Consider the following 56,395-nt stretch of genomic DNA (forward strand, 5'->3'; position numbering starts at 1 on the left):
GCGAACCGTGGACCCCACGCACCCGGAGCCGGCGTCCCCCGCCGCCCCCGGTTCCCTGCGCGACCGGGCCCGCGGGGCGCTGCTCGGGCTGGCCGTCGGCGATGCGCTCGGCGCCCCCGCGGAGAACATGAAGCCCTCTCAGATCCGGTGCCGCTGGGGCCGGATCGAGGGCTACGTCGAGGACGACCCGGTCGGCACCGACGACACCGAGTACGCCCTCTTCTCGGGGCTGCTGCTGGCGGCGCACGGTTCGGCGCTGACCGTCGCCCATGTGGAGGCCGCCTGGCACCAGTGGATCGCCGACCGCGACGAGGGGCCGTTCCGCGGCGCGGGCTTCAGCGAACGCGGCACGCTGGAGAACCTGCGCCGCGGGCTGGCCGCGCCGATCTCGGCGCAGCACCGGCACGCCTGGAGCGACGGGCTGGCGATGCGCGCCGCGCCGTTCGGGGTGTTCGCCGCCGGCCGGCCCGCCGAGGCGGCCCGGCTGGTCGCCATCGACGGCACGGTCAGTCACGACGGCGAGGGGATCTACGGCGGACGGGCGGTGGCCGCCGGGGTCGCCGCCGCCATGGTCGCCCTCCCCCAAGGGCCTTCGACGCCCGGGGGCGCCCCCCTGGGCCCAGGGGGGACGCCCAGCACCGACGTGGTGATCGCCGCCGCGCTCTCGGTGGTGCCGGAGGACTCCTGGACCGCCCGCTCACTGCGCCGCGCGGTCGGCGCCGCGCAGCGCTCCCGGCACGATCCGGGCATCACCCAGCTCGGGACCGAGCGCGCGGTGCGCTCCGCCGTCGTGATCGGCGGCTACCCCTGGACGGATCTCGCGCCCGAGGCCGTCGGGCTGGCCTTCGGCGCCTTCGCGGCGGCCCACGGCGACTTCTCCGCCTCGGTGCTGACCGCGGTGAACATGGGCCGGGACGCCGACACCACGGCGGCGGTGGCCGGCGCGCTGGCCGGTGCGCTGTGCGGGGCCGCGGCGATCCCCGCGGCGTGGGCGGCCGCCATCGGCCCGGCGCGCGGCAGCTGTCTGCCCTCGATGGCCGGCTATCACGTCCTGGACGTCGCCGACCTGCTGGCGCCGGCCGCTGCGGGCCCGGGGGCCGCCGCGGAACCCGCGACGGGCTCCCCCGCCGGGGCGGTCGCCGGATGAGCCGGGACAGCGCCGCCACCGCCTCGACCGCGGCCGGCCCCGAGGGCGCCGCCGACGCCGGGAGCCGTATCGAGGGCCTGCTGCTGGGGCTCGCCGCGGGCGATGCCGCCGGGTGGCCGGCGGCCCGGCACCGGGCGGCGCGGATGCCGGAGTGGACCCGGCGGCTGACCCGCGAGCTGGACACCTTCGCCGAGCAGAACGCCACCACCACGCTGCCCGTGCCGATCGCCCTCAACCAGCCGCCGGAGCCGCTGCGGCTCGGCCCCTCCGACGACGCCGAGTGGGCGGCCTTCACCGCCGAGTCGGTGCTCACCGCGGCCGGTGCGCTGCTCAGCGGCCTGGGCCGGGACCGCCGGATGCGCGCGGCCCTCGACCTCGCCTGGAACGCGCTGGCCAACGAGGTCGCCGCGGCCGCCGACCGGGCGCCCGAGGTGGAGTCCGCCGTACTTCCGCTGCGCGCCCGGATCTCCGTACGGGCCGGGCTCGGCAACCTCGCCGCCGGACTGCGGCCGCCCGCCACCGGGCACGACAATCCGCACTTCTTCGACGACGCGGCGTGCGTCCGGGCCGCCGTGCTGGCCGTGGTGCACCCCGGTGAGCCCGCCGCGGCGGCCGACCTCGCCGAGTACGACGCGCGCTACACCCAGGACGGCGACGGGGTGCACGGCGCCCGCGCGATGGCCGCCGCGATCGCCGCCGCGGTCGGCGGGGCCCCGGCCGGCGACTGTGTGGACACCGCGCTCGGCCAGCTCCCCGAGGGCACCGAGATCCGCCGCAACGCGCTGCACGCGGTCCACCTCGCGCGGTCCTTCGCCGCCGACCGGCCCGGCCGGCCGGGCACCGCCTTCGCGCTGGTCCCCGTGCTGGAGCACGAGATCGTCGACCACGTCTACAGCTACGGCATCGCCGCGGCCGAGACCGTCCCGGTCGCGCTGGCGCTCGCCCTGGCGACGGACGGGCTGGTCGCCGAGGCGGTACCGGCCGCCGCCTGCCTCTCCCGGGTCGCCGACTCCGCGCCCGCCCTCGCCGGCGCGCTCACCGGCGCCCTGGGCGGCGCCCGGGCCCTGCCGCGCACCTGGCGCGACGCCTGCCGGGTGTTGTCCGGCTGTGTGCTGCCGCGGCTGGCCGGCACGGATCTGGTCGAGCTGGCCGGGCGGCTCGCCGGTACGCAGCCGCCCGCCCCGGACACCGCCGCCCGGGCCGGGCCGGAGGCCGTCTCCTCCGCCGCCCCCCGAGCCGGGGTGGAGGCCGCCCCGGCCCTGCCCCTCACCCCCACCGTGGAAGGACTCATCCGCAGATGACGTACACCAGCGAGACGACGTCGAGCGCGCCGGCCGTCCCCGCTACCCAGGTCACCCAGGTCACCCAGGTCCTGCCGGTCGCGCCCGGCGCACCGGCGGTTTCGGCCCCGCCGTCGTTGGAGGACCGGGCCGCCGGGTGCCTGATCGGCGCCGCGGTCGGCGACGCGCTCGGCGGGGCGGTGGAGGGCCGGACGCCGGAGGAGATCGTCAAGCGGCACGGCGGGCCGGTCGAGGGCATCGTCGGCCCGTTCCACGACGACTGGCGCACCGCCCGCCCGATCGCCCCGTACCACAAGGGAAACGGGCATGTCACCGACGACACCCTGATGACCCATGCGCTGGTGCGGGTCTACGAGTCGGTGCGCGACCACCTCGACGCCTACGACATCGCCGACCACCTCGTCCCGGACCTGATCGGCACCCCGCGCTGGATCCCGGAGCTGGAGACCGAGGCGCTGCCGCTGCAGCGGATCTTCCTCGCCGAGAAGTGGATCGTGGCGCGGCTGCACTACGGGCACGCCGACCCGCGCGAGGCGGGCGTCGGCAACATCGTCAACTGCGGTGCGGCGATGTACATGGCGCCGGTCGGCGTCGTCAACGCCGGTAACCCGGACCGGGCCTACACCGAGGCGCTGGACATCTCCGGTACCCACCAGTCCTCCTACGGGCGGGAGGCGGCCGGGGTGTTCGCCGCGGCCGTCGCCGCCGCGTTCGCCCCCGAGGCCACCGCCTCCTCCGTCGTCGTCCAGGCGCTGCGGCTCGCCAAGGACGGCACCCGCGCCGCCATCGAGGCGGTCTGCGAGGCCGCGGCGTCGGTCACCGACCGCGCCTCGGCGGCGGGCGCGCTGCGCGCCGCGGTCGCCCCCTTCGACACCGTCGGCCCGGACTACCGCAACCCCTCGCTCGGCGCCCGCCGCCCCTCCCGGCTGCACTCCATCGAGGAACTCCCCGTCGCCCTGGGCATGTTGCTGATCGGCGGCGGCGACTTCCGGACCACCGTCCTGGGTTCGGTCAACTACGGGCGCGACTGCGACTCGATCGCCACGATGAGCGGCGCGCTGGCCGGCGCCCTGCGCGGCGCCTCGGCGGTACCGGCCGAGTGGGCCGCCGAGGTCGCCCGCGCCAGCCGGCTGGACCTGCAGGCGCCGGGGGCCGCGCTGGCCACCGTCGCCCGCGAGGTCTTCACCCGCGACCGGGCCCGCGCCCGCACCCACGAGCAGGCCTTCACCGCGATCTCGGCCATCCCGGCGATGACGGAGGCGGGCGGACGGTGACGACCACGCCGGTGGCCGCCGCCCACCCGGCGCGCCCCGCGCCCGGGGAGCCGCTGCGGGTGACCTGGGTGCAGCCCGAGGACCTGATCGGGCACGAGCTGCGGCAGGCGGAGGAGGACGGCCGGGACGCCGGCGCCGTCGCGCGCCGCTGGCGGGCGGCGGGCGGGGCGCCGGCACCCGGCCGGGCGGGCGCCTCACCGGGACCGGGCGCGCCGGCGCTGCGCGCCCTGGCCCGGGAGCTGCTCGACGAACTGGCCGCGCTGCCCTGCCCGTCGGCGGCCGACGAGCCCACGGAGCTGCCCGAGATCCGGGCGGCGTGCCCACCTCGGCCGGCGGGGGCGGCGACACGGCGGGGCGGCACCGTGCCCACGGCCCGACTGGAGGCCGCCTGGCTCGGGCGGGCGGCCGGCTGCCTGCTCGGCAAGCCGGTGGAGAAGGTGCCGCTGAGCGGCCTGCGCCAACTCGCCCGCTCGACCGGGAACTGGCCGCTGGCCTCGTACTTCACCGAGATCGGGCTCGACCCGGTGGTGGCCGCGCGCTACCCCTGGAACCGCCGCAGCCGCGCCACCTCGCTCGCCGAGCACATCGACCGGATGCCCGAGGACGACGACCTCGACTTCCCGCTGCTGGGCCTGCTGCTCCTCGAACGCCACGGCCCCGGCTTCCGTACCGGCGACGTCGCGCGGCTGTGGCTGGACGAGCTGCCGGCCGGGCGGACGTTCACCGCCGAGCGGGTCGCCTACCGCAACCTGCTGGACGGCGTCGAGCCGCCGCACACCGCCCGGCACCACAACCCGTTCCGGGAGTGGATCGGTGCGCTGATCCGCGCGGACGTGCACGGCTGGACGCACCCCGGCGACCCGGCGGCCGCCGCGGCACAGGCCTGGCGGGACGCCGTGCTCAGCCACACCGCGAACGGGGTGTACGGCGCGATGTTCGCGGCCGGCGCGCTCGCCGAGGCGGCCGGCGGCACCGCCGATGTGCACGGCGCGCTGCGGGCCGGGCTCGCCGTGGTCCCCCCGCGCTCCCGGCTCGCGCGGGCCGTCCGCTTCGGCATCGAGGCGGCACGCGAGGAGCCGACCGGCACCCCGGACGGCTTCACCGCCGTCGTCGACCGGCTGCACGCCGCGTACGGCCACCACCACTGGGTGCACGTCGTGCCGAACGCCGCGCTGCTGGCCGCCGCGCTCACCCATGCCGACGGCGACTTCACCGGCTCCATCTGCCGTGCGGTGTCCGGCGGCTGGGACACCGATTCCAACGGCGCGACGGCCGGTTCGCTGGCCGGGCTGCTCGCCGGGTCGCCCGCCGCCCTGCCCGAGCGCTGGACGCGGCCGCTGCGCAACCGGCTCGCCACCAGCGTCGCGGGGCTGGACGGCATCGGCTTCGACGCCCTCGCCGCGCGCACCGCCGCGCTCGTCGTACCACCCCCGACCGACCGGAGGCCTGACGCATCATGCCCGACCCGTCCCTGACCGGCAGGACCGAGCCCGGCGCCGGCCCCGCCGCGCCGGAGCCCGGGCGCCGCCCCGGCCCGCTCGCCGGGCTGCGGGTGCTCGATCTCGCCACGCTGTTCGCCGGGCCGCTCGCCGCCACCCTGCTCGGGGACTTCGGCGCCGAGGTGATCAAGGTGGAGCATCCCCGGCGGCCCGACCCCGCGCGGGGCCACGGGCCCGCCAAGGACGGCGTCGGGCTGTGGTGGAAGCTGCTGGGCCGCAACAAGCGCACCATGACGCTCGATCTGTCCCACCCCGGCGGCCGGGACGTCCTGCTGCGGCTCGCCGCCGACGCGGACGTCGTCGTCGAGAACTTCCGGCCCGGGACCCTGGAGAAGTGGGGCCTGGGCTGGGAGGAGCTGTCCGCCGCCAACCCCGGCCTGGTGCTGGCCCGGGTCACCGGCTTCGGGCAGTTCGGCCCGTACTCCCGGCGTCCCGGGTTCGGCACCCTCGCCGAGGCCATGAGCGGATTCGCCGCGATCACCGGGGAGCCGGACGGCCCGCCGACCCTGCCGCCGTTCGGCCTCGCCGACGCGATCGCCGCGCTGACCACGGCGTACGCCGTGATGACCGCGCTGCACGGACGACACTCCACGGGCCGCGGCCAGGTCGTCGATCTGGCGCTGATCGAGCCGATGCTGACCGTCCTCGGCCCGCAGCCCCTCTGGTACGACCAGCTGGGCCACGTCCAGCCGCGGACCGGCAACCGCTCCGCCAACGTCGCGCCGCGCAACACCTACCGCACCGCCGACGGCTCGTGGGTGGCCGTCTCCACCTCCGCGGAGTCCGTCGCCGAGCGGGTGATGCGGCTGGTCGGCCGGCCGGAGGTGATCGACGAGCCCTGGTTCGGCACCGGCGCGGGACGCGCGCGGCACGCCGACGAGCTCGATGCGGCGGTCGGCGGCTGGATCGCCCGGCACGACCGGGCCGAGGTCCTGGCCGCCTTCGAGAAGGCCGAGGCGGCCGTCGCGCCGGTCTACGACATCCGCGATGTGCTGGCGGATCCGCAGTACCAGGCGCTGGGGACGATCACCGAGGTCCCGGACGACGAGCTGGGCACGCTGCGGATGCAGAACGTGCTCTTCCGGCTCTCCGAGACCCCGGGGGCGATCCAGTGGGCCGGCCGCCCGCACGGCGCCGACACCGACCGGGTGCTGGCCGGGCTCGGCATGGCCCCTGAGGAGATCGCCGGGCTGCGGGCGGCGGGCGCGCTATGACGTGGGCGCCCGGCGAAACCTCCCTTGGCACCCCGCTGACCTGGCTGTACGTGCCCGGCGACCGCCCCGGCGTGGTCGCCAAGGCGCTCGGCTGCGGGGCGGATGTGGTGGTGGTCGACCTGGAGGACGCGGTCGCCCCGGACCGCAAGGGCTACGCGCTGCGCGCCACCGCCGAACTGCTCAGCGACCCGGTCCCGGGCCCGTCCCCCGTCCACGTCCGGGTCAACGCGCTGGACGGCCCGCTCGCCGAGACCGAGATCCGCACCCTGGCCGCGCTGCCGGGCCTGGCCGGCCTGCGGCTGCCCAAGGTGCAGGGACCGGCCGACATCCACCGGGCGGCCGGGTGGGCGACGACTCGGCCGCCCGCCGCGCCCGCCCTCGCCGGGCGTCCGGCCGCCGGGCGCAGGTGCTCTCCGGTGCCCGGCGCCGCCGCGTCCGGTACGGCCGCCCCGCAGCGCGCCACCAGCGTGCTCACCCCCGCGGCCGCCCCCGCCGCCGGCGCGCTGCCCGCCACCCCGGCGCTCTACGCCCTGCTCGAATCCGCGCTCGGCATCGAGCACGCCTTCGCCATCGCCACCGCGCACCCGGCGCTGCGCGGCATCGCGGTCGGCGAGGCCGATCTGAGCGCGGAGCTGGGTGTACGGGACGATGCGGGGCTGGCCTGGCCGCGCAGCCGGACCGTGGTCGCGGCCCGCGCGGCCGGGCTGCCCCCGCCGCCGCAGTCGGTCTACCCGGACGTACGCGACCTGGAGGGGCTCGCCCGCTCCAGCGCGCGGGGCCGGGCGCTGGGTTTCCTGGGCCGGGCCGCGATCCATCCGCGCCAGCTCCCCGTCATCGAGGCGGCGCATCTGCCGTCGTCGCAGGAGGTCGAGGCGGCGCAGCGGATCGTGCGGGCGGCCGCGGCACAGGGCGGGGCGCAGGCGCTGCCGGAGGGGCGCTTCGTGGACGCGGCGGTGGTCGCCGGGGCCCGGCGGGTGCTGGCGCTGGCCGAGCGGCGGGGCCGCTGAGGCACGGGGACGAAAAGAGCGCCGGCCGGATCCGATCACTCGAATCCGGCCGGCGCCGACGGCAGCCGTGGGCTGCCTCAGGGCTTCTTGTTGCTGCCGCTCCCGGCGGGCTTGGCGTCGGTGTCGGTGTCGGCGTCGGTGTCGGCGGTGTCCGACGGGTCCTTCCCCGCACCCGGCTCGTCCTCGGCGGAGTCCTCGACCTTCGCGGTCTTCGCGGACTTCGCGGACTTCGCGGCTTCCTTGGACGCAGGGTCCTCGGAGTCCTCGGGGTCCTCGGAGTCCGTCTTCGCGGCGGGCTTCTCCCCCGCCTTCTCGACCGAGACCTTGCCGCGGTCGCCGTCGGTGCCCTCCGCGTCCTCGCCGCCGTCGGCGGCCTCGCGCTGTGCGCGCTCCTCCAGTGCCCCGGGCTCGACGACCTCTTCCCGGCCGGGTGCCCGCTTGGCGGAGACGACGAAGTAGACGACGGCCAGGACGAAGACGATCAGCGCGGTCCAGACGTTCAGCCGCAGGCCCAGGATGTGGTGGGCCTCGTCGACCCGCATGTACTCGATCCAGGCGCGGCCCGCGCAGTAGGCGGCGACGTACAGCGCGAAGGCCCGTCCGTGGCCGAGCCGGAAGCGCCTGTCGGCCCAGATCACCAGCGCCGCGACGCCGATGCACCACAGGCTCTCGTAGAGGAAGGTCGGGTGGTAGGTGCCGCCGATGCGTCCGATGGCCGGGTCGGAGCTGATCTCCAACGCCCACGGCAGGTCGGTCGGCTTGCCGTACAGCTCCTGGTTGAACCAGTTGCCCCAGCGGCCGATCGCCTGGCCGAGGGCCAGACCGGGCGCCAGCGCGTCCGCGTAGGCCGGCAGCGGGATGCCGCGGCGGCGGCAGCCGATCCAGGCGCCCACCGCGCCGAGCGCGACCGCACCCCAGATGCCGAGGCCGCCCTCCCACACCTTGAGGGCGTCGATCGGATGGCCGTTCTTGCCGAAGTACGGCTCGTACGTCGTGATGACGTGGTAGAGGCGGCCGCCGACCAGTCCGAAGGGCACGGCCCACACGGCGATGTCCGCGACGGTTCCGGAGCGGCCGCCGCGCTGGATCCAGCGCTTGTTGCCGAGCCAGACGCCGACGAAGACGCCGATGATGATGCAGAACGCGTAGCCGCGCAACGGGATCGGGCCGAGATGTACGACGCCGACCGACGGGCTGGGAATGAATGCGAGGTCCATGGCAGGGACGACGCTACCGCGCCGGGCGGGGTCGGCGACAACCCGCCCGGCAACGGCTGCGTAACGACGCCCTCGGCGCAGCGTGACGCCGCGGGTCCTAGGGCGAGGGCACCGCGCCGGTCCGCGGCGAGGCGCTCGCCGCCCCGGCGTGCTTCCGGTGGGGCGAGGCGCTCGCCCCCGCCCCCGCGCCCCGGCCCGGCGCGGCGGGTGTGCTCGCGCTCGGGGCGACGCTCCCCGGCTTCTTGCCCTTGTTGGCGGCCCGGACCAGCTTCTTGAGGACCGCGGGGGTGACCCGGCCGCTCTGCTCCTTGGCGAGGTCCTTGCCGTTGAGCAGGACGGTCGGGGTGCCCCGGTAGCCGGACTTGGTGAAGGCGTCGTTGGACTTGCGCACGAAGCCGTTGTACCTGCCGTCGTTGACGCACTTGGTGAAGGCGGGCGAGGTCAGGCCGTCGACCTTGCCGGCCAGCCGGAGGAGGTACTGCTTGTCGGCGAACTTGTCCTGCGACTCGGGCGGCTGGTGGGAGTAGAGCACGTCGTGGTAGTCGCGGAACCGCCCGGCGTCCTGGGCGCACAGGGCGGCGTTGGCGGCGTTGAGGGAGCCCTGGCCGCCCATGTTGCCGTCGATGATCGTCACGAGGTGGTACTCGCTCTTGAGCTGGCCGGAGTCCTCCAGCTCATGGGTCACCTTGCGGAATCCGGTCTCGAACTGCTGGCAGGCGGGGCAGCGGAAGTCCTCCCACACCGTCAGGGTGGAGGGGGCGTCGGGCGCACCGACGGGGACGGCGGGCCGATCACCCCCGCCGGCCTGCTTCGGGCGGGCCGTCTCGTTGTCGGTGCCGCCCTGGCCGTTGCCGGCCGCGGTGACCCACACGGCGACACCGCCGGCCATCCCCAGCACCGCCAGCAGCGACCCGGCCACGATCACCTGGCGGCCGCGCCGGGCGCGTGCCTGCTCCTTCGCCCGCTGTGCCTGAATGCGCTCGCGGGCGCTTTTGCGACCCTCATGATTCGTCTGGTTCACGCTCGTGCACAACGAGGCGGAGGGGTGCCGCCGCACCCCTCCGCACCGATGTTCGCCCTATCGAGGGACCGCGCATCGGACCGCCGTGGACGGCCCGGCCGCTCTCTAGCGGCGGTTGCGGACGCCCTCGGCCAGCTCGCCCGCCAGGGCGCGGACCCCGGCGAGGCCGGCCGCCAGGTCACCGTCCGCCGACAGCAGTCGCTTGACGAACGCCGAGCCGACGATCACCCCGTCCGCGAACTGCGCCACCTCGGCGGCCTGCTCGGGGTTGGAGACGCCGAGGCCGACGCAGACGGGGAGCCCACGGCGGGCACCGGCGGTGGCACGGGTGCGGGCCACCAGCTCCTGGGCCTCTCGGCCGACGGACTCGCGGGTTCCGGTGACCCCCATCAGCGAGGCGGCGTAGACGAAGCCGCTGCCGGCCTCGGTGATCTTGGCGAGCCGCTCGTCCCGGCTGCTGGGCGCGACCACGAAGACCGTGGCGAGGCCGTGCTGCTCGGCGGCCTTGCGCCAGACCTCGGACTCCTCGACCGGGAGGTCCGGCAGGATGCAGCCGGCGCCGCCGGCCTCGGCCAGGTCGGCGGCGAAGCGCTCCACGCCGTAGCGGTCGACGGGGTTCCAGTACGTCATGCACAGCACCGGCGCGCCGGTGGCGGCGTGCACCTCGCGGACCGTGCGGATCACGTCGACGATCTTGACGCCGCCGCGCAGCGCGATGTCGTCGGCGGTCTGGATGACCGGGCCGTCCAGGACCGGGTCGCTGTGCGGCAGGCCGACCTCGACGATGTCGCAGCCGCCGTCCAGCATCTCGGTCATCGCCCGTACGCCGCCGTCCACGGTCGGGAAGCCGGCCGGGAGGTAGCCGACGAGCGCGGCGCGGTTCTCGGTGCGGGCCTGCGCCAGCACCGCGTTCAGCAGCTCGATGTTGCCCGCCATCACTTCTCCCCCTGCTCTGCCGCGTGGGCGGCGTCCGCCGCGCCCTCGCCGTCGTACAGCCCGAAGTAGCGGGCGGCGGTGTCCATGTCCTTGTCGCCGCGGCCGGAGAGGTTGACCAGCAGCAGGCCCTCGGGGCCCAGCTCGCGGCCGATCTCCAGGGCGCCGGCCAGCGCGTGGGCGCTCTCGATCGCCGGGATGATGCCCTCGGTCCGCGACAGCAGCCGCAGCGCCTGCATCGCCGCGTCGTCGGTGACGGCGCGGTACTCGGCGCGGCCGGCGTCCTTGAGGTAGGCGTGCTCGGGGCCGATGCCGGGGTAGTCCAGGCCGGCGGAGATCGAGTACGGCTCGGTGATCTGGCCGTCCTCGTCCTGCAGGACGTAGCTGCGCGAGCCGTGCAGGATGCCGGGGGTGCCCTCGGTGAGGGTGGCGGCGTGCTCGCCGGTCTCCACGCCGTGGCCGCCCGGCTCGCAGCCGATCAGGCGGACGCCGGTGTCGGGGAGGAAGGCGTGGAAGAGGCCGATGGCGTTGGAGCCGCCGCCGACGCAGGCCAGGGCGGCGTCCGGCAGGCGGCCCGCGCGCTGGAGGATCTGGCGGCGGGCCTCGACGCCGATGACCCGGTGGAAGTCGCGGACCAGGGCCGGGAAGGGGTGCGGCCCGGCGACCGTGCCGAAGAGGTAGTGGGTGCGGTCGACGTTGGCGACCCAGTCGCGGAAGGCCTCGTTGATGGCGTCCTTGAGGGTGCGGCTGCCGGACTTCACGGCGATGACCTCGGCGCCGAGCATCCGCATCCGGGCGACGTTGAGGGCCTGGCGCTCGGTGTCGATCTCGCCCATGTAGATGGTGCAGTCGAGGCCGAAGAGGGCGCAGGCGGTGGCGGTGGCGACGCCGTGCTGGCCGGCGCCGGTCTCGGCGATGACCCGGGTCTTGCCCATCCGCTTGGTGAGCAGCGCCTGGCCCAGCACGTTGTTGATCTTGTGTGAGCCGGTGTGGTTGAGGTCCTCGCGCTTGAGGAACACCCGGGCCCCGCCGGCGTGTTCGGCGAACCGCGGCACCTCGGTGAGCGCGCTGGGGCGCCCGGTGTAGTTGACCATCAGGTCGTCGAGCTCGGCCGCGAACGCGGGGTCCGCCTTGGCCTTCTCGTACTCGGCGGCGACCTCGTCGACCGCGGCGACCAGCGCTTCGGGGATGAACTTGCCGCCGAAGGCGCCGAAGTAGCCCTCGGGGCTGGGCACGCGCCCCTCGGGGTCGGGAAGGAAGAAATCGGAGGACATCTGACGCACTCCTAGGCCGGGGCGTTGGCCCCGGAAAGTCCGGTTATATCGGGAGAGGGCAGCTCACGGTATGCGGCGCGCGGCACGGTGGCCCGCTGCCACCGCACGGTGGTTCAGCGCCACCGCGGCGCCGGCAGGGGGCCGACGCGTCAGCGCGCGGCGGCCGTGCGCCATCGGCGCCCGTTGATCTGTCCCGGCTCCGAACCGATGTGGTAGCGCACCCGTCGTCCGCGGACCCGGCGTGCCGGTGCCCGGCATCCGCGCGGCCGGCACCCGCGTCCCAGCGCCGCGTGCCGCCCGTCCCCGGCGGCCGCGGCGAGCAGCACGGCGGGGCCGGAGCGGTGGCTCGGGCGGCGGATGCGGGAGGCGGCGGTCATGTCGGCGATCCGGGCGGTCAGGCCCGCCCGTGGCGGATCGCCGGGTGGGAGCCCGCGGCGACCAGGTCGGCGACCGCGGTCTTGGGGTCCTTGCCGGTGACCAGCGACTCGCCGACCAGCACCGCGTCCGCGCCGTCGTTGGCGTAGGCGATCAGGTCGTGCGGTCCGCGGACACCGGACTCGGCGATCTTGACGATGTGGTCGGGGATCTCGGGGGCGACCCGGGCGAAGTTGCCGCGGTCGACCTCCAGGGTCTTGAGGTTGCGGGCGTTGACGCCGATGATCCGGGCGCCGGCGTCCACCGCGCGGGCGACCTCTTCCTCGTCGTGCACCTCGACCAGCGGCGTCAGCCCGATCGACTCGGCCCGCTCGATCAGCGAGACCAGGGCCTCCTGCTCCAGCGCGGAGACGATCAGCAGGGCGAGGTCGGCGCCGTAGGCCCGGGCCTCCCACAGCTGGTAGGCGGTGACGATGAAGTCCTTGCGCAGCACGGGGATGTCGACCCGGGCGCGGACGGCCTCCAGGTCGGCCAGCGAGCCGCCGAAGCGGCGCTGCTCGGTGAGGACGGAGATGACCGCGGCGCCGCCCGCCTCGTAGTCGGCGGCCAGAGCGGCCGGGTCGGCGATCGCGGCGAGCGCGCCCTTCGACGGGCTGGAGCGCTTCACCTCGCAGATCACCGTGACGCTCTCGCCCTTGAGTGCCGCGACACCGTCCATCACGGGGCGTGCCTTGCGGGCCCGCTCCTTGAGCTCGTCGAGGGAGACGCGCGCCTGCCGCTCAGCGAGGTCGGCGCGGACCCCGTCGATGATCTCGTCGAGCACACTCACGCGAGCGGCCTCCTTCTTGAGCGGCGGCGGTGGACAGCGGCCTGTGGGACGAGCTGTCCCATCCGGCTCTCCGATGGTATCCGCCATGGGATGCAGGTCTCGCATCCGGTTGACGGCGGTCCCACCAGCTGGACATCTCCGGGGCCCCGGGTCACGGTGCCAGACCGCTGCCGAAGGGGAGGTTGCGGACGACCGTGAAGGCCAGCAGCAGCCCGCCCAGGGCCCACCAGTGGACGGCGCGCGGGCGGGGGCCCGGCGTACGGCGGCCCCGCGCGGCACGGCCGAGCCAGACCGCCCAGAAGACCGCGCAGACCGCGAAGCCGGCCACCGCGAGCGCATTGGCGCCCAGGGCGGCGGCCAGGTCGCCGTGCGCGAGGGCGTGGGCGCTGCGCAGGCCGCCGCAGGCCGGGCAGTACACGCCGGTGAGGTGCAGCAGCGGGCAGACGGGGTAGTGGCCGGGCTCGTTCGGGTCGACGGCTCCGACGGCGGCGAAGGCGGCGGCGACGGCCGCGAGGGCGCCCAGGGGCGCCGCGAGACGGCGGGGCACGCCGCCCGCCGGCCGGGCTTCCGGCCGGGCCTGCGCCAGGGGATCGCTCACGTGCCGATTGTGCTGCCATGCGCGCGAAGGCGCAGCTTCTCGGCCGCCGTACGGGGTGTGCACGGACGGCGGGCACGGCACCCGCGGGTGCGTACGGGCCGGGAAGCGGCGCCTTCGGGGGGAGGTGCGAGGTGGCGCCGGGACCCGGCGCCACGGGAGCGTGGTCAGCTCTCCTGCGGCTGTGCCTGGACGGCCGGCTTCGCCGAGCGCTTGGGCTCCTGGCCCAGGCCGGCCGCGCGCATCAGCCCACCCACCACGGCACCGGCGGCGATCAGCACCATGCCGGCCCAGAAGCCCGGCACGCTGTTCAGCACGATGAAGGCTCCGGCGACACAGAAGCCGATGAACGAGATGATGACGCCGGTCCAGGCGGCGGGGGTGTGTCCGTGGCCACTGCTCGACATTGACTGCTCCTCGTTGCTCTCTCGCGCCTGGGTCGGGGCGCGGTGATCCTCGCGGTCCATTGTCACCGATGCCGGGGCGGCCCCCCTTACCGGGTGGGGTCCTCGCCGCGGTCCAGGGACTTCCAGATCTCCTCCGGACGGTCCGGATCCGGGGCGGCCGCGGCGCGCCGCGGACCCCGGGCGCCGCCGGGGGTGCGCTCGTAACGGCCCGACATCGCAGGCCAGTGGCGCCCGTACACCAGCGCCAGCAGCCCGGCGATCAGCAGCAGCAGGCCGCCGGCCGCGGCCACCCACGGCCAGCCGGTGTGCGTGACGTGATGCACATCGGCGCCGGTCAGGCCGACCGCGGTGGCGGCCTTCTCGCGCAGCGCCGAGGTGTCGGCGTTGCCCAGCACCGCGGCGGCGACGACGCCGGCGCCGCTGAGCGCGAGCAGCGCGGCCACCGCGATCCGGCCGGCCCGGCGGACCGCGAAGACCGCGACCAGCGCGGCCAGGCCGACGACGGCCAGCGCGCCGGGTACGCCGGTGACGTCCGCGCCGGTCACGGTGCGCGGCAGCTCGCCCTGGGCCAGCACCGCGGAGCCCCGGGCCCAGATGCGGCCGGAGGCCAGCAGCGCCAGGCCCGCGCCGGCCGCGCCGGCCAGCAGGGCCAGGGCCAGGCTGCGCTTGGCGTTGCGGGGCCCGGGGGCGGGCGCGGCGTCTGTGGGGGTCTGGGGTGCGGCACTCACGCGTACCACTATCGCGCACCGGCCGGCACGGCCCGGCGCGCGGGGTGGCACCGGACGGCGCGGCCGGCTACTTGCCCAGGTGATTGGCCGTGTGCACCGCGCGCAGCACGGCGGCCGCCTTGTTACGGCACTCGGTGTCCTCGGCCACCGGGTCGGAGTCGGCAACCACGCCGGCGCCCGCCTGGACGTAGGCGGTGCCGCCGCGCAGCAGCGCCGTGCGGATCGCGATGGCGGTGTCGGAGTCCCCCGCGAAGTCGAGGTAGCCCACACAGCCGCCGTACAGACCGCGCCGGGTCGGCTCCAGCTCCTCGATGATCTGCATGGCGCGCGGCTTGGGGGCGCCGGAGAGGGTGCCGGCCGGGAAGCAGGCGGTGAGCACGTCGAAGGCGGTACGGCCCTCGGCCACCGTTCCGGTGACCGTGGAGACGATGTGCATCACATGGCTGTAGCGCTCGACGGACATGAAGTCGACGACCTCGACGCTGCCCGGCTCGCAGACCCGGCCCAGGTCGTTGCGGCCCAGGTCGACCAGCATCAGATGCTCGGCGCGCTCCTTGGGGTCGGCCATCAGCTCGTCCGCCAGGGCCTGGTCCTCGGGGACGGATGAGCCGCGCGGGCGGGTGCCGGCGATGGGGTGGACCATGGCGCGGCCGGCCTCGACCTTCACCAGCGCCTCGGGGCTGGAGCCGACCACGTCGAAGGCGCTGTCCGGGCCGTCGCCGCCCTCGAAGCGGAAGAGGTACATGTACGGGCTGGGGTTGGTGGCCCGCAGCACCCTGTAGACGTCCAACGCGCTTGCCGTGCAGGGGGTTTCGAAGCGCTGGGAGGGCACGACCTGGAAGGCCTCGCCGGCCCGGATGCGCTCTTTGACGTCCTCGACGGCGTCCTGGTAGGCGGCGCCGCCCCATGCGACGGTGAACGGCGGGACCTGCGACGGCGGCAGCGCCGCGGCACTGGCGTGCGCGGGCCGGGCGAGGTCGTCGGCCATGGTGTCCAGGCGGGCCACGGCGTCCGCGTAGGCCTCGTCGATGCCGGTGTCGAGGTCGTTGTGGTTGATCGCGTTGGCGATCAGCAGGACCGTGCCGCTCCAGTGGTCGAGGACGGCGAGGTCGGAGGTGAGCAGCATGCTCAGCTCGGGCAGCCGGAGGTCGTCGGTGGTGCTGTCGCCGATCTTCTCCAGGCGGCGCACGACGTCGTAGCCGAGGTAGCCGACCATGCCGCCGGTGAACGGCGGCAGCCCCGCGTCCTCGATGAGGTCGCGGGGGGTGTGCAGCGCCTCGACGGTGGCGCGCAGCGCGTCGAGCGGGTCGCCGTCGGTGGGGACGCCGACCGGCGGGGTGCCGAGCCAGTGCGCCTGTCCGTCGCGGGTGGTCAGGGTGGCGGCGCTGCGGACGCCGATGAAGGAGTAGCGCGACCACGTGCGGCCGTTCTCGGCGGACTCCAGCAGGAAGGTGCCGGGGCGCTCGGCGGCGAGTTTGCGGTAGAGCCCGACCGGCGTGTCGCCGTCCGCGAGCAGGCGCCGGGTGACGGGGATGACCCGCCGGTCCTTGGCGAGGGTGCGGAAGGTGTCGAGGTCCGGATTGGCGGTGCCGGTGGTTCCCGTGGTCATGGCAGCGGAGCCTACTGGTCCCGGTCGGCCTCGGTGGCCAGTACGTCCGCGTCGAAGCAGGTGCGCGCGCCGGTGTGGCAGGCGGCGCCGACCTGGTCGACCTTGACCAGAACGGTGTCCGCGTCGCAGTCCAGCGCCACCGATTTCACGTACTGGAAGTGGCCGGAGGTGTCGCCCTTGACCCAGTACTCCTGGCGGCTGCGGCTCCAGTACGTGCAGCGCCCGGTGGTCAGGGTGCGGTGCAGCGCCTCGTCGTCCATCCACCCCATCATCAGCACCTCGCCGGTGTCGTACTGCTGGGCGATGGCGGGGACCAGGCCGTCGGCGCCGCGCTTGAGGCGGGCGGCGACGGCGGGGTCCAACAGGGAGTCGGCGGCGGTGGTGCGGCTGCTGGTCATGGGTCCATTGTGCCGTGCGGCATCCTGCAGACATGCCTCCTTCGCCGCCCGTGCCGCCACCGCCGCCGGATCCGGACCGCGCCGCGCGGGTGGCGGCGCTGGTGCTGGCGGCGGTGTTCGTGGCGGCGGTGGTGGTGGCCGTGGTGGTGGCGGTGGTGGTGCTGCGGATCTAGGGCCAGGGGGTTTCACCCAGGGGGTTTCCGCGACGTCGCTCAGATCCCCAGCTTCGCCGCCATCAGCCGCTCGATCGCCTCCTTGTCCCCCTCCAGCTCCACGTCTGCGGCCTGCTGCCGGCCGAAGGCGAACATGGTCAGCTCGCCCGGCTCCCCGACGACGGTGACCACCGGGGTGCCGCGGTGCGCCACCGCGGTCCGCCCGTCCGGCCGCCGCAACACGAGCCCCACCGGCGACTTGCGGCCGAGCAGCCGGGCCATCCGCTCGATCCTCGACCACAGGGCGTCGGCGAAGACCGGGTCCGGCTCCCGCGGGCCGAAGTCCGGCTGCGCCCGCCGCACGTCCTCGGCGTGGACGTAGAACTCGACCGTGTTGGAGGCCTCGTCGACCTGCTTCAACGAGAACGGCGAGAACCGCGGCGGCCCGGTCCTGATCAGCTGGATCAGCTCCTCGTACGGCTTGGCGGCGAACTCCGCCTGTACCCGCTCCAGCCGGGCCGCCAGCGGCTTGACCAGGAGCCCGCCGGCCGCGTCGGCGCGCCGCTCGCGCACCACCACGTGCGCGGCCAGGTCGCGCGCGGTCCAGTTCTCACACAGGGTCGGCGCCTCGGGTCCCGCGCTCTCCAACAGGTCGGCGAGGAGGAGCCGTTCACGCTTGGCATGGGTCGACATGCCGCCAGCCTACGACCGGCCCGGATCACCCGCCACGGCGCCGCGCGCCCCGGCCGTCAAGGCTCCCGGCTCCAGGCGCTGCCGGAGGATCCGCTCCAGCTCGCGGGCGGCGCGCGGCGGGGAGACGTCGCCGCGGTGGGCGACGGAGACCACGCGGTGCATGCCGGGGGTCGCGAAGCGGGTGACGCGCAGCCCGGAGCGCTCGGCGACCATGCTGGGGACGACGGCGATGCCGAGGCCGGCCCGTACGAAGCCGAGGACGGCGTCCATCTCGCCGCCCTCGACGGTGAAGGTGGGTTCGAAGCCGGCCGCGCGGCATGCGGCGGTGGTGAATTCCCGCAGGTCGTAGCCTCGGCGGAACATCGCCAGCGGGCGGCCGCGGAGGTCCTCGACCTGGATGCGGGTGCGGCGGCCGCCCGGTGGGGCGGGCCGGTCCGGCGCGGAGACCACGACGAGTTCCTCGCGCAGCAGGTCGGAGGTGGCCAGGGCCGGGGCCTGGTCCGGGAGCGGGGTGATGATCAGGGCCAGGTCCAGTTCGCCGTCGGCCAGCGCGCGGACGAGGTCCTGCGAGCCGTCCTCGGTGACGAGCAGGTCGACGCCGGGGTAGGTGGCGTGGAAGACGCTCAGGACGTCGGGGACGAGGCTGGCGCAGAGGCTGGGCGGGGCGCCGAGGCGGAGCCGGCCGCGGCGCAGCTGGGCGACCTCCTGCACCTCGCGGCGGGCGGTCTCGGTGTCGGCGAGGATCCGCCGGGCGAGCGGCAGCAGGGTCTCGCCGGCGTCGGTGAGGCTGATGTGGCCGCGGGCGCGGTGGAACAGCTCGGCGCCCAACTCCCTTTCCAGAGAGCGGATTTGCTGGGAGAGGGAGGGCTGGGCGACATGCTCGCGCTCGGCGGCGCGGGTGAAGTGGCGGGTGTCGGCCACGGCGGTGAAGTAGCGGAGCTGCTGCAGCTGCATAAGGCGAATGTAAAGCATCGATAGGCCTGGCCTATGGAGATGAGCCGGACCATGTCTTGGACTGATGGGTAGCTCGGTCCTTACCGTCGGGACCCATGGCACTGGACACACGGGCAGAACGACGGCCTGCGAAGGAGAAACCGCGAGAGCGCTCCGTGAGGGGCGGTGGTCGGGCGACGGGTGGGCGCGCGTTCTGGGACTCGTCCGTCGGCAAGAAGACGGTGATGGCCGTCAGCGGCCTGATCATGCTGCTCTACTTGGTCGTCCACATGATCGGCAACCTGAAGATCTTCTTCGGGTCGGGCGAGTTCAACCACTACGCGCACTGGCTGCGCACGGTCGGCGAGCCCTTCATGCACTACGAGTGGACGCTGTGGCTGATCCGCGTCGTCCTCGTGGCCGCCGTCGTCGCCCACGCCACGTCCGCGTACCAGCTCAGCCGCCGCGGCATCAAGGCGCGCCCCGGCAAGTACGTGCACAAGCGGCCGCGCGCCGGCTACGCCACCCGCACCATGCGCTGGGGCGGGATCATCCTCGGCCTGTTCATCGTGTGGCACGTCCTGGACCTGACGACCGGCACGGTGCACCCGAACGGCTTCCAGGCCGGGCACCCGTACCAGAACGTCGTCGACACCTTCTCGACCTGGTACGGCAACGTCGTCTACATCGTCGCGATGGTCGCCCTCGGCTTCCACATCCAGCACGGGTTCTGGAGTGCCGCGCAGACCCTCGGCGTCGGCAGCCGCGCCCGCGACCGCGCCCTGAAGACCGCCGGCAACGTCCTCGCCGTACTGCTCACGCTCGGCTTCGTCGCCGTGCCCGTGGGCGTCATGAGCGGATTGGTGAGCTGAATCCATGACCTCGTACCCCCAGTACGCGACCGGGGAGCCGGTCGTCGACACCAAGGCCCCGGCCGGTCCCGTCAACGAGCGCTGGGACACCCGCCGCTTCGAAGCGAAGCTGGTCAACCCCGCCAACCGCCGCAAGCACACCGTCATCGTCGTCGGCACCGGTCTCGCGGGCGGCTCGGCTGGCGCCACGCTCGCCGAGCAGGGCTACCACGTCGTGCAGTTCTGCTACCAGGACTCGCCGCGCCGGGCGCACTCCATCGCCGCGCAGGGCGGCATCAACGCGGCGAAGAACTACCGCAACGACGGCGACTCGGTGCACCGGCTGTTCTACGACACCGTCAAGGGCGGCGACTTCCGGGCGCGGGAGTCCAACGTGCACCGGCTCGCGCAGATATCGGTCGAGATCATCGACCAGTGCGTGGCCCAGGGCGTGCCGTTCGCCCGTGAGTACGGCGGTCTGCTCGACACCCGGTCGTTCGGCGGGGTGCAGGTGTCCCGGACGTTCTACGCCCGGGGCCAGACGGGGCAGCAGCTGCTGCTCGGCGCCTACCAGGCGCTGTCCCGGCAGATCGCCGCGGGCAACATCGAGATGCACCCCCGTACCGAGATGCTCGACCTCGTCGTCGTGGACGGCAAGGCGCGCGGCATCGTCGCCCGCGACCTGGTCACCGGCAGGATCGACACCTACTTCGCGGACGCCGTCGTGCTCGCGTCCGGCGGCTACGGCAACGTCTTCTACCTCTCGACGAACGCCATGAACTCCAACGCCACCGCCGTGTGGCGGGCGCACCGCCGCGGCGCCTACTTCGCCAACCCGTGCTTCACCCAGATCCACCCGACCTGCATCCCGCGCACCGGCGACCACCAGTCGAAGCTGACGCTGATGAGCGAGTCGCTGCGCAACGACGGACGGATCTGGGTGCCCAAGGCCAAGGGCGACACCCGTCCGGCGCACGAGATCCCCGAGGACGAGCGCGACTACTACCTGGAGCGCATCTACCCGTCGTTCGGCAACCTCGTGCCCCGTGACATCGCCTCGCGGGCCGCGAAGAACGTGTGCGACGAGGGCCGGGGCGTCGGGCCCGGCGGGCAGGGGGTCTACCTCGACTTCGCCGACGCCATCACGCGCCTGGGCCGCAAGGCCGTCGAGGCCAAGTACGGCAACCTCTTCGACATGTACCAGCGGATCACCGACGAGGATCCGTACCAGGTGCCCATGCGGATCTACCCGGCCGTGCACTACACGATGGGCGGGCTGTGGGTCGACTACGACCTGCAGACCACCGTCCCCGGCCTGTTCGCGATCGGCGAGGCCAACTTCTCCGACCACGGCGCCAACCGGCTCGGCGCGTCCGCCCTCATGCAGGGCCTGGCCGACGGCTACTTCGTGCTGCCGGCCACCATCAACGACTACCTCGCGAGGAACCCGCACAAGGACGAGGTGAACGCCGAGCACCCCGCCACCGTCGAGGTCGTGCGGGAGACCGAGGAGCGGCTCGCGCGGCTGCTCGCCGTCGACGGCGACCGCACCCCGGACTCCTTCCACCGCGAACTCGGCGAACTCATGTGGGAGTTCTGCGGTATGGCCCGCACCGACGAGGGCCTGCGCAAGGCCCTGGACCGTATCCCGCAGATCCGCGAGGAGTTCTGGCGCCGCATCAAGGTGCCCGGGACCGGCGAGGAGTTCAACCAGTCCCTGGAGAAGGCCAACCGCATCGTCGACTACCTGGAGCTGGCCGAGCTGATGTGCCTCGACGCGCTGCACCGCGCCGAGTCCTGCGGCGGCCACTTCCGCGAGGAGTCGCAGACCCCCGACGGCGAGGCCGCCCGCCAGGACGAGGAGTTCTCCTACGCGGCCGCCTGGGAGTTCACCGCCACCGGCGACGCCCCCGTCCTGCACAAGGAAGACCTGGTCTTCGAGTACGTCCACCCCACCCAGCGGAGCTACGCATGAGGCTCACCCTGCGCGTCTGGCGCCAGAAGAACACCGACGCCCCCGGCGCCATGTCCACGTACGAGGTGGACGGCATCTCGCAGGACATGTCGTTCCTGGAGATGCTCGACACCCTCAACGAGGAGCTGATCCTCAAGGGCGACGACCCGGTCGCCTTCGACCACGACTGCCGCGAGGGCATCTGCGGCGCCTGCTCGCTGGTCATCAACGGCGACGCGCACGGCCCGGAGCGCACCACCACCTGCCAGCTGCACATGCGGTCCTTCGAGGACGGCGACACCATCGACGTCGAGCCGTGGCGCGCCTCGGCCTTCCCCGTCGTCAAGGACCTGGTCGTCGACCGCACGGCGTTCGACCGCATCATCCAGGCCGGCGGCTACATCACCGCGCCGACCGGCGCCGCGCCCGAGGCGCACGCGACGCCCGTGCCCAAGCCGGACGCCGACTTCGCCTTCGAGCACGCCGAGTGCATCGGCTGCGGCGCGTGCGTGGCGGCCTGCCCGAACGGCGCGGCGATGCTGTTCACCTCCGCGAAGGTCAACCACCTCAACGTGCTGCCGCAGGGGTCGCCCGAGCGGGAGAGCCGGGTGCTGGACATGGTGGCGCAGATGGACGAGGAGGGTTTTGGCGGCTGCACCCTCGCCGGCGAGTGCGCCACGGCCTGCCCCAAGGGCATCCCGCTGTTCAGCATCACCAGGATGAACCGCGAGTTCGTCCGGGCGGCGCGCAAGGGGCGCTGAGCGGTACGGGGCGCGGCCGGGGCTCTCCTCCGGCCGCGCCGCGCGCGCTTCAGCGGACCGGGTGGCCCGCCTCCCGCAGCGCGTCCTTGACCTGGGGGATGCGCAGGTCGCCGAAGTGGAAGACGGAGGCGGCCAGTACGGCGTCGGCGCCGGCGGCGACGGCCGGGGCGAAGTCCGCGAGCTTCCCGGCGCCGCCCGACGCGATCACCGGGACGGTGACGTGCCTGCGGACGGCCTCGATCATCTCGACGTCGTAGCCGTCCTTGGTGCCGTCGGCGTCCATGGAGTTCAGCAGGATCTCGCCGGCGCCCAGATCGGCGGCGCGGTGGGCCCATTCGACGGCGTCGATGCCGGTGCCGCGGCGGCCGCCGTGGGTGGTGACCTCGAATCCGGACGGGGTGCCGGCGTCGGTGCGGCGGGCGTCGACGGACAGCACCAGGACCTGGCGTCCGAAGCGCTCGGCGATCTCGCGGATCACCTCGGGGCGGGCGATGGCCGCGGTGTTGACGCCGACCTTGTCGGCGCCTGCGCGCAGCAGCTTGTCGACGTCCTCGGGGGTGCGGACGCCGCCGCCGACGGTGAGCGGGATGAAGACCTGCTCGGCGGTGCGGCGGACCACGTCGTAGGTGGTCTCGCGGTTGCCGGAGGAGGCGGTGATGTCGAGGAAGGTCAGCTCGTCGGCGCCCTCCTCACCGTAGATCTTCGCCATCTCGACGGGGTCGCCGGCGTCCCTGAGGTTCTGGAAGTTGACACCCTTGACGACCCGGCCGTTGTCGACGTCCAGGCAGGGGATGACTCGTACGGCCAGGGTCATGACGCGGGGGCCTCTCTGTACGCCTCCAGCTCGACCTCGACAACCAGGCGCGGGTCGACGAAGCCGGAGACGATGATCATGGATGCGGCGGGGCGGACGGGGTCGAACAGCTCCTTGTGAGCGCGTCCGACCTCGTCCACGTCCCGGGCGTGGGTCAGGTACATACGGGTGCGTACGACGTCGTCACGACCGAGACCGACCTGCTCCAGCGCCGACAGCGCGCCCTGGAAGGAGGTGACCGCCTGCTCGTAGGGGTCGGCGGCGACGACCTGCCCGTCGATGACGGAGGCGCAGCCGGAGACCAGCACCAGGCCGTTGGGCAGCTCCACCGCCCGGGAGCGGGCGAAGACGTCCGCCCAGGGGTCCTCGGTCCGCGGGTCGCCGGCCGTGAAGCGGCGTACGCCACTCATGACGCCACGGCCTCCAGGGCCTGCTCCAGCGTGAACGCCTTGGCGTAGAGCGCCTTTCCGACGATCGCGCCCTCCACGCCCTCGGGGACCAGCGAGGCGATCGCCCGCAGGTCGTCGAGGGAGGACACGCCGCCGGAGGCGACGACCGGGCGGTCGGTGGCGGCGCACACGTTGCGCAGCAGGTCGAGGTTGGGGCCCTGGAGGGTGCCGTCCTTGTTGATGTCGGTGACGACGTAGCGGGCACAGCCCTCGGAGTCCAGGCGGGCCAGCGTCTCGTAGAGGTCACCGCCGTCGCGGGTCCAGCCGCGGCCGCGCAGCGTCGTACCGCGCACGTCCAGGCCGACCGCGATCCGGTCGCCGTACTCGGCGATGATCTTGGCGACCCACTCGGGGTTCTCCAGGGCCGCGGTGCCGATGTTGACGCGGGTGCAGCCGGTGGCCAGGGCCGCGGCCAGCGAGTCGTCGTCGCGGATGCCGCCGGACAGCTCGACCTTGATGTCCATGGAGCGGGCGACCTCGGCGATCTGCGCGCGGTTGTCGCCGGTGCCGAAGGCCGCGTCGAGGTCGACGAGGTGCAGCCACTCGGCGCCGGCCCGCTGCCAGGCGAGGGCTGCCTGGAGCGGGTCGCCGTAGGAGGTCTCGGAGCCGGACTCGCCGTGGACGAGGCGGACGGCCTGGCCGTCGCGGACGTCGACGGCGGGGAGGAGTTCAAGCTTCGGCATCTGGGGGCTCACAGGGTGTTGATCCAGTTGGTCAGGAGCTGGGCGCCGGCGTCGCCGGACTTCTCGGGGTGGAACTGGGTGGCCCACAGCGGGCCGTTCTCGACGGCGGCCACGAACGGCTCGCCGTGCGTGGCCCAGGTGACCTTCGGAGCGGCGATGTGCGGGTTGCCGACCTCCAGCTCCCAGTCGTGCACCGCGTAGGAGTGCACGAAGTAGTAGCGGGCGTCGGTGGGCAGACCGGCGAAGAGCCGCGTGCCCTCGGGGGCGTCGACGGTGTTCCAGCCCATGTGCGGGACGACGTCGGCCTTCAGCGGGCCGACCGTGCCGGGCCACTCGTCCAGGCCCTCGGTCTCCACGCCGTGCTCGATGCCCCGGCCGAAGAGGATCTGCATGCCGACGCAGATGCCCATCACCGGGCGGCCGCCGGAGAGCCTGCGGCCGACGACCCAGTCGCCGCGGGCCTCGCGCAGTCCGCGCATGCAGGCGGCGAACGCGCCGACGCCGGGGACCAGCAGCCCCTCGGCGTTCATCGCCCGGTCGTAGTCCCGGGTGATCTCCACATCGGCGCCGACGTGCGCCAGGGCGCGCTCGGCGGAGCGGACGTTGCCGAAGCCGTAGTCGAAGACGACGACCTTCTTACGGGGTGCGACGGCGGTCAATTCCACACCTCCAGCCGCAGCACGCCGGCTACCAGGCACATCGCCGAGCCGATGGACAGCAGCACGATCAGGCTCTTGGGCAGCTGCTGCTTCCAGAAGGAGTAGACGCCGCCGAGGAGGAACAGGCCGACGAGGATGAAGACGGTGGACAGTCCGTTCACGGGACTACAGCGCTCCCTTGGTGGACGGAATGATGCCCGCGGCGCGCGGGTCGCGCTCGCTGGCATAGCGCAGGGCCCGGGCGAGCGCCTTGAACTGGCACTCCACGATGTGGTGGGCGTTGCGGCCGTAGGGCACGTGGATGTGCAGCGCTATCTGGGCCTGCGCGACGAAGGACTCGAAGATGTGCCGGGTCATCGTCGTGTCGTAGCTGCCGATCATCGGCGCCATGTTCTCCGGCTCGGTGTGTACCAGGTACGGGCGGCCGGAGAGGTCGACGGTCACCTGGGCGAGCGACTCGTCCAGCGGGACGGTGCAGTTGCCGAAGCGGTAGATGCCGGACTTGTCGCCGAGGGCCTGCTTGAAGGCGGCACCCAGCGCGAGGGCGGTGTCCTCGATGGTGTGGTGGGTGTCGATGTGCAGATCGCCGTCGGTCTTGACCTTGAGGTCGAACAGGCCGTGCCGGCCGAGCTGGTCGAGCATGTGGTCGTAGAAGCCGACACCTGTCGCCACTTCGACGTCCCCCCTGCCGTCGAGGTCGATCTCGACGAGCACGGACGTTTCCTTCGTTGTGCGCTCCACGCGTCCTACGCGGGTCATCGCTCGTTCTCCTTCAAGCTGCGTTCTTTGAACAGCGTGCGAACCGCGTCGAGGAACGCGTCGTTCTCGGCCGGGGTGCCGGCGGTGACCCGCAGCCAGCCCGGTACGCCGTTGTCACGGACCAGTACGCCCTGATCGAGGATCGCCCGCCAGGCGGCGTGGGCGCCGCCCTCGCCGTCGAATCGGCCGAACTGCACGAAGTTGGCGTCGGAGGCGGTGACCTCGCAGCCGATCGTCCGCAGCTCGGTGACCAGGCGGTCCCGTTCGGCCTTGAGCTGCTCGACGTACTTCAGGAGCGTATCGGTGTGCTCCAGCGCGGCCAGGGCGGTGGCCTGGGTGACCGACGAGAGGTGGTACGGCAGCCGGACGAGTTGGACGGCGTCGACCACGGCCCGGTCGGCGGCGAGGTACCCCAGCCGCAGGCCGGCCGCCCCGAACGCCTTGGACATGGTCCGCGAGACCACCAGATTCGGCCGGCCCTCGATCAGCGGGAGCAGCGAGGGACGGTGGCTGAACTCGCCGTAGGCCTCGTCGATCACCACCAGCGCCCCGGCCGTGTCGGCCTTGGCGGCCTGCGCCGCCTCGTACAGCGCGAGCACCGTCTCCGCCTCGACGGCGGTGCCGGTGGGGTTGTTGGGCGAGCAGATGAAGACCACGTCGGGCCGGCGCTCGGCGATGGTCTGCCGGGCCGCCGCCACGTCGATGGTGAAGTCGTCGTGGCGCGGGCCGGAGATCCACTCCGTGCCCGTGCCGCGCGAGATCAGGCCGTGCATGGAGTACGAGGGCTCGAAGCCGATGGCCGAGCGGCCCGGGCCGCCGAAGGTCTGCAGCAGCTGCTGGATGATCTCGTTCGATCCGTTGGCCGCCCAGACCTGGTCCATGGTGACCTCGTGGCCGCCGGTGCGGGTGAGGTAGCGGGCCAGTTCGGTGCGCAGCTCGACGGCGTCGCGGTCGGGGTAGCGGTTGAGCTGCCGGGCGGCCTCGGTCACCCGCTCGGCGATCCGGGCGACCAGCGGCTCGGGCAGCGGATAGGGGTTCTCGTTGGTGTTCAGGCGTACCGGCACGTCCAGCTGCGGGGCGCCGTAGGGGGACTTGCCGCGCAGCTCGTCCCGGATGGGGAGATCGTCGATGCGGGTCACGTGCCTGCTCACTTGCTCTGGGGGACCTTCCAGCCGAACCTTGCCTTGATCGCCGCGCCGTGGGCCGGGAGGTCCTCGGCCTCGGCGAGGGTCACCACGTGGTGGGCGACCTCGGCCAGTGCGTCGCGGGTGTAGTCCACGACATGGATGCCGCGCAGGAAGGACTGCACGGAGAGCCCCGAGGAGTGGCAGGCGCAGCCGCCGGTGGGAAGGACGTGGTTGGAGCCGGCGCAGTAGTCGCCGAGCGAGACCGGGGCGTACGGGCCGACGAAGATCGCGCCGGCGTTGCGGACCCGGGCCGCCACGGCGGCGGCGTCGGCGGTCTGGACCTCCAGGTGCTCGGCGCCGTACGCGTCGACGATCCGCAGGCCCTCGTCGATGCCGTCGACCAGGACGATGGCGGACTGCCGGCCGGCCAGGGCCGGGGCGATCCGGTCCTCGACGTGCCGGGTCGCCGCGATCTGCGGTGCGAGCTCCTGCTCGGTCTTCTCCGCCAGCGCGACGGAGTCGGTGACCAGGACGGCGGCGGCCATCGGGTCGTGCTCGGCCTGGCTGATCAGGTCGGCGGCGACGTGCGCCGGGTCGGCGGTGTCGTCCGCGAGGATCGCGATCTCGGTGGGCCCGGCCTCGGAGTCGATGCCGATCCGGCCCTTGAGCAGGCGCTTGGCCGCGGCGACGTAGATGTTGCCGGGGCCGGTGACGAGGTTGGCGGGCGGGCACTCGTCGGTGCCGTAGGCGAACATCGCGATGGCCTGGGCGCCGCCGGCGGCGTAGACCTCGTCCACGCCGAGCAGTGCGCAGGTCGCCAGGATCGTCGGGTGCGGCAGGCCGCCGAAGTCCGCCTGCGGGGGCGAGGTCACGGCCAGGGACTCGACGCCGGCCTCCTGCGCGGGGACCACGTTCATCACGACGGACGAGGGGTAGACCGAGCGGCCGCCCGGTACGTACAGCCCCACCCGCTCGACGGGGACCCAGCGCTCGGTGACCGTGCCGCCGGGGACGACCTTGGTGGTGACGTCGCTGCGGCGCTGCTCGCGGTGGACGATCCGGGCGCGCCGGATGGACTCCTCCAGGGCGGCGCGGACGGCCGGATCCAGCTCCTCCAGGGCGGCCTTGAGGGCCTCGGCGGGAACCCGTACCCGCTCGATCTCGACACCGTCGAACCGCCGCGCGTACTCGATCAGCGCCGCGGTGCCGCGATGGCGTACGTCCTCGCAGATGGGCCGCACCTTCTCCAGGGCGGCTTCCACGTCGAACTCGGCACGGGGCAGCAGGTCGCGCAGGGCGCCACCCTCGGGGAGGGCGTCACCGCGCAGATCGATTCGGGAGATCACCTCCCCAGTGTCTCAGACCCGCTCCCTGGCCCGAGCCGCCGTATCACTCAGTGATACACAGCGACGCACGGCCCGGACGCCTGGTGACCCGGCCCCGTGAAGTTGACCGGAGTTGGCCCTGACCACGCGTGTTCAAGCAGTCACGGGGCGGGCAAGGGCCACGTAGCGGCGCACGGGGAGACCTGCGGGACGTGTGCGGTGCCGCGCGCAGACCACGCGCGAAGTGCGTCCGAACAGGTCGCGACACACCACGGGATGGCAAGGGGGACACAGTGACCGAGCCCAGGGACGGCGATGCGCCCGCCGACCTGCGACTGACGTCGGCGGAATGGAGCATGTGGCAGGCCTTCCGCAACGGCAGCACCTGCGATCTGCACATCGGCGACCCGGTGCGCGACGATCCGCACGGACAGCATCTGTGGGGTCCCGAGCGCCGGGTGCGGGCCCGGGTCGTGGCGCTGCTGCTGCTCGACGGGCCGCCCGCGCAGCCGGGCCGGGTGTCGGCGCTCAAGCTCACCGGGGCGTACATCACGGACACTCTCGACGTTGCGGGCGGCACGATCGAGCCATTCGTGGAGCTGCGGGACTGCCGCTTCGAGGCCGAGGTGGTGCTGCCGGAGAGCCGGTTCACCACGCTGCGGCTGGTGAACTGCGCGATACCCCGGCTGGAGGCGGCCCGGCTGCACACCGAGGGCGACCTCCACCTGCCCCGCTGCGTCGTCCAGTCCGGCATCCGCCTCACCGACGCGCACATCGGCACCGACCTGATGCTCAACCAGACGGTCGTCCACAAGGACCGCCAGGGCCGGTCGATCATGGCGGACGGGCTGACCGTCACCCAGGACCTCCAGGCCGAGATGCTGGAGTCCTACGGCGAGCTGTCGCTGCGCGGCGCCACCATCGGCGTCTCGCTGAGCCTGCGCGGCAGCCATCTGAGCAACCCCTTCGGCCGCCGGGCGCTGAACGCCCCCCAGCTCACCGTCGAGCGCACCCTCTATCTGACCGCCGCGGGCCTGGCCAACTCCCCCTTCTCCAGCAGCGCCACTCCCCCGTACGGCATCGCGCACACCCCCTCGCGGGGCACCCGTATGCAGCGCTTCGAGTGCGAGGGCGGGATGCGGCTGGACGACGGCCGGTTCGGCGACGCCGTGGACTTCGAGCACGCCCGCTTCATCATGGAGTCCGACCAGGAACTCTCGCTGCGCCGCATCCAGACCCCCGAGCTGCGCTTCCTCGGTGAACGGCCGCAGCGCGGACGGGTCATCCTCTCCGGCGCCCGGGTCGTCAACCTCGTCGACAAGTCGGCGAGCTGGCCGGGGCTGGGCGGACTGTGGATGGCCGGCTTCGCCTACGAGACGCTGATCCCGCGCGGCCACTTCCCGCTCTCGCAGCGGCTGCAGTGGGTGGCCGCGGCGACCCCCGAGTACGCGCCCGAGCCGTACGAGATGCTCGCCACCTCGCTGCGCCGCAGCGGTGAGGACTCCGACGCCCGGGAGGTGCTGCTGGCCAAGCAGCGGCGGCGCCGCGAGACGCTGCCGCTGGCGGCGAAGGCCTGGGGCTTTCTGCAGGACTGGACGGTGGCCTACGGCTACCGCCCCGGGCGGGCCGCGGTCTGGATGGCCATCCTGTGGGCGATCGGCACGGTCTACTTCTCGACGTCCCCGCCACCGCCCCTCAAACCGGGCGAGGCACCCCCCTGGAACCCCTACCTCTACGCCCTCGACCTGCTGCTTCCGGTGATCGACCTCAACCAGGGCGCCGCCTGGAAACCGGGCGGCACCGCCCAGTGGGCGGCGGCCGTACTGATCCTCGCCGGCTGGGTCCTGGCTACTACGGTGGCGGCCGGGGCGTCTCGCCTACTGCGGCGGGCCTAGTCCCACGTTTTCGGCTTTCCCGCCGTGGGGGTTTCGCTTTTTCGCCTGCGGCGCCTCCGCTGCGCTTTGCTGCGGCCGACTTGTCTGGCTTTCCCGCCGTTGCGCCTGCGGCGGGCTGGTTGCCGCTGCGCGGGGCGTTTCCGGCAGCGGGTGCGCCCCTCCGGACTCCGTCCTGCGGTCCGCCCCCTCCCGTGGGAGGGGGGAAGGAGACCGGTGGGCCTGAACGTCGGCGTTCGTGTGCCGGTAGTGGACAGATCAGGTGTGCCCCCACCGGCCTGTCTTCCCACCCACCCACGGGAGGGGACAGACCGTAGGACGGAGTCCGTAGGGCTGTCACCGCACCCGACAAACAACCGCCCGCCGCAGGCGCAACGGCGCGAAACCAGCACGGCGCCGCAGCCGACAACGTGGGAAGCCAGCCAAGCGCAGCGGAGGGGCCCGCCGCCAGGCGACCGGCGAAAACCCCCACGGCGGGAAAGCCGAAAGACGACAGCCCCACCACGTGGAATGCAAGCCAAGCGCAGCGTCTAGGCTTACGGGCTGTGACCTCCCTGCGCCTCCCCCTCTTCCCGTTGAACTCGGTGCTGTTCCCGGGACTCGTGCTCCCGCTGAACGTGTTCGAGGCGCGGTACCGGGCGATGATGCGCGATCTGAGCGCGGTGCCCGAGGACGACCGCCGCTTCGCGGTGATCGCGATCCGGGACGGCCGGGAGGTGGCGCCCACCGCCCAGGGCATGCCGGACGCCACGCTGCCCTCGGAGGGCGGCCCCGCGGCGGGCTTCGGGGACGACCCGATGCAGGCGTTCCACTCGGTGGGCTGCGTCGCGGACGCGGCGACCATCCGGGAGAAGTCCTCCGCCGACGACACCGGCTACGAGGTCCTGGCCACCGGCACCACCCGCTTCCGGCTGCTGTCGGTGGACGCCTCCGGGCCGTATCTGACCGGCGAGCTGGAGGAGCTGGAAGAGAGCCAGGGGGAGGGCGCGGGCGCGCTCGCCTCCGGGGTCGTACGGGCCTTCAGGACGTATCAGAAGCGGCTGGCCTGGGCGAACGAGCGGACGCTGTCGAGCGGGCAGGACCTGCCGGCCGATCCGTCGGTGCTGTCGTACCTCGTCGCGGCGGCGGCCGTGCTGGACGTCCCCGCCAAGCAGCTGCTGCTGGAGGCGCCCGACACCGCCACCCGGCTGGGGCAGGAGCTGAAACTCCTTCGTCAGGAGTCGGCGCTGCTCGGTAAGCTCCCGTCGCTGCCGGCCGTGGATCTGACCAGGCAGCCGACCAGCCCGAACTGACGCGAGGCCTGAAGACGTTGGCGAAGAAGTCCAGGAAATCCGGTGGGACGCCCGCGACGGTGGCGCTCACCGCGTCCGGCGTCCCGTTCACGGTGCACGCCTACGAGCACGATCCGGCCGCTGCCTCGTACGGCGAGGAGGCCGCCGAGGCCCTCGGCGTCCCCGCCGACCAGGTGTTCAAGACGCTGCTGGTCGATGTCGACGGCACCCTGACGGTCGCCGTGGTGCCGGTGTCGGGGTCCTTGGACCTCAAGGCGCTGGCGGCCGCGGTGGGCGGCAAACGGGCCACGATGGCCGATCCTGCGGCGGCCGAGCGCAGCACGGGCTATGTCCTCGGGGGGATCTCGCCGCTGGGGCAGCGCAAGCGGCTGCGCACGGTCGTGGACGCCTCGGCCGAGGGCCGCCCGACGGTGTGCGTCTCGGCGGGGCGCCGGGGGCTGGAGGTCGAGCTGGCGCCGGCGGACCTGGTGGCGCTGACCGGGGCCCGGGTGGCACCGATCGCGCGCGGCTGAGGACCTGCGGGGCGGCCGGTGGGCCCGGCCGCCGCTGGTACCGCCGCGCGCCGGTCAGGTCGCGGTCGGCGGCTGCTGCCCGTGGTGGCCGTGCGGTGCCTGCCGGTCGTCCGGTGCCTGGTGATCGTGCGGCCCGTGGAAGTCGTGGCTTTCGGACCAGTCCGGCGCCGGCGGCTCCGGGTCGCGGGGACCGAAGAGCCCGGTCAGCGCCAGCTGCGTCAGCATGGCGGCGAGCGGCCAGGCCAGCAGCGCGCCCTTCGACTGCAGCCGCAGCGGGCCCTCGAAGGCCACACCGGGACCGACCTGCTTGGCGTGCGCGACCACGTCCGGGGTGGGGCCCAGCCACATGCCGGTCACCCAGCCCACCGCCGCGCCCAGCAGCCCGCCCAGGACCAGCGCCACGACCAGCGGGATGCCGCCGCGCCGGCGGAAGAGGAAGACCACGGCCGCGGTGAGCACACCGAAGCCGAGCGAGAGCAGCACGAAGGTGCCGTCCGCGCCGATCGCCTCCTCGCCCTCGGTGTTCTTCAGATAGACGTTGCGGGCGTCCGCGATCAGCGGGACGTGCGGCGCGAGCCAGTTCCACAGCACGCCGAGCAGCACGCCGCTCACCGCGACCAGGATCGCGATCACCGCGCCCTCGCGCAGCTCGCGCGGCAGCTCGGGGTTGACCGGGCCGTCATGGCCGGCCGGGGCCGCGGGCGCGGCCCGGGGGTACTGCGGCTCTTCGGGCGGTTGGTTGTCGGATGGCGTCAGCGGTGCGGTCACCCCGTCATCGTGCCAGGTGGGGCCGTAGGGCCCGGCAGCAGGACGCCCGTTCGGGGCGCCGGCACCGGTCATCGGGCCGCCGCCCTGCGGTACGCCCAGGTCGCGATAGCCAGCGAGAGCACGCCGACGGCCGCGCAGACGCCCAGGTCGGCGGCGACCGCCACCCAGTCGGGGTGCGCGTCGAAGCTGCGGGCCAGCGCCTCCACACCGTAGGTCGAGGGCAGCAGATCGCGGGCCCAGCCGATCGCCTCGGGCATCCGCTCGGCCGGCAGCACCCCCAGCAGCAGCGCCGCAGACATGCCCAACTGGCCGCAGAGCGTGGCGAGTTCGGGGCGCGGGGCGAGCAGGCCGAGGGCCGCGCCGAGGCCGGCCAGCGCGGCTCCGGCGAGCGGGAGAACGGCGGCCAGCACCCAGAGGTTGGCCATCGGCAGCTGGAAGAGCACACAGCCGGTGACGGCGGTGACGATCGTCCCCGGGACGGTGAAGGAGGCATAGGCGCCGGCCGCGCCGAGCACCACGGCGGCGGGCGGGACCGGCAGCGTCGCGTAGTGGTCGAGCCCGCCGCCGGCCCGTAGCTGGCCGAAGTACTGGGCGAGCAGGTTGAGCGCCACGAAGGCGACGACCAGCACGCTGGAGCCGGAGACCACCGACCGCGCCGCCTCGCCGTCGTCGACCACCCCGCGCAGCAGGACCATGATCCCGATGGACTGGAAGGTCGCGACGAACAGCAGCGGAATCCGTGCGACCCGGGCCCGGGAGAGCTGGGCGCGGTAGACGGCGCCGAGCGCGGGCAGCAGGCGGGCGCGCGGGGCCAGCGGGGCGGCCCCGTCCTCGGACCACGCCCCACCGCCCGCTACCGCCCCGGCCACCGCCTGCGCGGGAACCACACTCACGCTGCCACCCGGCCTTCCTCGCTGCCCTCGCAGCACTTGATACGTCCGCAGCGCCCCCGCGTCTCACGCCACCCGCTCACGCCTTGACCAGCCCCTCGCCGCGCCCGCCCAGCGCCAGATACACGTCCTCCAGGCTCGGCGTGGCGAGGGTGAAGTCGTCGAGGGCCGCGAAGGCGGGACCGGCGGTGACCGCGGCCACCGCGGAGCGGGCCCGGTCGGCGGGAAGGCGGAGGGTCCAGCGGCGGCCGGAGACCCGGGCGCCGGCTTCGAGGGCGGCGACCTCGGGGACGTCCAGCGGCGGGCGGTCGCGCCAGACCAGCTCCAGCCGTACCTCGTCGCTGACCATGTCCTTCAGTCCGCCGGGCGTGTCGCAGGCGATCACCCGGCCCCGGTCGATCACCGCGACCCGGTCGAGCACGCTCTCGGCCTCCAGGACGTTGTGGGTCACCAGCACCACCGTGACGCCCCGCTCGGCCCGGCGCCGGTCGACCGCGGCCCATACGGCGCGCCGCGCCACCGGGTCCATGCCGGTGGTCGGCTCGTCCAGCACCAGTAGCGGCCGCTCACCGATCAGCGCGGTGGCGACGCAGGCCAGCCGGCGCTGACCGCCGGAGAGCTTCTTCAGCGCCCGGCCGGCGATGTCCGCCAGGCCCAGCTCGTCGGTCACCGCGTCCCGCTCGGCGCGCGCCTCGCGCGCCCCGAGGCCGCGCAGCCGGCCGGTGGTCTCCACGGCGAGGGCGACCGTCATCTCGTCCAGGGCGGTGGACTCCTGCCCCAGGTAGCCGAGCAGCCGGGCGGCCCGCTCCGGGTGGCGCACCAGGTCGTGGCCCAGTACGGCGATGCTGCCGGAGTCCGGGCGCAGCAGTCCGGTCAGCTGGCGGACCAGGGTGGACTTGCCGGCGCCGTTGGGGCCCAGCAGCCCGAAGATCTCGCCGCGGCGTACGTCCAGGGTGATGCCGTCGTTGGCCCGTACGGCGGGCGCCTGTGCCGCCCCGCGGCGCCCACGCACCGCGGGGTACGTCTTGACCAGGTCCCGCACGGCGCACACCGGCCCGCCGCGCTCCGCCTGTTTTGCGCCCGTCCTCACGAGCTACGAGGGTACGCGTCCCCGGCCCGCCACCGGCCCGCGGGGCTCCGGGGGCGAGCCGGGAAGCGGCGGGCGGGGGCGGTCAGTCACCGGCCGGGGCGTGCTCGGCGGCGGTGCGCAGATCGACCTCGCGCCAGAATCCGGCCCGGATGGCGTAGCGGTCGTGCTCGTCGATCTGGTCGTCCTTGTGGGCGAGCAGCCCGAACCGGGCGGCGTAGCGCAGCAGTTCGCCGTCGATGCGGTGCGGGATGCGGGGGTACTCCGTCGACAGCTGCTGCAGATGCGCCGTGTCGGAGAGCCGGTCGGTCCAGCGGCGGGCGAAGACCTGGCCGACCTCGAAGGGGTCGCCGCTGACGGCGGTGATGTCCTCCTCGCGGTCGGCCCAGCGCTGCTCGGCGCTGGTGAGCTGGGCGAGGGTGGGCAGGCCGGCGGTCTCGGAGGGTTCGCCGACCGGGCCGCCGCGCTCGACCCAGCCCTTGTCGGACGACCAGCGCAGGGTGGCGCCGGCGGCGGGCGGGGACTGCTGGCCGGCGGCGCGGTCCCGGCCGAGCCCGGCCAGGTCCTTGGGGGTGGGGACGCCGCCCCGCCCGGCGGCGGTGTCCGGCTCGTCGTCGGCCTGCGGGGCGGCGTCGGTGCCGGGCGCGGGCCGCGCCGCCCCGTTGGCCCCGTTGTGCTCGTGCGTGCGGTCGGCGGTCTCCGGGCACGCGGCGGCCGCGGCGGCCGCGACCGCGGACTCGGGCAGCGGCGCGGAGAGGATCGCGGCGATCTCGGGGCGGGGGACGGGCGGCGGTCCGGAGGGCCCGCCGAGTTCCTTGGCGCGCACGGCGCGGGTGATCCAGGTGCGGTCCAGCACCCGCCGCTCGTCGGCCTCGGCGACCAGGTCCTCGGACTGGTTGTAGTCGCCGTCGGCGGCCTGGACGGCCCACAGGTGGACGGCGACCCCGTGCTCCTTCGCCGACATCAGGCCGGGCAGCAGATCGCCGTCGCCGGTGACCAGGACGATGTCGGAGCAGGCGCGGTTGCGGGCCAGCTCGGTCAGCTCGGCGTGCATGGCGGCGTCCACGCCCTTCTGCGCCCAGCGGCCGTCGCTGCGGGTCAGGGCGCCCAGCCGGACGGTGACCCGGGACATCACGCGCAGCCTGCGGTGCTCGGGTTGCGGGACCCGGTCGGGGGCGCCGTCGAACCAGTAGATCCGCAGCAGCGGGCGCTCGGTGTCCGCCTCGGCGCGCTGGCGCAGGCCCTGGATGAGGGCGGCGTGATCGACGGTGATCCGTGAACGGACGGGCTCTCCGGCGAGCAGACTCGCGGCGGCGCCGAGCAAATACCCGGCGTCCACCAGCACGACGCAGCGATCCACGTTCCACCCTCTTCCCTGAGGTGCTGAAAGTCCGGTCGCCCCCCGGCTCGGCACGTGGCACGAGTCTTCCTTCGGCTTTCCCTCGAGTCTGCCCGACCGTACGGGGGTTATCAGCCCGAACTCGATCATCGGCGTGGCGGATTCGGCGGGGATCTTGGGTACAGCGCGTGATCGCGTCTTTTACACAGGGTAATTGCCCGAAATGCAGGCTTCTGTCCGGCATGTAAGTCTGGTCCCGGCCCCGATCCCAGATTCCCCCTCAGGAGGCAATGGTCATGGCCAAGGACAAGAAGCAGAACCGCGGTCAGCAGCAGAAGTCGGCATCCGCGGCCGAGCGCGGCCAGCAGCAAGCCCAGCAGTCGGCCATGGAGGCCCAGTCGAAGTCCACCTCGGCCACGCCCGGAGACCTGGCCCGCAAGAACCGCGAGCGGCGCTTCGGCCACAACTGACCTATGCCGCAGATGAGTTGAGGGGCGCGTCCACTGCGGACGCGCCCCTCGGGGCAGCGCGGAGGCTCGGCCCGCCGCGGGGTCAGCCCGCCAGGCAGGACGGACCGAGCAGGACCTTGAGGTCACCGAAGAGCGACGGGTCCGGCGTGACGCGGTGCCGGTCCAGTCGCAGCACCGTGGTCTTGCGCGCCCCTTGCAGCTTGATCCGCACCTCCGTGGAGCCGCGGTGACTGCTGAGCACCTCGCCGAGCTTCTCGACCATCGGCGGGGTCACCTTGACCGTAGGGATGGTGATCGTCACGGGGGCGTTGGTGCCCGCCTCCGACAGGTCGGGGACCATCATCTCCATGGCGACCAGCCGCGGGATGTCCTCGCGTTTGTCGAGCCGTCCCTTGACGAACACCACGGTGTCCTCGACGAGTTGGGTGGACACCAGCTGGTAGGTCGCGGGGAAGAACATGCAGTCGATGGAGCCGGCCAGGTCCTCGACGGTGGCGATCGCCCAGGCGTTGCCCTGCTTGGTCATCTTGCGCTGCAGGCCGGAGATGATGCCGCCGATGGTGACGATGGAGCCGTCGGAGTAGTCGCCGCCGGTGAGCTGGGCGATGGCGGCGTCGGCCTTGTCGGACAGCACGTGCTCCAGGCCGAAGAGCGGGTGGTCGGAGACGTAGAGACCGAGCATCTCGCGCTCCTGGGCGAGGAGGTAGGTCTTGTCCCACTCCACGTCCGAGAACTCCACGTCCAGGCCGAAGCCGGGACCGTCGGAAGAGCCGTCGGTGGAGTCGCCCATGCCGCCGAAGAGGTCGAACTGCCCCTCGGCCTCCTTGCGCTTGACCTGGACGACGTTGTCGATCATCGATTCGTAGTGCGCCATCAGGCCCTTGCGGGTGTGGCCCATCTCGTCGAACGCGCCGGCCTTGATCAGCGATTCGGTGGTGCGCTTGTTGCAGACCACCGCGTCGACCTTGTCGAGGTAGTCGGGGAAGGAGGAGAACTTCCCCTTCGTCTTGCGGGCCCGGACGATCGACTCGACCACGTTCGACCCGACGTTGCGGACCGCCTCCAGGCCGAAGAGGATCACGTCGTCGCCCTGGGCGGCGAAGTTGTGCACCGACTCGTTCACATCCGGCGGCAGCACCTTGATCTTCATGCGCCGGCACTCGTTCAGATAGACGGCCGACTTGTCCTTGTCGTCCTTGACCGAGGTGAGCAGCGCGGCCATGTACTCGGCCGGATAGTTCGCCTTCAGGTACGCGGTCCAGTAGGTGACCAGGCCGTACGCGGAGGAGTGCGCCTTGTTGAACGCGTAGCCGGCGAACGGGACCAGGACGTCCCACAGGGCCTGGATCGCCGCGTCGGAGAAGCCGTTCTTCTTCGCGCCCTCCTGGAACAGGACGAAGTTCTTCGCCAGTTCCTCGGGCTTCTTCTTGCCCATCACGCGGCGCAGGATGTCGGCCTCGCCGAGCGAGTACCCGGCGATGATCTGGGCGGCCTTCTGCACCTGCTCCTGGTACACGATGAGGCCGTAGGTGAGGCCCAGCGTCTCCTTCAGGGGCTCTTCGAGCTCCGGATGGATCGGCGTGATCTCCTGGCGGCCGTTCTTGCGCTCCGCGTAGTTCGTGTGCGAGTTCATGCCCATCGGGCCCGGCCGGTACAGGGCCGAGACGGCGGAAATGTCCTCGAAGTTGTCGGGCTGCATCTGGCGCAGGAGCGAGCGCATGGGGCCGCCGTCGAACTGGAAGACGCCGAGGGTGTCACCGCGGCAGAGCAGTTCGAAGGTCTTGGGGTCGTCCAGCGGGAGCGAGAGCATCTCCAGGTCGATGCCCTTGTTGGACTTCACCATCTTGACGGCGTCGTCCATGATCGTCAGGTTGCGCAGGCCCAGGAAGTCCATCTTCAGCAGGCCGAGCGACTCGCACTGCGGGTAGTCCCACTGCGTGATCGTGACGCCGTCGGTGTGCCGGGTCCACAGCGGGGCGTGGTCGACGATCGGCTCGCTGGACATGATGACGCCGGCGGCGTGCACGCCCATCTGCCGGACCAGGCCCTCGACGCCCTTGGCGGTGTCGATGACCTTCTTGACGTCCGGCTCGTTCTCGTACATCCCCCGGATCTCGCCCGCCTCGCTGTAGCGCGGGTGCTTGGGGTCGGTGATGCCGGAGAGGTCGATGCCCTTGCCGAGGACGTCGGCGGGCATCGCCTTGGTGAGGCGGTCGCCCATCGCGTACGGGTAGCCGAGCACGCGCGCGGAGTCCTTGATCGCGTTCTTGGCCTTGATCTTGCCGTAGGTGCCGATCATGGCCACCTTGTCGGCGCCGTACTTCTCGGTCACGTACCTGATCACTTCGACGCGCCTGCGCTCGTCGAAGTCGATGTCGACGTCGGGCATGGAGACGCGCTCGGGGTTGAGGAACCGCTCGAAGATCAGGCCGTGCGTGATCGGGTCGAGGTCGGTGATGCCCATGGCGTACGCGACGATCGAGCCGGCCGCGGAGCCACGGCCCGGTCCCACGGCGATGCCGTTGTTCTTGGCCCACATGATGAAGTCGGCGACGACCAGGAAGTACCCCGGGAACCCCATCTGGATGATGATGTCCATCTCGTACTCGGCCTGCTTCTGCCGGTCCTCGGGGACGCCGCCCGGATAGCGGCGCTCCATGCCGGCCCGGACCTCCTCCTGGAACCAGGTGACCTCGGTAAAGCCGTCCGGGATCTCGAACTTCGGCATGAGGTCGCGCTTCTCGAACATGCCGGTGGTGTCGACCTGCTCGGCCACCAGCAGCGTGTTGCGGCAGCCCTCCTGCCAGGCGTCCGAGGAGTCGATGGCGTACATCTCCTCCGTGGACTTCAGGTAGTAGCCCGTGCCGTCGAAGCGGAAGCGGTCCGGGTCGGAGAGGTTCTTGCCGGTCTGGATGCACAGCAGCGCGTCGTGCGCCGTGGACTCATGGGCGTAGGTGTAGTGCGAGTCGTTGGTGACCAGCGGCGGGATGCCGAGCTCCTTGCCGATCTTCAACAGGTCGTCGCGGACCCGGCGCTCGATCTCGATGCCGTGGTCCATCAGCTCAAGGAAGTACCGGTCCTTGCCGAAGATGTCCTGATACTCGCCCGCGGCCTTGCGGGCCTCGTCGTACTGCCCCAGCCGCAGCCGGGTCTGCAGCTCTCCCGACGGGCAGCCGGTGGAGGCGATCAGGCCCTCGGACCACTGGGCGATGGTCTCCTTGTCCATCCGCGGCCACTTCTGCAGCCAGCCCTCCGCATACGCGTCCGAGGAGAGCCGGAAGAGGTTGTGCAGACCGGTCTTGTTCGCCGCCCAGATCGTCTTGTGGGTGTAACCACCCGAACCCGAGACGTCGTCGCGCTTCTGGTGCGGCTGGCCCCACTGGATCTTGCGCTTGTTGCGCCGCGACTCGGGGGCGACATACGCCTCGATGCCGATGATCGGCGTCACCCCGGCCTTCTGCGCCGAGTGGAAGAAGTCGTACGCGCCGTGGAGGTTGCCGTGGTCGGACATCGCGATGTGCGTCATGCCCATCTCGTTGGCCGCCTTGAACATGTCCGACAGCCGCGCCGCGCCGTCCAGCAGCGAGTACTGGGTGTGGACGTGCAGGTGTGTGAACGGGGGCCTGGACGGGGCTGCCACGGCGGAGGACCTCCGGGAAACGGTTGAGGACGGGGGCACCTCCCGGCATCAGCTGAGGGAGGATTCGACGGTCTCGAAGTCTACGACTCCCCACCGACAATCGCGGTCGCCCCAGGCGTACCCTCACCCGTTGTCGGCGGGCACTCGAACACCTTCCCGCCCGTTGTCCGTGACAGATCCGCGCCACCCTCCGTGACGCGGGTCCGCCATGACTCTCGTACCACTCCGCACCTCAGGAGGCACCCAGCGATGCCGTCCCAGCACGCCCCGGCGCAGGACGCCGCGCAGCGCGGCGAGGAGATCCTCGCCGTCTTCGACACCGCCTTCGGAGAGCTGCTCGCCGCCGACCCCGCGGCCTTCCGCGTGAAATTCCGGAAGATGGCCGCCTCCGCGTTCGCCTTCTACCGGGGCACTGCGTGCCTGTTCTACCGGGACCTGGAGGCGCAGGCCGCCCAGGACGGCGGCAAGGACAGCGGCCCCTATCTGGACGAGCGGACCGGCCGGGTGTGGATCCACGGCGATCTGCACGCCGAGAACTTCGGCACCTATATGGACGCCACCGGCCGGCTGATCTTCAACGTCAACGACTTCGACGAGGCCTACGTCGGCCCCTTCACCTGGGACCTCAAGCGGTTCGCCGCCTCGGTCGCGCTGATCGGCTACGCCAAGGCGCTCAGCGACGAGCAGATCACCGACCTGGTGCGCACCTACGCCGCCGCCTACCGCGAGCGCATCCACGCGCTGGCCTCCGGGGCCAAGAGGGCCGACAAGGACGCGGTGCCGCCCTTCACGCTGGACACCGCCGACGGCCCGCTGCTGGACGCGCTGCGCGACGCCCGCGCGCTGACCCGGTTCGCGCTGCTGGACTCGATGACCGAGATCCGCGACTTCGAACGGCGCTTCGCGGCGGGCGGCGGCAGCGTCGAGCTGGACGCGGCGACCCGCTACAAGGTCCTCGCCGCCTTCGACGGCTATCTGGAGACGCTGCCGGAGTCGAGCCTGGCCCGTCCGGACTCCTACCGGGTCAAGGACGTGGTGGGCCGGCGCGGCATCGGCATCGGCTCGGCCGGCCTGCCGTCGTACAACATCCTGCTCGAGGGCAACAGCGACGCCCTGGAGAACGATGTGGTGATCTACATGAAGCAGGCCCAGACCCCGGCCGTCTCCCGGCACGTCACCGACCCCGCGGTCCGCTCCTACTTCCAGCACGAGGGCCACCGCACGGTCATCTCGCAGCGGGCCCTGCAGGACCACGCCGACCCGTGGCTGGGCTGGACCGAGCTGGACGGCGCCGGCCAGCTGGTCGCCGAGATCTCGCCGTACGCGGTCGATCTGGACTGGTCGGACATCGACGACCCGGAGGAGATCGCGGCGGTCGTCGCCGACCTGGGCCGGGCGACGGCCACGATGCACGCCGCGGCGGACGACGAGAGCGGCCACTCCCTGGTGCCGTTCTCGACAGAGCGGGCCATCGACGCGGCCCTGGCGGCCGACGAGGACGGCTTCGCGGGGCTGCTGGTGGACTTCGCGCACTCCTACGGAGCCCGGGCCCGCGCCGACCACCAGATCTTCGTCGACCTCTTCCGCAACGGCCGGATCCCCGGCCTGTAGGGACCGGCCGCCCGAGGGGCTGTTCCCATGAGTCTCGTACGCACCGGTTTTCCCGGTATATGCGACTTTGATCACCCTTAGGCGCCACTTATCCCGGCCCATGGCACACTCGGCGGCAATGGACATCTCGGCGGCACACCTGCGGGCACTGCGCGCGGCGCTCTTCACGGCGCTGTGCGTGACGCTGTCCGCGGGGTCCCATGTGCTGCTGTCGCGCATGCCGCTGCCGCTGACCACCGTCGCGGCGCTCTCCGCCGCCGTCTTCGCGCTCGCCTACGCGCTGGCCGGCCGGGAGCGCGGCTACGGACGGATCGCGGCCCTGCTGGTCCCCCTCGAGCTCGCCGCCGACCTGGTCTTCAGCATCGGCCAGCACACCTGCTACGGCGGGACGGGCGGCCCGGTGGCCGGCCCGCTGCACTCGCTGGGCGTGGATCTGCTCTGCGGCGGCCAGGTCGGCGGCCCCCTGACGCGGCTGTCCGAGAACGGTGCCGCGCCCGCCACGACCGGGCTGCTGCTGCTCGCCGCGCACCTGGCGATAGGGCTGCTGGCGGCCGGCTGGCTGCGCCGCGGCGAGGCGGCGCTGGCCCAGGTGCTGGGCGCGGTGGCCGGCTTCGCCTTCCGCCCGCTGCTGATCGCCGTCGCGGTCATCGGCGCCGCGGCCGCCCCGCGCCGCCCCGCGCCCGTGCCCGTCCGGGCCGGCCGCCCGGCCCGGAGCGCCCCCCTGCTGGTGCACTGCGTCGTGCGCCGTGGGCCGCCCTGCGCGCTCGCTGCGTGACCGCCCGGTCCACGTACCCGGCCCGCGCAGCACGCGTACGCCCGTACCTCGCGTGCGTACGCCTTCGACGGCAGGCACCCCACCCACGGATTCCACGGAGCAGGAACAGTCATGAGCAACCGCAACAGCCAGGCCAACAAGCAGGCAGCCCGTGAGCGGCTGCGCGCCGAGCGCGAGCGGCAGGCCAAGAAGGAGCGGGTCCGCCGGCAGCTGACCGTCGGCGGTGCGATCGTCGGCGTGCTGGCGATCGCCGGCGGTATCGGCGTGGCGGTCGCCAACTCGGGCGGCGGCGACTCCGCGGCCGAGAAGACCGCGGGCGACAGCACGGTGTGGACGAAGGCGGCGAAGGCCAAGCTGGTCAAGCCCGCCCACACCAGCGGCGCCGAGGGCACCACGATCGTCGTCGGCAAGGCGGACGCCAAGAACACCCTCAGCCTCTTCGAGGACCCGCGCTGCCCGGGCTGCGCCAGCTTCGAGCAGAACGTCGGCGAGACCGTCGAGAAGGACATCAAGGCCGGCAAGTACAAGGCGGCCTACCACCTGGGCACGTTCCTCGACGGCAACCTCAAGGGCACCGGCTCCAAGAACGCGCTGTCCGCGCTGGGCGCCGCCCTGAACGTCAGCCCGGAGGCCTTCTTGAAGTACAAGTACGCGCTGTACTCCAAGGAGTTCCACCCTGAGGAGACCGGTCCGGACAAGTTCGCCGACGACAGCTACCTGATCAAGGTCGCGGACACCGTCCCCGCGCTCAAGGGCAACGCCGCCTTCCAGAAGGCCGTCAAGGCCGGCACGTACGACCGCTGGGCGCTGGAGGTGTCCACCGAGTTCAACTCGCACAAGGACGTCAGCAGCACCCCGACCGTGAAGGTCAACGACACGGTGATCGGCACGGACACCCCGCAGGGCAAGGCGGCCCCGTCGAGCGCCGCCGCCTTCAACTCCATGGTCGACAAGGCCCTGAAGAAGTGACCGGGGCGCGACCCTGACCGCTCGGCCGGCGCGCGGTGAGCGCGTCGGCCGATGCCAAATCTTGACCCGGGCCCCTGCCGTGGACATGGCAGACTCCCGCCCATGCAGGCGAGGGCGGTGCGCCCGGGCGGCCGGCCCGCGGGCGCGCCGGGCGGTGAACTCAGGGCGGTGCGGGCGGCGCTGTTCACCGCGCTGTGCGTCACGCTGTCCGCGGCCTCCCATGTGCTGTTCTCCCGTGCCCCGTTGCCGCCCGCCACGGTCGCCTGGGTCTGCGCCGGCGTCTTCGCCGCCGCGTATGCGCTGACCGGCCGCGAGCGCGGATACCGGCCGGTGGCGGCGCTGCTGGTGCCGCTGGAGCTGGCCGCGGACACCATCTTCACCACCGGTCAGCACGCCTGTTACGGACCGGCCGGCGGCCCCCTGGCCGGACCGCTGCGCGCGATCGGCCTCCATCTGCTGTGCGCGGGCGGCGAGTGGGGCACCCCGCTGGCACGCCTCGCGGCACATCCGTCCGCCCCGCTGCCGCCGTCCGGGCCCTGGCTGCTGCTCGCGGCCCACCTCGCGGTCGGCCTGCTGGCCGCCGGCTGGCTGCACCGCGGCGACGCCGCCCTGGACGCCCTGCTGCGCGCGGCCGCGACCGCCGCCTTCCGCCCGCTGCGGACCGCCGCCGCGATGGCCGGCGCCGCGACCGCCCGGCCCCGCCGGCGGATCCGCCCGCTGCGCCCGTTGCCGCCGGCCCGTCCGCTCCCCCTCCTCGTGCACTGCGTACAGCGCCGCGGCCCGCCCCGTCCGTTCGCCGTCTGACCAGTCCGTAAGCGTCGAACACCCGTGAGGGGACCCCCCATGAGCAACCGCAACAGCCAGGCCAGCAAGCAGGCGGCCCGCGAACGCATCCGTGCCGAGCGCGAGCGCCAGAAGAAGCAGGAGCGGCTGCGCCGCCAACTCGTCGTGGCGGGCTCGGTCGTCGGCATCCTGGCCGTGGCCGGCGGTATCGGCTTCGCCGTGATGAAGGCCAACGAGCCGACCGGCTGGGAGGCCGCCAAGGAGGCCAGGCCCGTCGCGCCGGCGCACACCCAGGGCAAGGACCACACCGAGATCCTGATCGGCGACCCGAAGGCCAAGGAGACCCTTGAGGTCTTCGAGGACGTCCGCTGCCCGGCGTGTGCGTCCTTCGAGCAGAGCAGCGGTCCGGCGCTGCTCAAGGACATCGAGGACGGCCGGTACCGGGTCCGCTTCACGATGTACACCTTCATCGACGACAACGCGGGCGGCGAGGGCTCGAAGAACGCGCTGAGCGCGCTGGGTGCGGCGCTGGACGTCAGCCCCGAGGCCTTCTTGAAGTTCAAGACGGCGCTGTACTCGACCACGTACCACCCCGACGAGCGCGAGGACCTCTACGCCAAGGACTCCGAGCTGCTCAAGGCCGCCGGCGAGGTGCCGGAGCTGAAGCACAACAAGGCGTTCAAGGCGGCGGTCGAGAAGGGCACCTACGACCGCTGGGCGATGGACATGACCGCGCTGTTCGGCCGCAAGGGGGTCCGGGGCACGCCGACCTTCATGCACGGCGACAAGAAGCTGGTGATGGACCAGATCCCGCAGCGCCGGATGACGCAGGCGCAGTACAACCAGCTGGCCCGGGCCAACTTCAAGAAGATGATCGACAAGGAGTTCGGCCCGGCGAAGGGGGCGGACGGCGGCAAGGACGGCAAGGACGGCGGAAAGGGTATTCGCGAGGGCGAAAAGGACCCCTCGGGCACCCGTTGAGCGGCTTACGGACAACGGGTGGGCGAATTCTCGGTATTCCCGGTCATCGCCCTCCCGTTGTCGATTACCGGCCAGTAAGGTGATCGGCCGTGACCGATCATGACCAGATCTCGCGCCGCACTGCCGTTACGGCCGTAGCCGCCACCGCCGCCCTTCTGCCGTTCGCCGGCGCCGCCCCCGCGTCCGCCCAGCAGGCCCTGGACCAGGCCCGGTTCTTCCAGCACGGCGTCGCCTCCGGTGACCCGCTCCCGGACGGCGTGCTGCTGTGGACCCGGGTCACCCCGACGCCGTCGGCCACCCCGGGCTCCGGCCGCGGACCGGCCACCGACGTGAGCTGGCAGGTGGCCGCCGACAGGGACTTCGCCACCGTCGTCGCACGGGGCTCGGTGAAGACCTCGGCGGCCACCGACCACACCGTCAAGGCGGACGTCCGCGGTCTGCGCCCGGCCACCCACTACTACTACCGCTTCACCGTCGAGGGGCAGCACTCCCCCGTCGGCCGTACCCGCACCGCCCCCGCGCACGACGCCGCGGCCGGCAACGTCCGCTTCGGCGTGGTCTCCTGCGCCAACTGGGAGTCCGGCTACTTCTCCCCGTACCGGCATCTGGCGGCCCGCACCGAGCTGGACGCGGTGCTGCACCTCGGCGACTACCTCTACGAGTACAAGTCCGGCGAGTACCCGGACTTCAAGTACGTCGTCCGCCCGCACTCCCCCGCGCACGAGCTGCTCACGCTCGCCGACTACCGCATCCGGCACGGCGCCCACAAGACCGACCCGGACGCGCTGGCCATGCACGCCGCCCACCCGGTCATCGCCATCTGGGACGACCACGAGTTCGCCGACAACGCCTGGCGGGGCGGCGCGGTGAACCACTCGCCGGACAGCGAGGGCTCCTGGTCGGCGCGGATGTCCGCCGCGAAGCAGGCGTACTTCGAGTGGATGCCGGTGCGCCCCTCGACGGCCGGCACCACCTACCGCCGGCTGCGCTTCGGCACCCTCGCCGACCTGCACCTGCTGGACCTGCGGTCGTTCCGCGACGAGCAGGCCAAGCCGGGCAGCGGCGCGGTCGACGACCCGAGCCGGACGATCACCGGGCGGGCCCAACTGGACTGGCTCAAGGCCGGCCTGGAGCGCTCGGACACCGCCTGGCGGCTGGTCGGCACCTCGGTCATGGTCTCGCAGGTCGCCTTCGGCTCCCTACCGGCCCATCTGCTCGGCCCGCTCGCCGAGATCCTCGGCATACCCAAGGAGGGCCTGGCGGTCAACACCGACCAGTGGGACGGCTACACCGACGACCGGCACGAGCTGCTGGGCCACCTCAGCGACCGCGGTATCGACAACACCGTGTTCCTGACCGGCGACATCCACATGGCCTGGGCCAACGAGGTGCCGCTGAAGGCGGCGACCTACCCCGCCACCCGGCCGGTGGCGACGGAGTTCGTGGTCACCTCCGTCACCTCCGACAACGTCGACGACTTCCTGCATGTCGCCCCGCACACCGTCTCGCTGGCCGGCGTCGCCGCCATCAGGGCCGCCAACCGGCATGTGAAGTGGCTGGACATGGACTCGCACGGCTACGGGGTCCTGGACGTCAGCGCCGAGCGCACGCAGATGGACTACTTCGGCATCTCCGACAAGACCGACCCGCACGCCACCAGCACGCATCTGCGCTCGTACCGCACGCGGACGGGCAGCCAGCAGATCGAGCGGGCCGACGGGCCGGTCGCCTAGGGCCTGTCCGATGGGTCAGGGTCGGAAAGGCCGCGGCGCCTGGTGCGGTGCATCGCAAGGCGCCGGAGCGTCTCGATAGCGGAGCTATCGGGACGCTCCGGCAACGCCGCGAGGTGCCGTGCCAGGCGCCGCGGACCCGGCCATGACCCATCGGACAGGCTCTAGGGCCCTCCGCGGCACCCCGGTCCTGCCCGCCGCGCCGCTACGGACCGCCGCTCACAGGCTGTCCAGGAAGCCCAGCGCCACCTTCCAGGTGCTCTCGGCCGCCTCGGCGTCGTAGTCCGTCAGACCGGGGTCGGTGAACAGGTGGCCGGCGCCGGCGTAGCGGAAGACCTCCACGTCCGCACCGGCCCGGCGCATCTGCAGATACCAGGCGTTCAGCCAGTCGTGCGGCTCGTAGGGGTCCGGGTCGGCGACATGCAGCTGCACCGGCAGATCGTCGGCCACGGCGCCCTCGGCGATGTCGGAGGTGCCGTGCAGCAGCAACAGCCCGCGGGTCTTCTCGTCGCCCAGCGCGAGGGTCTGGGCGACCGAGCCGCCGAAGGAGAACCCGGCGTAGACCAGGCCGCGGTCGGAGTACGGCGCGACGGCCGTGATGGCGCGCTTGAGCAGCTCCTCCTTGCCGATCTCCTCCTTGATCAGGATGCCGTCCGGCACCGATTCGGCGGTCCGGCCGTCGAAGAGATCGGGGACGACAACCTCGTGTCCCGCGGCGCGCAGCCGGTCCGCGGCGGCCTGCACCGCCGGGCGCAGCCCGCACACCGAATGGAACAGGGCAATCGTCAAGGGCCCGCTGGCCGCGGGCTCGGTGGAGGCCGGCACTGCATCACTTCCCTGGGTCGGATCGTTGTGGCCCCATCGTGCCATTGACGGCGGTGGGTACCGGGTAGCAGCACACTCAAGCGCATCCGAACCGAGGAGGATCACCGTGTCGCTGGAGGACGTGCTGCGTCCCGTCGCCGTGGCCGGCGGCTCGCTCGTCATCACGCTCGTCCTGGGCTGGCTCACCGACCGCGCGCTGCGCCGGGTCGACGCCGCCCACCCGGAGACCCCGCTGTGGGGGCTGCTGCGCCGCTGCCGGATACCGCTGCAGGTGGTGCTGTGCGCGGCCCTGCTGCGCGGCTCGTACGACGAGAGCGGGATCGGGATCGTCGAGGAGCACCGGGCGGGGACCGGCCAGACGCTGACCCTGGTGCTGATCGCGGCCACCGCCTGGCTCGCCATACGGGTCGCGGCGGCGATCGTCGAGTCGTCCTACTCGCGCTACGCGGCAAGCGCCCGGGACGCCGCGCGGGTGCGGCGGGTGCGGACCCAGGTGACGCTGATCCAACGGGTGGTGACGGCCGTGGTGATCGTCGTCGCGGCCGCCTCCATGCTGCTGACGTTCCCGGAGATGCGGGCGGTCGGCACCTCGATGCTGGCGTCGGCCGGGCTGCTGGGCATCGTCGCCGGTATCGCCGCCCAGTCGACCCTCGGCAACCTCTTCGCGGGGCTGCAGATCGCCTTCGGCGACATGGTGCGCATCGGGGACACGGTCGTGGTGGACGGCGAGTGGGGCACCGTCGAGGAGATCACCCTGACGTTCCTGACCGTGCGGACCTGGGACGAGCGGCGGATCACCATGCCGGTGTCGTACTTCACCGGCAAGCCGTTCGAGAACTGGTCGCGCGGCGGCGCCCAGATGACCGGGACCGTCCTGTTCCACCTCGACCACGGCGCGCCGGTGGAGAAGATGCGCCAGCGGCTGCACGAGATCCTCCAGGAGTGCCCGGACTGGGACGGCCGGTCCTGGAGCCTGGTGGTCACCAACACCACCGCGTCCACGATCGTGGTGCGGGCGCTGGTCACCGCCCGGGACGCGGACACCCTCTGGACGGTGCGCTGCGAGGTGCGCGAGCGGATCATCGAGTGGCTGCGCACCGAGCACGCCTACGCGCTGCCGCGGATCAGCACCGGGCCGGCGCCGACGGGCCGGGCCGGGGAGCCGCCGCGGCGCTGAGGCCCCGCCCCCGCGTCACGGCGCGGCCCGCAGGCTCCGCATGTCCAGTTGCCGCAGCACCCGGTCCACCACCTCCGGGTCCGCGCCCGGCTCGCTGCGCGCCGCGAGCACCTCGTGCCGGGCCGCCGAGAGCATCTCGGCCTGGATGCGCTGCACCTTCTTCATCCGGGTGATGCGCTTTTCGAAGAGCTCGCGCCGCTCGTCGTCGACGATGTCCGGCGCGATCCGGGCGCCGATGTCATAGGCCCGGCGCGCCAGCTGGTCCCTGACCTCCTCGGGCAGCTCCTCGACCTCCAGGATCTCCTTCAGCCGGCGCTTGGACGCCTTGATCATCCGGATCGCCAGCTCGCGCTCCAGCGCGTCGGCGGCGTCGGAGCTGGCCCGCACCCGCAGGGTGCGCACCAGCCAGGGCAGTGTGAGGCCCTGGACGAGCAGGGTGGAGAGCACCACCGCGAAGGCGATGAAGAGGATCTCGGCGCGGTCCGGGAAGGCGACGCCGTCGATCTCGTAGGGGAGGGCCAGCGCCAGCGCCACCGAGGCCACCCCGCGCATCCCCGACCACCACAGGATGACCGTCTCCCGCCAGCTCATCGGGATGTCCTCGTCGTAGTCGCGGCGCCGGTGCATCCGCTTGGCCAGCCAGGCGGCGGGCAGCAGCCACAGCAGACGGACGCCGACGACCACCGCGACAACGGCGGCGCCGGCGGCGAACAGCTGGTCCCAACGGCCCGACGCGGCCCAGAAGATGTTGTGCAGCTCCAGGCCGATCAGCCCGAAGGCGACGCCGGTGACGAGGGTGTCGACGACCTCCCAGAAGGTGTATCCGGCGAGCCGGCCCAGCACGTCGTCGGCGTCGACCGCGTACTCGGCCAGGAACAGCCCGGTGGTCAGCACCGCGAGCACACCGGAGCCCTTCAGCTCCTCGGCCAGGATGTACGCCGTGAACGGCACCAGCAGCGTCAGCCCGATCTGCAGCGTCGGGTCGCCGAGCAGCCCCATCAGCTTGTTGGTGATCCAGCCGAGCAGCAGGCCGATGGCCATGGCGACGACCGCGGACAGCACCAGCGCGCCGAGCGCGCCGGGCACCGAGAAGCTTCCGCTGACCACCGCGGCGAGCGCGACGTGGTAGAGCACGATCGCGGTGACGTCGTTGAACAGCCCCTCGCCCTCCAGGATCGAGACCATCCGGCGGGGCAGTCCCAGCTTGCCGGCGACGGCGGTCGCGGCGACCGGGTCGGGCGGGGCGACCAGCGCGCCGAGCACCACCGCGGCGGCCAGCGGCATCCCGGGCACCACCGCCTGCGCGACCGCGGCGACCGCGGCCGTGGTGGCGAAGACCAGCAGCACGGCGAGCAGGAAGATCGGGCGGAGGTTGGCGGTGAACTGCCGCCAGGAGGTGCGCTGCACGGCCGCGTAGAGCAGCGGCGGCAGCACCACCGGCAGGATGAACTCGGGCGGCACCTCGACATTGGGCACGAACGGCAGCAGCGCCAGTACGGCCCCGGCGAGCGTCATCAGCACCGGTGACGGCAGTCCCAGCCGGTCGCCGACCGGGACCATCACCACGGCTCCGAGCAGCAGGAGGGAGATCAGAGCCAGCTGGTCCACGGTGACGACGCTCCGGAAGGGTCGGATTCGCTCACATTCCGCCCCAAGCGTGCCAGACGCCTATGGTTCCGCCCGCTGCGGCACCCCCAGCGTGCCGGACGCCTATGGATCCGCCCGCTCCGGCACCCCCGGCGCCGGACGCGCCGTGTCAGCTGCTCTCGTCGCGCACGGTGTCGAGGGCGTGCTGCAGGTCGTCCGGGTAGGCGCTCTCGAACTCCACCCAGCGGCCGTCGGCGGGGTGCTCGAAGCCGAGGCGGACCGCGTGCAGCCACTGCCGGCCGACGCCCAGCCGCTTGGCGAGGGTGGGGTCCGCGCCGTACGTCAGGTCGCCGACGCACGGGTGGCGGTGCGCGGACATGTGCACCCGGATCTGGTGGGTGCGCCCGGTCTCCAGCTTGATGTCGAGCAGGCTGGCCGCGCGGAACGCCTCGATGAGGTCGTAGTGCGTGACCGACGCCTTGCCCTCGGCGGTGACCGCCCACTTGTAGTCGTGCTGCGGATGCCGGCCGATGGGGGCGTCGATGGTGCCGCTCATCGGGTCCGGGTGGCCCTGGACCAGGGCGTGGTAGCGCTTGTCCACCGTACGCTCGCGGAACTGCTGCTTGAGGAGGGTGTAGGCGCGCTCGGACTTGGCCACGACCATCAGCCCGGACGTGCCGACGTCGAGGCGGTGCACGATGCCCTGGCGCTCGGCGGCGCCGGAGGTGGAGATGCGGAAGCCGGCCGCGGCGAGTCCGCCGATGACCGTCGTCCCGCTCCAGCCGGGGCTCGGGTGCGCGGCCACGCCGACCGGCTTGACGATCACGACGATGTCGTCGTCGTCATGCACGATCTCCATGCCCTCGACGGGCTCGGCGACGATCTCCACGGGCGGCGCGGCCTGCGGCATCTCGACTTCCAGCCAGGCGCCGCCGCTCACTCGCTCGGACTTCATCACCTCGGATCCGTCGACCCGGACCTTTCCGGCGGCGGCGAGTTCGGCCGCCTTCGTACGGGAGAAGCCGAACATCCGGGCCAGCGCGGCGTCCACGCGCTCGCCCTCCAGGCCGTCCGGTACGGGCAGGGTGCGGATCTCGGGAATGGTGCTCACCTTAAGGAGTATGGCAGTCGCGGCACCCCGCATCGGGGCCGGCCGGGGCAGGAGCCGTTGGTGGTTGCGGTTTGGTGGGGGCCGGCGCTGTCAGTCCTTGTGCACCGTGCCGTCCGGGTCCAGTCCCCGGAAGGAAAGGATCACGATCAGGATGCCGCCGCAGACGATCGCGGAGTCGGCGAGGTTGAAGACCGCGAAGTGCGCCGGGGCGATGAAGTCGACCACCGCGCCCTCGAAGATGCCCGGCGAGCGGAAGATCCGGTCGGTGAGGTTGCCGAAGGCGCCGCCGAGCAGCAGCCCGAGCGCGACGGCCCAGGGCAGGCTGTAGAGCTTGCGGGCGATCCGGGCGATCACCACGATCACGGTCGCCGCGATGATCGTGAGGAAGATCGTCAGCGCCTCGCCGATGCTGAACGCGGCGCCGCGGTTGCGGATCACGCTGAACTGCAGCAGCGTCCCGATGACCTGGATGGGCTCGTGGTGCTCCAGCTTCGCGACGACCAGGACCTTGCTGCCCAGGTCGAGCAGGTAGACGAAGAACGCGATCAGCAGCAGCGCGACGATCCGCCGCTTGCCGCGGCCGGCGCCCTGCTCCGGCTCCGCCGGTCCTCCCCCTTCGGATCCCGCCGTGGGATCCGTCCCGGAACCCGGCTCGGGTTCCGGCGTACCGGTGATGCGCTCCGCCTCTGCCACGTGTGAGTCCCTCAGCCCGTCGTGTCCGCGGCCAGACCGTGCCTGGCTTGAATCACGAGAGTACGGCACACACGTGCGGGGGCGGGCGGTACGGGTGCCGCCCGCGACACCCCACCCGGGTACCCCGCGTCAGCGGCGCTCCTGCTTCTGCTTGCACTCCACACACAGCGTCGCCCGGGGGAACGCCTGCATCCGCGCCTTGCCGATGGGGTTGCCGCAGTTCTCGCACAGCCCGTAGGTGCCGGTGTCCAGCCGGCCGAGGGCCCGCTCGGTCTGGTGGAGCATCTCGCGGGCGTTGGAGGCCAGGGCCAGCTCGTGCTCGCGGGTGATGTTCTTGGTGCCGGTGTCGGCCTCGTCGTCGCCGGCGCCGTCGCCGGAGTCGCGCATCAGGCCGGCGATGGCGTCCTCGGCCGCGGTGATCTCCGCCCGCAGCCGCCCCACCTCGTCCATCAGCTCGGTGCGTGCCTCGGCGACCTCGGCGGGTGTCCAAGGATCTTCACCGGGCCGTACGGCGAGCTCGTCCGGTGCGGCCATCCGGGCCGTGGGCACCGGGGCGTCCTCGGCGTGCGCCTTGGCCGTCGCGGCCGCCGTCTTCTTCGCCACCACCGTCTTGGCTCCCGTCTTCTTAGCGGGCACCGCGGCCTTCTTGGCCGGAGCCTTCGTCGCGGTCTTCCTCGCCGCCGTCTTCTTGGCGGCGGACTTCTTGGCCGCGGGCTGCGTGGCCGCGGTCTCGTCGGGCGTGGTCTCGTCGGGCGGGGTCGTGCCGGCCGCCGTCTTCTTGGCGGCGGCCTTCTTCGGAGCGCGGGTCTTCGGGGCAGGCTGCTTCGCGACGGCCTCGTCGGCGGGCGTCGTGCTCTTCTGCGCGGCGGTCTTCTTCGCCACCATGGCCGCGACCCCTTCACCTATGTGACTTTGTTCGCGAATCGTGACGGGAACGATAAATCGCCGCACGGCACGCGGCAACGGGGCGCACCGCCCGACGGGTCCTGCCACCCGGCCCGGAGGCCCGGTCTGCCTCGGTTGTGCCCCGCTGCCCGCCGGGTAACCCGCCCGGCGGTCCGGCACCCGGCCGCTGGCCATTCGGGTCACGGCGACGGCGCGGGCGTCCCCGTACGGCGCCCCGGCCGCCCTCCCCGCCCCCGGCCGCCCTAATTCGGTCGGCCGCTGCCGGCACGGCCCCGTACACTGGGCGGAGCGAAAGGCATTGATGGGACGAGTAGCGTCGTACGCAGCCGGCAGCGACCCGGGGACGGTGGAAGCCCGGGGGCGTGCACGACGTGAAGATCACCCCGGAGTCGCCGGAAGAAAGCTTTGGACAGTGGGCTCCGCCCACGGGCCGCGGGCCACCCAGGGCGAGTAGAACCGGCAGCGCGACCCCAATGAGGGGGCGGTGCAGCGGCACCGCCAAGGAGGGTGGTACCGCGGGAGCCCAGGCTCTCGTCCCTCCGGACGGAGAACGCAGCAGGTGTCCGCCGGAGGAAGTCCCCGATGAGTGAGCAGCCCCAGTACCGCCAGGTACCCGCCCAGGTAGACCTTCCCGCCCTCGAGCACGCCGTGCTCGAGTTCTGGCAGGAGCAGAAGGTCTTCGCCCGTACCCTCCAGCAGTCCGAGGGCCGGCCCGAGTGGGTCTTCTACGAGGGCCCCCCGACGGCCAACGGCATGCCCGGCGCGCACCACATCGAGGCGCGCGTCTTCAAGGACGTCTTCCCCCGGTTCCGCACGATGCAGGGCTACCACGTCGACCGCAAGGCCGGCTGGGACTGCCACGGCCTCCCGGTCGAGCTGGCCGTGGAGAAGGAGCTGGGCTTCAACGGCAAGAAGGACATCGAGGCGTACGGCATCGCCGAGTTCAACGCCAAGTGCCGCGAGTCGGTGACCCGCCACACCGACGCCTTCGCCGAGCTCACGACCCGTATGGGGTACTGGACCGACCTCGACGCCCCGTACCGCACGATGGACCCCGACTACATCGAGTCGGTGTGGTGGTCGCTGAAGGAGATCTTCAACAAGGGCCTGCTGGTCCAGGACCACCGCGTCGCCCCCTGGTGCCCGCGGTGCGGCACGGGCCTGTCGGACCACGAGCTGGCGCAGGGCTACGAGACCGTCGTCGACCCCTCGGTCTACGTCCGCCTCCCGCTGACCTCCGGCCCCCTCGCCGGCGAGGCGTCCCTCCTCATCTGGACGACGACCCCCTGGACCCTGGTCTCCAACACGGCCGCCGCCGCGCACCCGGACGTCACCTACGTCGTCGCCACGGACGGCACCGAGAAGCTGGTCGTCGCCGAGCCGCTGCTGGAGAAGGCCCTCGGCGAGGGCTGGGAGGCCACCGGCCAGTCCTTCACCGGCCGCGAGATGGAGCGCTGGTCCTACGAGCGCCCGTTCTCCCTGGTCGAGCTGGAGGGCGCCAACTTCGTCGTCAACGCCGAGTACGTGACCACCGACGACGGTACGGGCCTGGTCCACCAGGCCCCCGCCTTCGGCGAGGACGACCTCAAGACCTGCCGGGCGTACGGCCTGCCGGTGGTCAACCCGGTCCGCCCCGACGGCACCTTCGAGGACGGACTCGCCCTGATCGGCGGCCAGTTCTTCAAGAAGGCCGACGAGGCCCTGGTCGAGGACCTCGCCGCCCGTGGCCTGCTCTTCCAGCACATCGCCTACGAGCACAGCTACCCGCACTGCTGGCGCTGCCACACCGCGCTGCTCTACTACGCCCAGCCGTCCTGGTACATCCGCACGACCGCGGTCAAGGACGCCCTGCTCCGCGAGAACGAGAACACCAACTGGTTCCCGGACTCGGTCAAGCACGGCCGCTTCGGCGACTGGCTCAACAACAACATCGACTGGGCACTGTCCCGCAACCGCTACTGGGGCACCCCGCTGCCCATCTGGCGCTGCGAGGAGGACCACCTCACCTGCGTCGGCTCGCTGGCCGAGCTGACCGAGCTGACCGGCACCGACCAGTCGGGCCTGGACCCGCACCGCCCGTTCATCGACGACGTCACCTTCGCCTGCCCGACCTGCCAGGGCACCGCCACCCGCGTCCCGGAGGTCATCGACGCCTGGTACGACTCGGGCTCGATGCCGTTCGCGCAGTGGGGCTACCCGTACCGCAACAAGGAGCTGTTCGAGAAGCGCTACCCGGCGCAGTTCATCTCGGAGGCCATCGACCAGACCCGCGGCTGGTTCTACACCCTGATGGCCGTCGGCACCCTGGTCTTCGACAAGTCGTCGTACGAGAACGTCGTCTGCCTGGGCCACATCCTCGCCGAGGACGGCCGGAAGATGTCCAAGCACCTGGGCAACATCCTCCAGCCGATCCCGCTGATGGATCAGCACGGCGCCGACGCGGTCCGCTGGTTCATGGCGGCCGGCGGCTCGCCGTGGTCCGCCCGCCGGGTGGGCCACAGCACCATCCAGGAAGTCGTCCGCAAGACCCTGCTGACGTACTGGAACACCGTCGCCTTCCAGGCGCTGTACGCCCGTACGTCCCAGTGGGCGCCGTCCGCCGCCGACCCCGCCCCCGCCGACCGGCCGCTGCTGGACCGCTGGCTGCTCGGCGAGCTGAACACCCTGGTCGAGCAGGTCACCGACTCCCTGGAGTCCTTCGACACCCAGCGCGCCGGCAAGCTCCTCTCCGCCTTCGTCGACGACCTCTCCAACTGGTACGTGCGCCGCTCCCGCCGCCGCTTCTGGCAGGGCGACGCGGCCGCGCTGCGCACGCTCCACGAGGTCATCGAGACCGTCACCCGCCTCATGGCACCGCTCACCCCGTTCATCACCGAGCGGGTCTGGCAGGACCTGGTCGTCCCGGTCACCCCGGACGCCCCCGACTCCGTCCACCTCGCCGGCTGGCCGGTGGCCGACAAGGCGGCCATCGACCCGACCCTGTCCGCCCAGATGCTGCTGGTCCGCCGCCTGGTCGAACTGGGCCGCGCCACCCGCGCCGAGTCGGGCGTCAAGACCCGTCAGCCGCTGTCCCGCGCGCTGGTCGCGGCGCACGGCTTCGCGGGCCTGCCCGAGGACCTGCGCGCGCAGATCGCCGAGGAGCTGAACGTCAGCTCGCTGGCCTCCCTGTCGGAGGTCGGCGGCTCGCTCGTCGACACCACCGCCAAGGCCAACTTCCGTGCGCTGGGCAAGCGGTTCGGCAAGGGCGTCCAGGCGGTCGCCAAGGCCGTCGCCGCCGCGGACGCCGCGGCCCTCTCGCTCGCGCTGCGCGAGGGCACGGCGAGCGTCGAGGTCGACGGCGAGACCGTCTCGCTCGCCCCCGACGAGGTG

General features: G+C 72.8%; 53 protein-coding genes (1 of these 53 cut by a window edge). 22 read left to right on the forward strand and 31 right to left on the reverse strand.

Annotated elements, in window-relative coordinates; translation table 11 throughout:
* The first annotated feature begins 7 nt into the window (after window positions 1-7).
* Genes ACZ5XZ_RS25000 through ACZ5XZ_RS25025 form a run of 6 tightly spaced genes read left to right on the forward strand, consistent with a single transcriptional unit; the run spans window position 8 to window position 7,442 of the window.
* A complete protein-coding gene (locus ACZ5XZ_RS25000) occupies window positions 8-1,147 on the forward strand; it encodes an ADP-ribosylglycohydrolase family protein (RefSeq protein ID WP_468981839.1) in 1,140 nt (379 codons plus the stop codon).
* The gene (locus tag ACZ5XZ_RS25005; RefSeq protein WP_468981668.1) at window positions 1,144-2,448 is read left to right on the forward strand and encodes an ADP-ribosylglycohydrolase family protein; all 1,305 of its coding nucleotides are present in this window, start codon (window positions 1,144-1,146) and stop codon (window positions 2,446-2,448) included. The genes ACZ5XZ_RS25000 and ACZ5XZ_RS25005 overlap by 4 nt, the downstream gene beginning before the upstream one ends.
* Window positions 2,445-3,722, forward strand: a complete 1,278-nt coding sequence (locus ACZ5XZ_RS25010) for an ADP-ribosylglycohydrolase family protein (RefSeq protein ID WP_468981670.1) — start codon at window positions 2,445-2,447, stop codon at window positions 3,720-3,722. The genes ACZ5XZ_RS25005 and ACZ5XZ_RS25010 overlap by 4 nt, the downstream gene beginning before the upstream one ends.
* A complete protein-coding gene (locus tag ACZ5XZ_RS25015) occupies window positions 3,719-5,197 on the forward strand; it encodes an ADP-ribosylglycohydrolase family protein (RefSeq protein WP_468981672.1) in 1,479 nt (492 codons plus the stop codon). The genes ACZ5XZ_RS25010 and ACZ5XZ_RS25015 overlap by 4 nt, the downstream gene beginning before the upstream one ends.
* Window positions 5,179-6,435, forward strand: a complete 1,257-nt coding sequence (locus ACZ5XZ_RS25020) for a CaiB/BaiF CoA transferase family protein (protein ID WP_468981674.1) — start codon at window positions 5,179-5,181, stop codon at window positions 6,433-6,435. The genes ACZ5XZ_RS25015 and ACZ5XZ_RS25020 overlap by 19 nt, the downstream gene beginning before the upstream one ends.
* Window positions 6,432-7,442 (forward strand): HpcH/HpaI aldolase/citrate lyase family protein, encoded by a 1,011-nt coding sequence (locus ACZ5XZ_RS25025; RefSeq protein WP_468981676.1) that lies wholly within the window; start codon window positions 6,432-6,434, stop codon window positions 7,440-7,442. The genes ACZ5XZ_RS25020 and ACZ5XZ_RS25025 overlap by 4 nt, the downstream gene beginning before the upstream one ends.
* Window positions 7,443-7,519: 77 nt before the next feature.
* Here ACZ5XZ_RS25025 and lgt read toward each other — a convergent pair whose 3' ends face one another.
* From lgt to hisI, 11 genes are all read right to left on the reverse strand, one after another.
* The gene (lgt, locus tag ACZ5XZ_RS25030; RefSeq protein ID WP_468981679.1) at window positions 7,520-8,659 is read right to left on the reverse strand and encodes a prolipoprotein diacylglyceryl transferase; all 1,140 of its coding nucleotides are present in this window, start codon (window positions 8,657-8,659) and stop codon (window positions 7,520-7,522) included.
* Window positions 8,660-8,756: 97 nt separating this feature from the next.
* Window positions 8,757-9,680, reverse strand: a complete 924-nt coding sequence (locus tag ACZ5XZ_RS25035; RefSeq protein WP_468981680.1) for a DsbA family protein — start codon at window positions 9,678-9,680, stop codon at window positions 8,757-8,759.
* A gap of 105 nt (window positions 9,681-9,785) precedes the next feature.
* A complete protein-coding gene (gene trpA / locus ACZ5XZ_RS25040) occupies window positions 9,786-10,616 on the reverse strand; it encodes a tryptophan synthase subunit alpha (RefSeq protein WP_468981682.1) in 831 nt (276 codons plus the stop codon).
* Window positions 10,616-11,887: a tryptophan synthase subunit beta gene (trpB, locus tag ACZ5XZ_RS25045; protein ID WP_468981683.1), complete on the reverse strand. Its 1,272-nt coding sequence runs from the start codon at window positions 11,885-11,887 to the stop codon at window positions 10,616-10,618. The genes trpA and trpB overlap by 1 nt, the downstream gene beginning before the upstream one ends.
* A gap of 149 nt (window positions 11,888-12,036) precedes the next feature.
* Window positions 12,037-12,264, reverse strand: coding sequence for a tryptophan biosynthesis modulator TrpM (trpM, locus tag ACZ5XZ_RS25050; protein WP_468981685.1), 228 nt, complete (start codon window positions 12,262-12,264; stop codon window positions 12,037-12,039).
* Window positions 12,265-12,281: 17 nt separating this feature from the next.
* The gene (gene trpC / locus ACZ5XZ_RS25055; protein ID WP_468981688.1) at window positions 12,282-13,091 is read right to left on the reverse strand and encodes an indole-3-glycerol phosphate synthase TrpC; all 810 of its coding nucleotides are present in this window, start codon (window positions 13,089-13,091) and stop codon (window positions 12,282-12,284) included.
* A gap of 151 nt (window positions 13,092-13,242) precedes the next feature.
* Window positions 13,243-13,689, reverse strand: coding sequence for a DUF2752 domain-containing protein (locus tag ACZ5XZ_RS25060; protein ID WP_468981690.1), 447 nt, complete (start codon window positions 13,687-13,689; stop codon window positions 13,243-13,245).
* 164 nt (window positions 13,690-13,853) lie between these two features.
* Window positions 13,854-14,093 (reverse strand): HGxxPAAW family protein, encoded by a 240-nt coding sequence (locus ACZ5XZ_RS25065; RefSeq protein ID WP_384442395.1) that lies wholly within the window; start codon window positions 14,091-14,093, stop codon window positions 13,854-13,856.
* Between the two features lie 86 nt (window positions 14,094-14,179).
* Window positions 14,180-14,821, reverse strand: a complete 642-nt coding sequence (locus ACZ5XZ_RS25070) for a TIGR02234 family membrane protein (RefSeq protein ID WP_468981692.1) — start codon at window positions 14,819-14,821, stop codon at window positions 14,180-14,182.
* A 67-nt stretch (window positions 14,822-14,888) separates the two neighbouring features.
* Window positions 14,889-16,430, reverse strand: coding sequence for an anthranilate synthase component I (locus ACZ5XZ_RS25075; RefSeq protein ID WP_468981695.1), 1,542 nt, complete (start codon window positions 16,428-16,430; stop codon window positions 14,889-14,891).
* Between the two features lie 11 nt (window positions 16,431-16,441).
* The gene (gene hisI / locus ACZ5XZ_RS25080; RefSeq protein ID WP_384442402.1) at window positions 16,442-16,828 is read right to left on the reverse strand and encodes a phosphoribosyl-AMP cyclohydrolase; all 387 of its coding nucleotides are present in this window, start codon (window positions 16,826-16,828) and stop codon (window positions 16,442-16,444) included.
* 32 nt (window positions 16,829-16,860) lie between these two features.
* Between hisI and ACZ5XZ_RS25085 the strand changes: the two genes are divergently transcribed.
* On the forward strand, window positions 16,861-17,001 hold the full coding sequence (locus ACZ5XZ_RS25085; RefSeq protein ID WP_468981696.1) for a hypothetical protein: 141 nt from the start codon (window positions 16,861-16,863) through the stop codon (window positions 16,999-17,001).
* A 39-nt stretch (window positions 17,002-17,040) separates the two neighbouring features.
* Here ACZ5XZ_RS25085 and ACZ5XZ_RS25090 read toward each other — a convergent pair whose 3' ends face one another.
* Entirely contained in the window at window positions 17,041-17,673 is a 633-nt protein-coding gene (locus tag ACZ5XZ_RS25090) for a TIGR03085 family metal-binding protein (RefSeq protein ID WP_468981698.1), read from the reverse strand.
* Window positions 17,674-17,682: 9 nt separating this feature from the next.
* A complete protein-coding gene (locus ACZ5XZ_RS25095) occupies window positions 17,683-18,627 on the reverse strand; it encodes a LysR family transcriptional regulator (RefSeq protein ID WP_468981700.1) in 945 nt (314 codons plus the stop codon).
* Between the two features lie 95 nt (window positions 18,628-18,722).
* Here ACZ5XZ_RS25095 and ACZ5XZ_RS25100 point away from each other — a divergent pair, with 95 nt between their 5' ends.
* From ACZ5XZ_RS25100 to ACZ5XZ_RS25110, 3 genes are read left to right on the forward strand one after another with little or no spacing between them, the layout of a single operon-like run.
* Complete coding sequence (locus ACZ5XZ_RS25100; RefSeq protein ID WP_468981702.1) at window positions 18,723-19,478, forward strand: succinate dehydrogenase; 756 nt, start codon at window positions 18,723-18,725, stop codon at window positions 19,476-19,478.
* A 4-nt stretch (window positions 19,479-19,482) separates the two neighbouring features.
* Entirely contained in the window at window positions 19,483-21,432 is a 1,950-nt protein-coding gene (locus ACZ5XZ_RS25105) for a fumarate reductase/succinate dehydrogenase flavoprotein subunit (RefSeq protein ID WP_468981704.1), read from the forward strand.
* The gene (locus tag ACZ5XZ_RS25110) at window positions 21,429-22,172 is read left to right on the forward strand and encodes a succinate dehydrogenase/fumarate reductase iron-sulfur subunit (protein WP_468981705.1); all 744 of its coding nucleotides are present in this window, start codon (window positions 21,429-21,431) and stop codon (window positions 22,170-22,172) included. Before ACZ5XZ_RS25105 ends, ACZ5XZ_RS25110 begins: the two co-directional genes overlap by 4 nt.
* A gap of 49 nt (window positions 22,173-22,221) precedes the next feature.
* Here the strand turns inward: ACZ5XZ_RS25110 and hisF are convergent, their stop codons facing one another.
* The 8 genes from hisF to hisD are packed head-to-tail and all read right to left on the reverse strand — an operon-like array spanning window position 22,222 to window position 28,009.
* Window positions 22,222-22,986 (reverse strand): imidazole glycerol phosphate synthase subunit HisF, encoded by a 765-nt coding sequence (hisF, locus tag ACZ5XZ_RS25115; RefSeq protein WP_468981708.1) that lies wholly within the window; start codon window positions 22,984-22,986, stop codon window positions 22,222-22,224.
* Entirely contained in the window at window positions 22,983-23,396 is a 414-nt protein-coding gene (locus ACZ5XZ_RS25120) for a Rid family hydrolase (RefSeq protein ID WP_468981710.1), read from the reverse strand. Before ACZ5XZ_RS25120 ends, hisF begins: the two co-directional genes overlap by 4 nt.
* Window positions 23,393-24,118, reverse strand: a complete 726-nt coding sequence (gene priA / locus ACZ5XZ_RS25125) for a bifunctional 1-(5-phosphoribosyl)-5-((5-phosphoribosylamino)methylideneamino)imidazole-4-carboxamide isomerase/phosphoribosylanthranilate isomerase PriA (RefSeq protein ID WP_468981712.1) — start codon at window positions 24,116-24,118, stop codon at window positions 23,393-23,395. Before priA ends, ACZ5XZ_RS25120 begins: the two co-directional genes overlap by 4 nt.
* 8 nt (window positions 24,119-24,126) lie before the next feature.
* Window positions 24,127-24,777, reverse strand: coding sequence for an imidazole glycerol phosphate synthase subunit HisH (gene hisH / locus ACZ5XZ_RS25130; RefSeq protein WP_468981714.1), 651 nt, complete (start codon window positions 24,775-24,777; stop codon window positions 24,127-24,129).
* Window positions 24,774-24,938 (reverse strand): hypothetical protein, encoded by a 165-nt coding sequence (locus ACZ5XZ_RS25135; RefSeq protein ID WP_468981716.1) that lies wholly within the window; start codon window positions 24,936-24,938, stop codon window positions 24,774-24,776. Before ACZ5XZ_RS25135 ends, hisH begins: the two co-directional genes overlap by 4 nt.
* 4 nt (window positions 24,939-24,942) lie before the next feature.
* Window positions 24,943-25,536 carry an imidazoleglycerol-phosphate dehydratase HisB gene (gene hisB / locus ACZ5XZ_RS25140; protein WP_399147589.1) on the reverse strand — a complete coding sequence of 198 codons (594 nt, stop codon included), beginning with the start codon at window positions 25,534-25,536 and terminating at the stop codon, window positions 24,943-24,945.
* A complete protein-coding gene (locus tag ACZ5XZ_RS25145) occupies window positions 25,533-26,675 on the reverse strand; it encodes a histidinol-phosphate transaminase (RefSeq protein WP_468981841.1) in 1,143 nt (380 codons plus the stop codon). The genes hisB and ACZ5XZ_RS25145 overlap by 4 nt, the downstream gene beginning before the upstream one ends.
* Window positions 26,676-26,683: 8 nt before the next feature.
* The gene (gene hisD / locus ACZ5XZ_RS25150) at window positions 26,684-28,009 is read right to left on the reverse strand and encodes a histidinol dehydrogenase (RefSeq protein ID WP_468981719.1); all 1,326 of its coding nucleotides are present in this window, start codon (window positions 28,007-28,009) and stop codon (window positions 26,684-26,686) included.
* A gap of 272 nt (window positions 28,010-28,281) precedes the next feature.
* Here hisD and ACZ5XZ_RS25155 point away from each other — a divergent pair, with 272 nt between their 5' ends.
* From ACZ5XZ_RS25155 to ybaK, 3 genes are all read left to right on the forward strand, one after another.
* A complete protein-coding gene (locus ACZ5XZ_RS25155) occupies window positions 28,282-29,883 on the forward strand; it encodes an oxidoreductase (protein WP_468981722.1) in 1,602 nt (533 codons plus the stop codon).
* 542 nt (window positions 29,884-30,425) lie between these two features.
* A complete protein-coding gene (locus ACZ5XZ_RS25160; protein WP_468981723.1) occupies window positions 30,426-31,172 on the forward strand; it encodes an LON peptidase substrate-binding domain-containing protein in 747 nt (248 codons plus the stop codon).
* A gap of 17 nt (window positions 31,173-31,189) precedes the next feature.
* On the forward strand, window positions 31,190-31,684 hold the full coding sequence (ybaK, locus tag ACZ5XZ_RS25165; RefSeq protein ID WP_468981725.1) for a Cys-tRNA(Pro) deacylase: 495 nt from the start codon (window positions 31,190-31,192) through the stop codon (window positions 31,682-31,684).
* A 54-nt stretch (window positions 31,685-31,738) separates the two neighbouring features.
* On the opposite strand, the gene ACZ5XZ_RS25170 is transcribed toward ybaK, so the two are convergent.
* The 4 genes from ACZ5XZ_RS25170 to ACZ5XZ_RS25185 all read right to left on the reverse strand — a co-directional run bounded on the left by ACZ5XZ_RS25170 (window position 31,739) and on the right by ACZ5XZ_RS25185 (window position 35,789).
* On the reverse strand, window positions 31,739-32,452 hold the full coding sequence (locus ACZ5XZ_RS25170; RefSeq protein WP_468981727.1) for an ABC transporter permease: 714 nt from the start codon (window positions 32,450-32,452) through the stop codon (window positions 31,739-31,741).
* A gap of 68 nt (window positions 32,453-32,520) precedes the next feature.
* A complete protein-coding gene (locus ACZ5XZ_RS25175; protein ID WP_468981729.1) occupies window positions 32,521-33,345 on the reverse strand; it encodes an ABC transporter permease in 825 nt (274 codons plus the stop codon).
* A 76-nt stretch (window positions 33,346-33,421) separates the two neighbouring features.
* Window positions 33,422-34,432 (reverse strand): ABC transporter ATP-binding protein, encoded by a 1,011-nt coding sequence (locus ACZ5XZ_RS25180; protein ID WP_384442060.1) that lies wholly within the window; start codon window positions 34,430-34,432, stop codon window positions 33,422-33,424.
* Window positions 34,433-34,514: 82 nt separating this feature from the next.
* Window positions 34,515-35,789: an NYN domain-containing protein gene (locus tag ACZ5XZ_RS25185; protein ID WP_468981732.1), complete on the reverse strand. Its 1,275-nt coding sequence runs from the start codon at window positions 35,787-35,789 to the stop codon at window positions 34,515-34,517.
* A 275-nt stretch (window positions 35,790-36,064) separates the two neighbouring features.
* Between ACZ5XZ_RS25185 and ACZ5XZ_RS25190 the strand changes: the two genes are divergently transcribed.
* Window positions 36,065-36,238 carry a hypothetical protein gene (locus ACZ5XZ_RS25190; protein WP_468981734.1) on the forward strand — a complete coding sequence of 58 codons (174 nt, stop codon included), beginning with the start codon at window positions 36,065-36,067 and terminating at the stop codon, window positions 36,236-36,238.
* An 82-nt stretch (window positions 36,239-36,320) separates the two neighbouring features.
* Here ACZ5XZ_RS25190 and dnaE read toward each other — a convergent pair whose 3' ends face one another.
* Window positions 36,321-39,878: a DNA polymerase III subunit alpha gene (dnaE, locus tag ACZ5XZ_RS25195; RefSeq protein WP_468981736.1), complete on the reverse strand. Its 3,558-nt coding sequence runs from the start codon at window positions 39,876-39,878 to the stop codon at window positions 36,321-36,323.
* Window positions 39,879-40,127: 249 nt separating this feature from the next.
* Between dnaE and ACZ5XZ_RS25200 the strand changes: the two genes are divergently transcribed.
* The 6 genes from ACZ5XZ_RS25200 (at window position 40,128) to ACZ5XZ_RS25225 (ending at window position 46,730) form a co-directional block, all read left to right on the forward strand.
* Complete coding sequence (locus ACZ5XZ_RS25200) at window positions 40,128-41,489, forward strand: DUF2252 domain-containing protein (protein WP_468981739.1); 1,362 nt, start codon at window positions 40,128-40,130, stop codon at window positions 41,487-41,489.
* 118 nt (window positions 41,490-41,607) lie between these two features.
* A complete protein-coding gene (locus ACZ5XZ_RS25205; protein ID WP_468981741.1) occupies window positions 41,608-42,264 on the forward strand; it encodes a hypothetical protein in 657 nt (218 codons plus the stop codon).
* 111 nt (window positions 42,265-42,375) lie between these two features.
* Window positions 42,376-43,233, forward strand: a complete 858-nt coding sequence (locus ACZ5XZ_RS25210; RefSeq protein ID WP_468981744.1) for a thioredoxin domain-containing protein — start codon at window positions 42,376-42,378, stop codon at window positions 43,231-43,233.
* Window positions 43,234-43,335: 102 nt separating this feature from the next.
* The gene (locus ACZ5XZ_RS25215; RefSeq protein WP_468981745.1) at window positions 43,336-44,037 is read left to right on the forward strand and encodes a hypothetical protein; all 702 of its coding nucleotides are present in this window, start codon (window positions 43,336-43,338) and stop codon (window positions 44,035-44,037) included.
* Window positions 44,038-44,076: 39 nt separating this feature from the next.
* The gene (locus ACZ5XZ_RS25220) at window positions 44,077-44,997 is read left to right on the forward strand and encodes a thioredoxin domain-containing protein (protein ID WP_468981747.1); all 921 of its coding nucleotides are present in this window, start codon (window positions 44,077-44,079) and stop codon (window positions 44,995-44,997) included.
* 89 nt (window positions 44,998-45,086) lie between these two features.
* Window positions 45,087-46,730: an alkaline phosphatase D family protein gene (locus ACZ5XZ_RS25225; RefSeq protein ID WP_468981749.1), complete on the forward strand. Its 1,644-nt coding sequence runs from the start codon at window positions 45,087-45,089 to the stop codon at window positions 46,728-46,730.
* Between the two features lie 216 nt (window positions 46,731-46,946).
* On the opposite strand, the gene ACZ5XZ_RS25230 is transcribed toward ACZ5XZ_RS25225, so the two are convergent.
* Window positions 46,947-47,552: a dienelactone hydrolase family protein gene (locus tag ACZ5XZ_RS25230; RefSeq protein ID WP_468981751.1), complete on the reverse strand. Its 606-nt coding sequence runs from the start codon at window positions 47,550-47,552 to the stop codon at window positions 46,947-46,949.
* A 112-nt stretch (window positions 47,553-47,664) separates the two neighbouring features.
* On the opposite strand from ACZ5XZ_RS25230, the gene ACZ5XZ_RS25235 reads away from it, so the two are divergent.
* Entirely contained in the window at window positions 47,665-48,729 is a 1,065-nt protein-coding gene (locus tag ACZ5XZ_RS25235) for a mechanosensitive ion channel family protein (RefSeq protein ID WP_468981842.1), read from the forward strand.
* Window positions 48,730-48,744: 15 nt separating this feature from the next.
* Here ACZ5XZ_RS25235 and ACZ5XZ_RS25240 read toward each other — a convergent pair whose 3' ends face one another.
* The 4 genes from ACZ5XZ_RS25240 to ACZ5XZ_RS25255 all read right to left on the reverse strand — a co-directional run bounded on the left by ACZ5XZ_RS25240 (window position 48,745) and on the right by ACZ5XZ_RS25255 (window position 53,005).
* A complete protein-coding gene (locus ACZ5XZ_RS25240; RefSeq protein ID WP_468981754.1) occupies window positions 48,745-50,337 on the reverse strand; it encodes a Na+/H+ antiporter in 1,593 nt (530 codons plus the stop codon).
* 148 nt (window positions 50,338-50,485) lie between these two features.
* Window positions 50,486-51,427: an RluA family pseudouridine synthase gene (locus tag ACZ5XZ_RS25245; protein WP_468981755.1), complete on the reverse strand. Its 942-nt coding sequence runs from the start codon at window positions 51,425-51,427 to the stop codon at window positions 50,486-50,488.
* A 90-nt stretch (window positions 51,428-51,517) separates the two neighbouring features.
* Entirely contained in the window at window positions 51,518-52,120 is a 603-nt protein-coding gene (lspA, locus tag ACZ5XZ_RS25250) for a signal peptidase II (RefSeq protein ID WP_384442099.1), read from the reverse strand.
* A gap of 129 nt (window positions 52,121-52,249) precedes the next feature.
* On the reverse strand, window positions 52,250-53,005 hold the full coding sequence (locus tag ACZ5XZ_RS25255) for a TraR/DksA family transcriptional regulator (RefSeq protein ID WP_468981758.1): 756 nt from the start codon (window positions 53,003-53,005) through the stop codon (window positions 52,250-52,252).
* Between the two features lie 603 nt (window positions 53,006-53,608).
* Here ACZ5XZ_RS25255 and ileS point away from each other — a divergent pair.
* Window positions 53,609-56,395, forward strand: the 5' portion of a protein-coding gene (gene ileS / locus ACZ5XZ_RS25260; RefSeq protein WP_468981759.1) for an isoleucine--tRNA ligase. It continues 351 nt past the right edge of the window; 2,787 of the gene's 3,138 nt are visible here — the first part of the coding sequence; its start codon is at window positions 53,609-53,611; its stop codon lies beyond the right edge, outside the window.

Source organism: Streptomyces sp. NPDC033270, from assembly GCF_055576575.1.

What these genes read in the sequence shown, in the direction of transcription:
- ACZ5XZ_RS25110 (WP_468981705.1), top strand. Translation starts at nt 21,429, where the DNA reads ATGAGGCTCACCCTGCGCGTCTGGCGCCAGAAGAACACCGACGCCCCC.
- ACZ5XZ_RS25210 (WP_468981744.1), top strand. Translation starts at nt 42,376, where the DNA reads ATGAGCAACCGCAACAGCCAGGCCAACAAGCAGGCAGCCCGTGAGCGG.
- ACZ5XZ_RS25255 (WP_468981758.1), bottom strand. Translation starts at nt 53,005, where the DNA reads ATGGTGGCGAAGAAGACCGCCGCGCAGAAGAGCACGACGCCCGCCGAC.
- trpB (WP_468981683.1), bottom strand. Translation starts at nt 11,887, where the DNA reads ATGTCCTCCGATTTCTTCCTTCCCGACCCCGAGGGGCGCGTGCCCAGC.
- trpM (WP_468981685.1), bottom strand. Translation starts at nt 12,264, where the DNA reads ATGACCGCCGCCTCCCGCATCCGCCGCCCGAGCCACCGCTCCGGCCCC.
- ACZ5XZ_RS25075 (WP_468981695.1), bottom strand. Translation starts at nt 16,430, where the DNA reads ATGACCACGGGAACCACCGGCACCGCCAATCCGGACCTCGACACCTTC.
- ACZ5XZ_RS25200 (WP_468981739.1), top strand. Translation starts at nt 40,128, where the DNA reads ATGCCGTCCCAGCACGCCCCGGCGCAGGACGCCGCGCAGCGCGGCGAG.
- ACZ5XZ_RS25205 (WP_468981741.1), top strand. Translation starts at nt 41,608, where the DNA reads ATGGACATCTCGGCGGCACACCTGCGGGCACTGCGCGCGGCGCTCTTC.
- ACZ5XZ_RS25085 (WP_468981696.1), top strand. Translation starts at nt 16,861, where the DNA reads ATGCCTCCTTCGCCGCCCGTGCCGCCACCGCCGCCGGATCCGGACCGC.
- ACZ5XZ_RS25095 (WP_468981700.1), bottom strand. Translation starts at nt 18,627, where the DNA reads ATGCAGCTGCAGCAGCTCCGCTACTTCACCGCCGTGGCCGACACCCGC.
- ACZ5XZ_RS25220 (WP_468981747.1), top strand. Translation starts at nt 44,077, where the DNA reads ATGAGCAACCGCAACAGCCAGGCCAGCAAGCAGGCGGCCCGCGAACGC.
- lgt (WP_468981679.1), bottom strand. Translation starts at nt 8,659, where the DNA reads ATGGACCTCGCATTCATTCCCAGCCCGTCGGTCGGCGTCGTACATCTC.
- ACZ5XZ_RS25010 (WP_468981670.1), top strand. Translation starts at nt 2,445, where the DNA reads ATGACGTACACCAGCGAGACGACGTCGAGCGCGCCGGCCGTCCCCGCT.
- ACZ5XZ_RS25120 (WP_468981710.1), bottom strand. Translation starts at nt 23,396, where the DNA reads ATGAGTGGCGTACGCCGCTTCACGGCCGGCGACCCGCGGACCGAGGAC.
- ACZ5XZ_RS25065 (WP_384442395.1), bottom strand. Translation starts at nt 14,093, where the DNA reads ATGTCGAGCAGTGGCCACGGACACACCCCCGCCGCCTGGACCGGCGTC.
- hisI (WP_384442402.1), bottom strand. Translation starts at nt 16,828, where the DNA reads ATGACCAGCAGCCGCACCACCGCCGCCGACTCCCTGTTGGACCCCGCC.
- ACZ5XZ_RS25090 (WP_468981698.1), bottom strand. Translation starts at nt 17,673, where the DNA reads ATGTCGACCCATGCCAAGCGTGAACGGCTCCTCCTCGCCGACCTGTTG.
- priA (WP_468981712.1), bottom strand. Translation starts at nt 24,118, where the DNA reads ATGCCGAAGCTTGAACTCCTCCCCGCCGTCGACGTCCGCGACGGCCAG.
- ACZ5XZ_RS25025 (WP_468981676.1), top strand. Translation starts at nt 6,432, where the DNA reads ATGACGTGGGCGCCCGGCGAAACCTCCCTTGGCACCCCGCTGACCTGG.
- ACZ5XZ_RS25020 (WP_468981674.1), top strand. Translation starts at nt 5,179, where the DNA reads ATGCCCGACCCGTCCCTGACCGGCAGGACCGAGCCCGGCGCCGGCCCC.
- ACZ5XZ_RS25100 (WP_468981702.1), top strand. Translation starts at nt 18,723, where the DNA reads ATGGCACTGGACACACGGGCAGAACGACGGCCTGCGAAGGAGAAACCG.
- hisF (WP_468981708.1), bottom strand. Translation starts at nt 22,986, where the DNA reads ATGACCCTGGCCGTACGAGTCATCCCCTGCCTGGACGTCGACAACGGC.
- ACZ5XZ_RS25105 (WP_468981704.1), top strand. Translation starts at nt 19,483, where the DNA reads ATGACCTCGTACCCCCAGTACGCGACCGGGGAGCCGGTCGTCGACACC.
- ACZ5XZ_RS25215 (WP_468981745.1), top strand. Translation starts at nt 43,336, where the DNA reads ATGCAGGCGAGGGCGGTGCGCCCGGGCGGCCGGCCCGCGGGCGCGCCG.
- hisB (WP_399147589.1), bottom strand. Translation starts at nt 25,536, where the DNA reads ATGACCCGCGTAGGACGCGTGGAGCGCACAACGAAGGAAACGTCCGTG.
- ACZ5XZ_RS25190 (WP_468981734.1), top strand. Translation starts at nt 36,065, where the DNA reads ATGGCCAAGGACAAGAAGCAGAACCGCGGTCAGCAGCAGAAGTCGGCA.
- trpA (WP_468981682.1), bottom strand. Translation starts at nt 10,616, where the DNA reads ATGGCGGGCAACATCGAGCTGCTGAACGCGGTGCTGGCGCAGGCCCGC.
- ACZ5XZ_RS25005 (WP_468981668.1), top strand. Translation starts at nt 1,144, where the DNA reads ATGAGCCGGGACAGCGCCGCCACCGCCTCGACCGCGGCCGGCCCCGAG.